This window comes from Clostridium saudiense (assembly GCF_000577815.1).
In the GTDB taxonomy this organism is placed as follows: Bacteria; Bacillota; Clostridia; order Clostridiales; family Clostridiaceae; genus Clostridium; species Clostridium saudiense.
This window is the reverse complement of record NZ_CBYM010000004.1, coordinates 1-57,671: the sequence shown is the minus strand read 5'-3', so window position 1 is coordinate 57,671 and position 57,671 is coordinate 1. Positions and strand designations below refer to the sequence as shown.

Below are 57,671 nucleotides of genomic sequence, written 5' to 3'. Positions count from 1 at the left end.
TCCTTTCAGTCGCTGAGTAAGTTCGATTAACTAAATTAAAATTTAGAATCCTCTTTAAGGAAACTCGACTCCTTTCAGTCGCTGAGTAAGTTCGATTAACTAAATTAAAATTTAGAATCTCACTTAGTCTTGCATTTTTCGCTTTGGTTTATTATTATATAATGTAATATCTAATTCAGCTTAATTAAATTTTTAAAGTTTATTTAGCTCATCTTACCTATTGGACAGTAAGTTAAAGATATTTTATAAAAGTTTAAAACATAAGGAGGTTTTTTATATGTCAAGAAGAGCAGCATTTTTTGATATTGACGGCACAATCTACAGAGAAGGACTTATTACTGAGGTCTTTAAAAAAATAATTAAATATGACCTAGTTGATGAAAATAAGTGGTATAAAGAAGTAAAACCTGCTTATATTAACTGGGATAAAAGACAAGGCGATTATGATACTTATCTTTTAAAAATGGTAGATGTCTACACTGAAGCAATTAAAGGATTAGATAAATATCATATAGACTATATTGCTAAAAAAGTTATTGAACAAAAAGGTGATAGAGTTTATACATTTTCTAGAGAAAGAATTAAATGGCATAAAGAGCAAGGAGATATTGTAATTGCTATTTCAGGTTCTCCTATAGAATTGGTAAGAGAAATGTCATTAAAATATCATATGGATGATTATAGAGGTACAATCTATGAATTAGATAAAGATAATAGATATAATGGCTATATTACTCCTATGTGGGATTCAGAAAGTAAAGAAAAGGCAATTAAAGAATTATGCAAGAAGTATGATATTGATTTAAGTCAAAGTTATGCTTATGGTGATACTGCTGGTGATTTTACTATGTTTAAAAATGTAGGTATCCCATATGCTATGAACCCAACACGTGAACTTATTTCTAAAATTATGGATGATGAAGAAATTAAAAAGAAAATAAATATAATCGTTGAAAGAAAAGATGTAACTTACAAATTAGATGTAAATTGTCTTTCTCTTATTTAACATAATATAAAAATTTAAAGGTGGTTAATTTAAAAAGTTAACCACCTTTAATTTACTTAATTTTTACTATTTTACTTTCATAGGCCTTTAAATTAATATTATTAAAAATTTTACCTTCTGCTGTGTGGTTCATAATGAAGTAATACTCTTCATCATTTACTTTTCTCTTAACTACTTCAACACCCTTAGGTGATTCTATAGCTTCTATATCAGCTTCTACTATAATTTTTTTAGCTATTAAGTCCATAATATTATTATCTACACCAGTACCTATATAATAAGCTTCACCATTTTTATATTTGTTTAAAGTTATAGCTGATAATTCATTATAAAACTCATCATCATACATAAATAGACTTTCTGCAGTAGTAGTTTTTAGCATATCTCTAAATACAGTTCCACTACCTTCAACTCCATTAAATTCATTTATCCCCTTAACATTAACCTTTTGACCTTCTTGAAGAGATTCTATTTCTTCAACAAAGCCACCTATTAAATCAGTGTAAAAACTTGGATTTAACTGCCCTAATGTTAAATTATTATAGTAATCTTTAATTGCAGTTCTAAAACTAAATACTACTTTACCACCATTTTTAACAAACTCTCTAATTCTTTCTTGAACTTCAGATTTAAATACAATCATTGTTGGTATTAATAAAACTTTATACTCACTAAAATCTACATATGATGGAATGACATCAATATTAACATTATTTTCATAGAAAGGTCTATATAATCTATATACTTCATTTTTATAATCCATTAAAAAGCTTTGTCTTTGAATTCTAAATGATGCCATAGATTCATAATCATAAATTACTGCTATTTCTGATTTTATTTCACTATTTATAACATCTTCATTTTCTTTCATATTATTGAAAAAATCTTGAACCTCATAAAATTTTCTTCTTTTTTGATTATCCTGATCTATTATTCCATAGCAATATTGTTCAGCTCCTTGTGTTGCGCCTCTATATCTAAAATACATAAGAGAATTGCATCCATGAGCCATTGCTTGATAAGACCACATTTTAGCTTGATTTGGTCTTGGTAAATAACCAATAACATCATGTCCTTGTGCTCCCATTATAGCTTCTGTAATCCAAAAATTTTGTCTTTTAGCCCCCCTCATAAAATCTAAGCCACAAGCAATTTCATGTGCAGGAATTGGCTCCCTTTGCCCTCCCCACACAGGATAATTATTATATGCAACTACATCTAGGTATTTTGCAACTTTTGAAAAATCAAAGCTCTTATCAAAATATCCACCTGAAAAGTCATGAATTATAACAGAATCTTCGCCTAATATTTCTTTTAAAATATCTATTTGCAATTTTGCATAATTTTCAACACTTACGCTTCTAAACCTTTCCCATTCCATCCTAAGGCTTGGATTATGAGTAGTTATTGTCTTTGCTGGAACTGGTATTTCATCAAAATCATTGTAAGTTTGCGACCAAAATCTTGTTCCCCATATTTCATTTAATTTATTTATATCATTATTATAATTTTTTCTTAAATAATCTCTAAATGCATTTTTACATTCATTACAGAAACATACATCGCTACCTTCATGACCAAATTCATTATCTATTTGCCATGCAACTATTCCTTCTTCATCTTTAAAATGATTTGCAAGTTCTTTAATTATAATTTTACTATATTTATGATAAGTTTTACTATTAAAACAATATTGTCTTCTTCCACCAAAAACTCTCTTAGTATTATCTTCAAACTCACCTAATACATCTGGATGTTTTTTAGCAAGCCATGCAGGCATTGTTGCTGTTGGTGTACCGAATATTATTTTTAATCCTTTTTTCTTTGCTTCATTTATTACATGATCAAAATAAGAAAAATCAAATAAACCTTCTTCTTTCTCCATCATATGCCAAGCAAATTCACCAATTCTTATAACATTACTTCCAAGCTCTACTATATTATTTAAATCTTCTTCTAACATATCTTCATTCCAGTGCTCTGGATAATAATCTACACCTAAATACATTTTAACAACTCCTGACTACTATTTATAAATAATTTATCTTTCTAAAAATTCTTGTATTTAAATTTATGTTTTATATACTACATATCTAATAAATCAAATTGTAATGTAATTTTTTTATTGATGATAATTAATAAGTAAGAAGTACAAGCTTTAGAAATATACTATTAAATTTATTTGAAAATATAATTGCATAACTTCTAATCATTATTCTTAACTTCTTACCTATTAAAATAATTATTAACTTAAATTTTATTTTACTTGTTTAATATCAATCTAACCTTTATGCAAAGTTAATTTCAGCTTCTCTCTTTTTATTTAATTCTTCCATTATCTTTTCTTGATATTCACCTTGAAGTTTATAACCCTTTACATAAATGAATAATCCTAATAATGTTATTACTGAAGGTACTGCCACCATAAGTATTCTCATACCAAATATTGTTCCTGCAGTTTGTGTTATATTAGGAACATATCCTACTATTGTTAATCCAACACCTATTAACCATCCTGATAAAGCTGATGCTGTTTTAACTAATAATGTTTGGAACGAAGCAACTATACTTTCATTTCTTGAACCAAATCTTACTTCACCATAATCTATAACATCTGCTAACATAACAGTGGTAGCTCCTAGTGTAAATCCTGAACCTAACTTAACTATTATTCCTGATAAAGCTATAAGTGCCGCATTACCTGGAACAAATATTCCTGCTAATAATAGAATTATTAATCCTACTGCTGGTAAATAACATGCTAGTCTAAATACACCCTTTTTACTCATTCTCTTTGAAAGCATTGGGAATAACATAAGTGCAGCTATTTCAGCAAGTCCAGCAAATGCAGTAAATACTTGGTACATATTTTCATTTCCTACAACATACTTAAAATAGTAAATTGACATTCCTCCTGATAATTGAGCAACTAAGTTATATGCAAGTACAACTCCTATAAATACCATAAGTTGATCATTTTCTTTTATAAGTTTAACTGCTTTCTTTAAGCTTGTTTTTTCTACTTTTTTATTTGATTCTGTTACTTTACAACTACTATCTTTAACATTTATAACTGTTATAATTGAAGTAATTATAAAAATTGCTGCAATCACTACTGCAAAAGCTCCATATCCCTTAGTTTGATCACCATTTCCTAACTTATTTACTATTGAAAGTCCAAATGCACCCATTATTAACCATGCACAGCTTGCAAATATTCTTGGTATAACTGACATTTGAGCTCTTTCTTCATTAGTCTTAGATAAAGAAGGTAACATAGACCAATATGGTATATCCATTATTGTATAAGTCATACCCCATAATATATACATAACTGAATAATAAGCATATAGTGAACTTCCTTCTAATCCTGCTGGTCTCTTAAATAAGAATACTAAAACAACTGCATTTATAAGCGTTCCTATTAAAATCCATGGTCTAAATTTTCCCCACTTTGTTTTTGTATTATCAACTATCATTCCCATTGCTGGGTCATTAACTGCATCCCATAATCTTGCTACTAAAAATAAACTTCCAACAAATGCTGGAGCTAGTCCAATTGAATCTGTAAAATAAATCATTAAATAACTAGATACAATTGCATAACATAAATCCTTTCCTAATGCTCCAATTCCAAATGAATACTTTTCTTTAAAAGATAATCCCATAATTCTCATCCTTCCTCATTTTTATTCAATACTAACCCTTTTTTGTAATAGTTTTCACTTACTACATTTTTATATTACCATATCAGTAAACGTTTCACAAGTGTTTTATAGTAAAATTTTAATTATTTTTTACTAAAATTTTTTTATGATTTTATATAAAAAAGATAGCTATTCCAAATAGCTATCTTTTGGATGAATTATTCCTCTATTTTACTTATCTTTATTATAATGCTATCATAATCTCCATATAATTTTAGTTCTAATCCATGATTCATTAAATATCTTCCTGTTTTCACAATAACATTTTTATCAATTTTAACTAAATAGGTACTTTCTTTTTCAAGTGCTCTAAACTTTATAGTTGTACCTCTATGTCCAAGTTCACTTTGAGGTAAAAATGCAAATACTAACCCTTCTTTTCCATTCATGTATTGATAAAGCTTATATTTATTTTTGGAATTATTTTCTAATCTGTAGAAATCACCTTCTTGAACTATATGCCTTATATTCTTATATTCTTCAATTAATCCCTTAGATAACTCTATTTCTTCTTCACTAAATTTTAATATATTACATCCAATACCTAAAGTACCCATCATAGCACTATGATATCTAAACTTCATAGGTATAATTCTTCTTGATAAAAAGTTCGGACAATCAGTTACCCAAGCTCTCATAGCTTTTATTGGATATATATATGAATAATTCTCTTGAATAAATAATCTGTCATAAGCATCAGTATTATCGCTTGTCCAAAAATCATCGAATATTCCTAAAATACCATAATCTATTCTTCCACCCCCTGAAGCACAGGCTTCAAATAGTACATTTGGATGCTTAAGCTTAAGATTTTTTACAATATCATAGACAGCTTCAATATGCTTGTACCAAACATCTCTTTCTAAATTAGTTTGAGACATAGGTCTATTTGCATCCCATTTAATATAATCAATATCATAAGTTGTTAATAAATTATCTAACATATTATAAATAAAATCTTTTACTTCTTTCTTTGTAACATCTAATACATATTGACCTCTAGATGTATCACTTTCTCTACTATCAAAATGATATATCCACTCTGGATGTTCTTTATAGAGATTAGATAACGGGTTCACCATTTCAGGTTCTACCCAAATTCCAAACATCATATCCATAGCCTTTACTTCATTTATTAATGGGTTTAATCCATTTGGAAATTTTTCTTCATTTACATACCAATCTCCAAGTCCATTGTCAATTCCATGTCTTTCTCCAAACCAACCATCATCTACAACAAACAGCTCAGCTCCAATTTCCTTTGCCTTTTTTGCAAGTTTTATTTGCTCATCACAACTCACTTTAAATTCAGTTGCTTCCCATGAATTATATAATACTGGTCTTAATCCACTTCTCAATACATTATCTTTAGCAAAGTTATGGAGATTATGAGTCATAGTTTCAAACCCACTATTACTATAACCTGCTATAATAGCCGGAGATATAAACTCTTCTCCCTGATTAAGCTTTAATAAGAAATCATGTGAATTAATACCTAGTTGTACTAATGTTTCTCCATATTGTGTTTGTTCAATTACTCCACTAAAGTTACCACTTAGTTTTAAAGCACCAAAGAATACTTCTCCTGTGGTTTCTGTTGCATTTTTATCTAAAATGAAATATGGATTATGATTATGAGTAGAAATCCCTCTTCTATTTTCTATAACAATCTTTCCATAGCTAACTTTTTGTGTAAATCTTTGTTGCTCTGCACCCCAATGACCATGTACATTTGAAAAAGTTAAATCTTCATATGGTATATGAAATTGCCCACTATGCACTTTTTCAATTTCAATAACATTTTCCGAATTATTTTTAATAGTCACATATCTTTCAATTAAGTCATATTCTTCATAAACTTTATAATGAAGATTCATATTGAAATCATAATGAATGTCCTTTAATTTTATAACTAGTTCATTTCCATCAACTTCATAACCTTCATAGCTATAAACTAACTCTCTACATCCATCAATAAATGAAGCCTTTAAACAATGTTCTTTATATCTTAAACTACCGTACACCGGAAATTCTTCTTTAGTTATTTCAAAAACAGGATCATTAGTCGATACTTCAACTAATGTTGGCATATCAAAATCATCAACATTTTCAATTTTGCTTCCCCAATATAAATGTCTTACCAACCCCATATTATCTATTCCAAAAACATAACTATTATTTTTACTTTGTAATGCAAATACATTTTTTAATTCATTTATTACAATTCCCATAATTACACCCTTACTTTCACATATTATTTTAGATAACGTTTTCTTAATAAGTATTATAATATATTTACAGTAAAATTTTCAAGTTTTTTAGTAAAATTTTATTTTAAAAATTCACTTATATTTTTTAAATACTCAATCATAATTTCATCATCTTCCATATAAAGTTCATGCTTCCCATTCTCAAATCTTATCTTTTTACACATATTTGCTATTTCACAAAATTTATTCTGCCCTTTTTCTTTTACAAAGGTATCTCTCCCTGCCTGAAAAAACAATATTGGTATATTTATTTTCTCAATATTCCTTTTCTTTAATATTTCCTTAGTTGCCTTTAAAGACTCATTAAGCCATTTAAAACTTCCACCACATCTTTGCAATTCCTCGTTTTTGTTTAAATAATCTAAATGATTTTTATATCTATACATATTAGAAGTTCCTGATGACTCTAAATCATATTTCCCTTCAAATGGACCTTGTCCAAATAAAAATTCCTCTCCCTTTCCAATATTAATATATATCTGACTTATTAAATAAGATATAGCCTTATGGTATTCCCCTGTATTTATATCCATCATCGGAGCACTTAATATAGCCTTTTTAAAATATCCACAGTACTTCTCTAAAAACATTGTACCGATAGCTCCTCCCATAGAATGTGCATATAAATATAAATCAACGTCTTTTCCTACAACAATAGTATCTAAGAAAATCCTTAAATCTTCTACATAATATTCAAACTTATCTATACTTATTTGACTTTTATGTTTTTTTCCAAATGAACCTGATCTTCCATGTCCCCTATGTTCAATTGCATATACTGAATAGCCCATTTCTGTAAAATAGTAAATTAACTCATTATATTTTTCTATACATTCAGAAAACCCATGCGAAATTACAATTCTACCTTTTTCATTTATTACAGAAAATACTTGGTAATAAATATTTAAGTTATTACATCCTTTAAAATATCCATCCTTTTTAATTTTATTAATACTTATCTTTACCTGTTCAACATCTTCTTCATTATATCCGTAATTTGAATAAATCCCACTTTTAATTGTTTCCATTTTTAACCTCCACCTAGCAACCCCCTTAATAACGTTTACAGTAAAAATATATAGTATTTTACTAAAAATATCAAGTTATTAATTTATAATAAAAAAAAATAGTAACAATAATAAATATTATTGTTACTATTTTAATCTCTAATTTATTAATTAAAATTAACTATTTTACATCCTTAACACTATTTCTTAATATAAACTCACTTGGTATTATTACTTTTTTAGCGTACTGTCTTCCCTTTAATTTCTCCATCATAAGTTCAACTGCAACTTCTCCTAAATACTCTATATGAACTCTTATAGCCGTTAATGGTGGATTAGTATATTGAGATATTATAGTATCATTAAATCCTATTATGCTAATATCATTTGGAACCTTAACTCCATTTTCTTGAAGTCCCTTAATAACACCGCTTGCAATTGTATCATTAGCTGTAAAGAATGCTGTTGGCATTTTACTTTCAGATCTTATAAATTTATTTATTGCTTCATACCCACCTTCAGCCGTCATACTACTATTGATTATAAATTCTTCCTTTAGCATTTGTTTATTATTCATATATTCATAAAAGAACTTTAGTCTATCATCGAACATAGGTATTTTATTATCTCCTAAAGTGTACTTTTCCCCAATAAATCCTATGTTCTTATGTCCAAGCTCTAAAAAATAATCTAATGCTTGTTTAACGCCTAATTTATAATTAACTTTAACACTATCATACAATTCATCATTTGGCGCTGAATCTATAAAAACTATATTTTGTGTTCTTTTCGATAATTCATTTACTTCATCCGAAGTAAACTTACCAACTGCAATTATTCCCTGTAGTTCAACTTCTTCTGCTAACTCAAATTCATTATCTTGCTTAAAAAATCTAACTAGCTTAATATTATTCTCAAAGGCTTTCTTTTCTACTATATTTCTTAAAAGTAAATAATATGGATCTTGTAATTGTTTAACTACATCATACATTTCAACAATTCCAACTATAAACATATTTTTACTAAAATTTTTACCTTTTCTTTGCTTTGCTGTTCTATAATTTAATTCCTCTGCTACTTGTAGTATTTGTGCCTTAGTTTCATCAGCAACTAAAATTCCACTATCATTGTTTAAAACCCTTGATACAGTAGCTAATGATACTCCTACCTTCTCTGCTATTTCTTTCAACGTAGCCATTATCCCTCACCTCAATATATCTTTCATCTTTGTTAATTATATAATAAACCTTAGCTTGTTATTTTTATCTTATCTTTTATAAAAATTACATTTTTATAAACTCTATAGCATACTATATATTACCATAAGGCTAATCAAATTACATTACTTAATATTAATTTTATCAATAAATAACTTTAAAATAAAAGATATATTATTTAAAAGTAATTTTTACTGTCTTTTTAAAACAACTTTATTTAACATATTTATTTGTGATTCCCTTAGCTTCATTGAATAGTTAATTACTAAACTTCCTACTACCAAAATAATAAACGTAGCTTTAAAGTCAACTAGCAGCATATAAAGCACCCCCAACCAAATTAATTGCGATGCACCATTAGATTTCACCTTTGTAGATAATCCCCTAATTACAAATGTAAAAGAATCTTTTAAAACAAAATATATTACTACTACTCTAATTGCCATTACTACCGTTTTAAAATAAACGAATTTAAATTCAAAACCTGTTAATTTTAATATTTCAATTAAAATTAAATATATAATTCCAAAATAATATGTACTCGTGCTACAACATATATAAGAACCATATCTTTTAAAGTTTTTAATTATCATATATTTTTCATTACAATTTTCATTTAATATTCTAAGCTTTTTACCTATAAATAAAGCTCCAATATAAGATATTAATATTGTACCTATAGGCATTGTTGCAACAAAAATATTAAAAGCAACTTCCATATATTCACCATTTAAAGGAAACAATTCTGTATAGCTATCAAATTCTTTCATAAAACTATAACCTGTTAATTTAGAAAAATAAATATCAATCAAAACCATAACAAAAGTTCCTAAAATTGCTGAATAAAATAAATCATCAAATATTGTTCCTTTTCTTCTAATAAAATACCCACAAATCAATCCCATTATAATTCCTTGGCTCATCCAAATTGCTGATGCTACGTCACCTACTGCAAGAGTTACAATAAGCAATGATGTAATAGAAGATAATAATGTATACTTAAAATCAAGCCTCATAAATATAAGACAAATAAAAAGTGGCACTATCATATCCAAATATAATGTATATGCTATTCCTGTGTAAATTGCTACCATGCTTGAAACCACAAATAAAGCTGATAACATTGCTGCTTCTGTTAATTTTTTTGTTTTCAAATTATGTTCACCACACTTAATCTTAATGTATCTTTATTTATTATATGCTTTTCTTATAAAGTTAATAGTAAATTTTCTTTAAATATTATTTATTGTAATTTATTTCTTTTGATTTATAATAAATATTTAACCCTTCAAATGTTGGCTCTATTCCATTCTTAATACATTCTTCAACATATTCCTTTAAAACATAAATACTCATTTATTACACCTCTTTTTAAGACATTTTTAATTATTTATGTTTTAATATATGTAATAGAAGTTATGTAAATGACTAAAAAATAAAAATTTTATCGTAGGTGTAAAATGAACTATATAATTTTTGATTTAGAATTTAATCAACAACATCCTGAAGATGTAGTAATAGATGCTCCTAAACCATCTTTACTATTTGAAATAATTCAAATTGGAGCAATAAAATTAAATAAAAATTTTGAAACCATAGGAACATTTAATTCCTTAATTAAACCTAATATTCATAAAAGGCTTCATCCTTATGTTGAAGAATTAACAAAAATAAATATTAATGATTTAAATGCTTCTTATAACTTTATTGATGTTTTTAAACAATTCATTGATTTTATTGGAAAAGATAAGAGTACTTTAGTTGTATGGGGTGATTCTGATATTACAGAATTAATAAAGAATATGGGATTTTATAATATTCCCACTACCTTTATTCCTGAAAAATATATTGATATTCAGCACTATGCAACTAAACTGCTTAATGTTCCTAAAGGTCAAAAAATTGGCTTAAAAAAAGCTGTTGAAGCATTAGAAATACCTATTGATGGTGATTTCCATGATGCATTTTTTGATGCACATTATACTGCAGAAGTATTTAAAAAAATATATAATAAGCAATTATTATCTAAGCCAATTAATAAAGCTAATACTAAGCGACCTAAAGTAAAAAAAGAAAAACTTGATTCAAATGCACTAATCAATGAATTTGAAAAGAAATATAATAGAAAAATGTCAAAAGAAGAAATTGAAATGATACGTTTAGCATATTTTATGGGTAAAACTAAACAATTTATAATTAAAGATGAATAATTTTCCATAAAAGTAGATATTCTAATACTAAAGGAGGCTACGTAAATGTTGCTTGTTTTAGGAGATATTATTTTATTTACTTTTAGAATTATATTTACTCTTTTGAAATTTATAATAAAAGCCATTGTAAAAACACTAACTTTTATATTAACTAAACCTTTTTTAAGGTTTCCATTTTTACTTTTTACTATTGGCTTTTTTCTTCATATAAAATTTAATACATTAGCAACTATATACTTTTTATATTTAGTAAATATATGCGCTATTAAATTCAAGATATACGAAAAAATATATATAGATTTAAGTTATTTATTTGATACTATATTTAATTCATATAAAGTTTCGCACAATTTAAGAGCTTTAAAAAATGATAGTATTATTTTAAATAATATTCACTTAGAAAATAATGATGAAGATAGTTGCTTAATTGATGATCTTGTAATAACAAATAGTGGAGTTTTTGCAATTAAAACATTAACTTATCCTTATACAGATTTCACAAAAAACAAATATTCTAATGAAATTGCATTTGATAATGAAGATTTAAATGATGATACTATACTTGATAATAATGTACTTAATAAAATATACGATGAATGTACCAATTGTTATAACATACTACAAGACATTTTGTCTTCTGATATTCCTATAACCAATATAATTGCTCTTCCTCAAAAAAGCCTTGTTATTAAACAAAATGAAGTACTTGATACACCAATAGTAACCGCAGAGGATTTACCTTATTTTATTAAAAATAAAATAAATAAAGATAGTACTTATTCTCCTCTAAAAATTAAGGAAACTGTACTTCAAAATAAATCTTGGAGCTTTGATATATTATTAGATAAACTCCTAAGCTTTCTTAATCATAGTAAATTTATAATTTTATTTATATCATTGTTCATTATTACTTATTATATTTATATAACATTTGTAACTTATATATTTTTTAAATTTGTTTCATTATAAATTAAATTATTTTTTCTAAACTATTGTCCTTTATAAACAAATAAGAGTAATAAACTAATATTATAGTTTATTACTCTTATTCTTATAAATTAGCCTAACATTTCATACTCTTCCATATGTGCTTGCTTTACTATTTTATTATATACTTCTTTAATATCATCAGCATTCTTATCAAATGCTATCCCCTCTACTAGTGCATCTAAAACAACAATAATTTCATCTTTGCTTAAATTTATATCCATTGTAATTCACCTCTTTAACTTAATGTTTTTTACTCATTTTAATAAACTCTTCTATATCCTCTTCAATAGTCTTTAAAGAATTCTTCCAGAACTCTTTATCATGAATATCAATTCCTACTTCTTTAGTTATATCTGCTATTTTATTTTTACCTGTAATTGATAAAAGTTTTTCATATTCACTTACAAAATCTTCACCTTTTTTAAGGTATTCAGCATATAATCCCTTTGCAAATAAAAGTCCAAATGCATATGGGAAGTTATAGTAATTATAATTTGCATCATAATAATGAGGTTTCCAAGCCCACATATATGGATGTAAAAACTTTTCGTCTAATCCATCTCCATAAGCTTCTTTCTGCGCTTCTATCATAAGTCCCTTTATTTGTTCAACTGTTAATGCACTTTCTTTTCTAGCTTCAAATACTGACTTTTCAAATAAAAATCTTGAATAAATATCTACAATAACTTGTGTACAATCACAAATTTCTGTTTCTAATATAGCTAAAGCTTCTTTATGTTTAACATCTTTAATTGCAGCTTTTTTTATTATAGTTTCACAAAATGTTGATGCTGTTTCTGCTATTGGCATAGGATAATCTGAATTTAATATAGATTCATTTTTTAGACACTCACCATGGAATCCGTGTCCAAGTTCATGAGCCATAGTAACAACATCACCAAAACTTCCCCCAAAGTTTAATAAGATTCTGCTTTCACCTAAAGTATGAATTCCTTGACAAAAAGCTCCTCCTACTTTTCCTTCTCTTGGCTCTACATCTATCCAATTATTATCAATAGCCTTTTGTGCGAAATCTGCTAAATCATCACTAAAAGTTCTAAAATTCTTGACTATAAATTTACTAGCTTCATCATAAGTAAAATTCATATTGGCATTATTAATTGGAGCATATAAATCGTAAAATGGTAATCCATTTTTATGCCCTAATATTTCTGCTTTTCTTCTTAAGTACTTTCTAAATACAGGTAAACTTTCTTTCATTGCTTCAATCATTGCATTTAATGACTCTTCATCCATTCTTGAATTTAAAAGTGTTTCTTCTAATGGAGATTCATATCCTCTTAATTCACAAACAGTTAATACTTCACCCTTTATTCCATTAAGAGCAGCAGCCACTCCCTCTTCAACTTTCTTATATGACTTTATTTCTGCTTCATAAGCTTTTTTTCTAACTTTTTCATTTTTATCATAAGCCATATTTAAAACAACTGTTAATGGGTATTCTTTTACTTTACCACCTTCTGTCATTTCAACAGTTAATGATGAAATTAAATTATCTTTTAATTTACTCCATGCATTTGATCCTGTATTTCTCATATTTGCAATTATATTTTCTTCTTTTTCACTTAATAAATATTTACTATCTTCAACTATACTCTTTAATAAAAATGCATGTTCTTTTAATAATGATGATTTCTCAATTATAGAGTCAATATCCTCTATTTCACTTATATACCTTTCAATTTTAGTAGAACCTTTAACTAAATAAGTTAACTTCTTTTCAAAGATATCTGAATTTTTAAGTGCTTCTGTATCTTTTGTATTTACACTAATACTTAGTTCAATAAATTGCCCTAACTTACTAATCAGTTCCTCTAATTTTATATATTTATTTAAATATTCTTCTAACTTTTCTAATACATTTTCATAATGCTTAACTGCTTCTTCAATCCAATTGTTTATTTCATTTATTTCTTCAGTTAGGCTATTCATATCATTTTTAAATTCAACACTCTCAAATGATTCATATAGCTCTTTTAAACTCCAATTTAATCCCACTTTATAACCTCCAAATTTTATTTAAATTATTTATATTAATTATATACTTATGCTGAAAATTTTTCCAACAAAATATTATATTCTCCTCTTTATAATTAAAAATATTTACATTTAGTTACTAAAAATTTTATTTTTTAATAATAAAAAAAGTAAAATGAATTTTAATATTATAATTCATTTTACTTTTTATATTTATTATTTTCTTGTACTTCTTACTTGAAGTTTTTCAATCCAGCCTTTGTTATACCTTAATGAAATATAACCAATAACACTCATTATAAATGCTCCAACTGCATCTACAAATAAATCTACCATTGTATCCGTTAATGCAGCTCTTCCTATTAATTGAGTACCATTTTCCAAGGCGAATTTTTGCATATTAAGCCCTAAAATTCCATCAAAGGTAAATTCATAAAACTCCCAAATAACACCTAATGTTACTGCAAAACAAAATGAAAATAACGCAACAAAAAGAGGACTTAAAACTATTGGTACCTTTTCTGTCTTATTCAATAAAGTAACAATTGAAAATCCTAAAGCTCCAATCATTGCTCCACTAAAAGTATGTAATATATTATCCCAATTTGGAACATTATAATAAAAACTTCTAACTTCACCTAAATATATTGCTGCATATAAGAATATTGTATATAAAATCAACATATAAGATGGGATTGCTATTTTAAATTTATTTTCTAACATCCCTGGTAATAACATTGCTACTATACCTAAAATACATTGAGATAACATCAATGCATAATCACTTTTTAAACGCACAAAAGATTCAGTTGAATCTGCAACTGTTGGTGCATCATTTATCTCAAAAATTAAGAATATAGTAGTCAAAATTAAAGTAATTAACACAAAGTAGCTTAATAACTTTTGCCAATTAATTTTTTTCTTCATTTTTCATCTCCCCATAAAAATTTATATTTAAAATAATTTATTATTTCAACTATTTATTCTATATTATATTATGTAAAAAGTAAAATAATATGTCCCTCTTTTCAATAATAGTAATTAATAGCTTACACATATTTTACATTTTATTCATTTTTACTCTTTACATTTTATTAACTTTAGTATATTATAATATTAATTTAAATTTAAAACACATAATCAGCATTGAAGGAAAGAGTAATTTTAATGATATCTTTAAGCGAGTAAGGGATGGTGTAAGCCTTATAAGATTAGTTTTAATGAAAAACATTCCTGAGCTTCTAACCGAACAATTGAGATTGAAAAGGAAACATCTTTTCCTTACGTCAAAGATGTAAGTTCGATTTGCCAAATTAAAATTGAACCTTAAAAGGAAACATCTTTTCCTTACGTCAAAGATGTAAGTTCGATTTGCCAAATTAAAATTGAACCTTAAAAGGAAACATCTTTTCCTTACGTCAAAGATGTAAGTTCGATTTGCCAAATTAAAATTTGGAATCTCACTTATCTCACTTAAGTAGACTTAGACGGGGCCTTACCGTTAAAAAAGGACAGTCTTAAATTATTATTAATTTAGCACTGATTAAGAGGCTTGATGCAAATTAGGTGGTACCGCGGAAGTAACCTTTCGTCCTATTTATTTAGGATGGAAGGTTTTTTTATATTATTTTTAGGAGGTTATTAACATGACAAAAGAATTAAAATCAAAGGTATTTATACCACAAAACTACAAATCAAAGTTATCATTAATTGAAACTGAAATAGCAATAAAGAAAGTCAAGGATTTTTTTGAAAGCAACCTTGCCGCAACTTTAAACCTAACAAGAGTTTCTGCTCCACTATTCCTTGAAAATGGTTCAGGTTTAAATGATAACTTAAATGGAATAGAAAGACCTGTAAGCTTTGATATGCTTGCTATTAAAGATAGTAACTTAGAAATAGTTCATTCACTTGCCAAATGGAAAAGATTTGCGCTTCACAGATATAAATTTCAACCTGGATCTGGTTTATATACTGATATGAATGCAATTAGACGAGATGAAGAATTAGATAATCTACACTCTATTTATGTAGATCAATGGGATTGGGAAAAGGTAATTACAAAAGAAGAAAGAACTACTGATACTTTAAAAAGCACAGTAAGAAAGATATTTTCTGTTTTTAAAGCTACTGAAGATTTTGTATCTACACAATATCCTTCAATCGAAAAAATTCTACCACAAGATATCACTTTTGTAACGGCACAAGAATTAGAAGATATGTATCCTGAACTTACAGCTAAAGAAAGAGAAAATGCAATTTGCAAAAAACATAAGGCAGTATTTATTCAAGGAATTGGTGATACATTAAAATCTGGTGAAAAGCATGATGGAAGAAGTCCTGACTATGATGACTGGAGCTTAAATGGAGATATTTTATTCTATGATCCATTATTTGATTCAGCAATTGAATTATCTTCTATGGGCATAAGAGTTGATAAAGAAGCCTTAGATTATCAATTAAAGAAAGCTAACTGTGAAGATAGACGTGAACTTCCATTCCACAAAGCATTATTTGAAGATAAACTACCACTTACTATGGGCGGAGGAATTGGACAATCAAGAATTTGTATGTTCTTCTTAAGAAAAGCACATATAGGAGAAGTTCAAGCTTCTATTTGGGATAACTATACTCACGAAAAATGTGAAGAAGCTGGCATAGAGCTACTTTAGTTTAGTTAATAGTTATTAGTTAATAGTTAATAATTAATATAGAAACTCCTTTTGGAGTTTCTATATTATATATTTTTAGAAATTTAGCATAAGCTGAATTCATTCCTTAACTTTTAACTATTAACTCTTAACTAACTTTACTCTTAGCTTTTAATTAAATAAAAGTCATAGCAAATGAACCATTATCATATAATTATGAGTTCAAATGCTACGACCTTTTATTTTATATTATTCCGGCAATAATTCCTCCACCAACAACTTTGTTTCCTTGATAGAAAACAACTGATTGGCCTTTTGTTATTGCTCTTTGTTTTTCTTTAAAACTTACTTTAACTTTACCATCTCTTAAAGGTGAAATAACTGCTTCAGCTGGTTTTCCTGAATATCTAACCTTTGCTTCAACTGTTATTGGTTCTTCAAGCTTATCAAATGGAATAAAGTTAACATCCTTAGCAACTAAGTCAGTCTTAAATATATCCTCTTCTGGACCTAATACTACTTCATTAGTTCTAGGATTAATATCTGTTACAAATACAGGTCTTCCAAGAGCTATTCCAAGTCCTTTTCTTTGACCTATAGTATAGTAAACTATCCCTTTATGTTGCCCTAATATATTTCCGTTTTTATCAACAAAGTTTCCTGGTACAACTTCTAGCGGTCTAGCTTCACTTATGTATCTACCATGATTATTATCTGGTATAAAGCAAATTTCTTCACTATCTTTCTTATTATATACTGATAATCCAATTTCTTTAGCAATTTCTCTTATTCTATCCTTAGTATATTCACCACAAGGCATAAGAGTATGTGCTAATTGTTCTTGAGTAAAGTTATATAATGCATATGTTTGGTCTTTTCTATCATCATCTGAACGAATTAAAAGATATCTTCCATTTTCATCTTGCTCGATTTTAGCATAGTGACCTGTTGCAACATAATCCGCACCTATACCTTGAGCTTTTCTTAATAGCTCATCAAATTTTAAATGTTTATTACATGCTATACATGGATTTGGTGTTTTTCCATCTATGTATTCTTGAACAAAATAATCAATAACTTTTTCTTTAAAGCTATCTCTAAAGTTCATTACATAAAAAGGAATACCAATTTTATTTGCAACTCTTCTTGCATCATCTACAGCTGAAAGTGAACAACACCCACCTTCTCTTTCTGTATAATCTTTATCTTCTTGCCATATTTGCATTGTAACACCAATTACATCATAGCCTTGTTCTTTTAAAAGGTAAGCAGCAACGGAGCTATCAACTCCGCCACTCATACCTATAACTACTTTTTTCTTCTTTTCCATCAAATCACACCTTAAGTTTTTTATTCGTGTCCGTGTACTGCATCATGTAATTCATCATGATCTGTTTCTTCGAATTCCCATCCTTCAGTGCTTAAACCAGCATTTTTTCTGTAGTCATTAATTGCTTTGTGTATAGCTTCTTCAGCTAATACTGAACAGTGCATTTTTACTGGTGGAAGTCCATCTAAAGCTTCAGCAACTGCTTTATTTGATAATTCCCAAGCTTCTTCTAAAGTCTTTCCTTTAATCATTTCTGTAGCCATTGAAGATGAAGCTATAGCTGATCCACATCCAAAAGTTTGGAATTTAACATCTTTAATAATGTTATCTTCTACCTTTAAGTAAACTCTCATTATATCTCCGCATTTAGCATTTCCAACTTCTCCAATACCATTTGCGTCTTCAATTTCTCCTACATTTCTTGGATTTCTAAAATGGTCCATAACTTTATCTGTATATATCATAATTATTTTTCTCCCTTCTTAACAAAATCACTCCATAATGGTGACATATTTCTAATTCTTTGAATAATTCCAGGTAATACCTCTAAAACATAATCAACATCTTCTTCTGTTGATCCATCACCTAATGTTAATCTTAATGATCCATGAGCTAATTCATGTGGTAATCCTATTGCTAAAAGTACATGTGATGGGTCTAATGATCCTGATGTACAAGCACTACCACTTGATGCACATATTCCTTCAAAATCTAAAGATAATAAAATTGATTCACCTTCTATATACGTAAATCTTACATTTACATTACCAGGTAATCTCTTATCACCTCTTGGTCCATTTAAATATGAATATGGAACTCTTTCTAATATTCCATCTATAAGTTTATCTCTAAGCACTGTAAGTCTTTCCATGTGAGCTTCAATATCATTTGTAGCTAACTCTATAGCTTTACCTAATCCAACAACTGAAGCTATATTTTCTGTACCTGCTCTTCTAGCTCTTTCTTGACCTCCACCATGGATTAAATTGTCTATTCTTACACCTTTTCTTATGTATAAAGCACCTATTCCTTTAGGTCCATAAATCTTATGTCCTGCTAAAGATAAAAGGTCTATATTCATTTCTTTTACATCAACTGGAACATTTCCAACTGCTTGAACTGCATCTGTATGGAATAGAACTTTTCTTTCTCTACAAATTGCACCAATTTCTTTTATTGGTTGAATAGTTCCAATTTCATTATTTGCAAACATAATTGATACTAAAATAGTTTTATCAGTTATTGCATTTTTTAATTCTTCTAAATCAATAAATCCTTCTTCATTAACATCTAAATAAGTTACTTCAAAACCATTCTTTTCTAGATATTCACAAGTATGAAGAACTGCATGATGTTCTATCTTAGTAGTTATTATATGATTTCCTTTTTTTCTATGTGCTGATGCAATACCTTTAATTGCCCAGTTATCTGACTCAGATCCACCCCCTGTGAAGTAAACCTCATTCATATCACAATTTAAAGCTTTAGCAACTTGACCTCTAGCTTTATCAATTGCCATCTTAGTTTCTCTTGATATTCCATAAAAAGATGATGGATTACCAAACTTTTCTGTAAAATACGGCATCATTTCTTCTAAAACTTCTGGCTTTACATAAGTAGTAGCCGCATAGTCCATATATACTGTTTTCATTATTGCTCACTCCTCTTTAATGTTAATGCTTCATTCTTTTCTTTAATTTTATTGTAGTCATCTACTATATCTTGTAACGTTATGCCTTCCATAACTTCATCTATACTATTTTTAATTTTTGTCCATAAAAGTCTAGTTGCGCAGCAATCTATATTATCACATGATACCCCTTCAATACAATCAGCAATTTCTATTGGGCCCTCAAGGACGTACATTATATCAGATACTTTTATATCTTTAGGTTCTCTACCTAAAACATATCCACCTTGAGCCCCCCTTATACTATTAATAAGTTTTGCTCTTCTTAGCGGTGAAAATAATTGCTCTAAATAATACTCAGATATTCCTTGCCTTTGCGAAATAGTTTTTATTGATAGGGGAGAACTTCCATAATGGATTGCTAATTCAACCATGGCTTTTACTCCATATCTTCCTTTAGTTGATAGTTTCATTTTCTCACCCCTTATTCAGACTTTTTTGCTCTGCTTTATGTTTATATCATACTAACTTACTCTGTTTTTGTCAACCCTGAAATACACATACTTTCAGAATTAACTTCAAATTTTTTATGTAAACTTTTTTAATGAGTTTTATTCATTACATCATTTATTTTATTTAAATATTTTTAACTTTTTATATTATTAAAATTCATTATACTTCAAGCATTATTTCTAGTATTTCTTTATCAGTTTCTTTCATTCCCTCTTTACCTAATCTACCTACTGCAGTTATTGTTTTTTCAATATTTTCCTTCAATATACCCGTATTAGCACTATAACATTGATCTTCCATAGCAAGATAATGCCCCATCATACTAGCATCAACACTGGTAGCTATTTTAGCTGCACAAGATGCCTTTGCTCCATCACAAACTATTCCTGAAATATTCGCTAATGTATTTGTAACCGTCTTATTTATTTGATCTAATGTACCACCTTCTAAATATGTAATTGCAGCTCCACTAGCACATCCTGCACTTACAGCCCCACAAAAGGCAGAAAGTCTTCCTATACCTGTTTTTTGATGTATAGTCATTAGATTAGAGAATACTAACCCTCTATATAATAACTCTTCAGACAATCCCTTTTCTTTTGCATATATTATTACTGGAATTGAAGTTGCCATACCTTGATTTCCACTTCCTGAGTTAGTCATAACAGGTAATGAACTACCACTCATTCTTGCTTCTGAAGCAGCTGCAGCATAAACTTTTAGCTTAGTAACAATTGAGTTTGGATAGCATTTCATAAGCATTTTACCTATACCTACTCCATATTCTCCTTTTAATCCTTCTTCTGCTATTGATATGTTATACTCTATTTGTTTATCTAACAATTCTTTTATATCTTTAATATCAACAGTATTTGCAAATTCATATATATCATTAACATTTAAAATACTTCTATCAATAAATACACCTAAATATTTACTTGGATCCTCATTACCTTCGAATAATATCTCCCCATTTTTTATTACCTTAGATATATTATTATGTGCATATTTTATTTCAACTATGGCGCTATCATTTTCACTATATACTTCCATTACTATATGTAACTGAATATCTGTATCTAATCTTTCAACAAAGCAATAATCTTCATTCATAAGTTTATTAGCTTCATTTATATGCTCTTCTCCTACTTCACTAATAACTTGCAATTCTTTACTTGAATCACCAGCTAAAACTCCAATTATTGAACTAGCCTTAATTCCTACTAAATCTCCTGTATTAGGAACAGTTACACACATTGCATTTTTTATTATATTACCGCTACATTTTGCCACAACCTTATCTGGCATTTTCCCTAATACTTCTCTAGCCTTTGCAGCTGCATATGCTATGGCAATAGGTTCAGTACATCCCATTGCTGGTACTAGCTCTTCTTTTAAAATTTGTAAATAATCATTATACTTCTCTTGTTTCATCATCTGTTTCCCCATTTTATTATATTATTATTTTACTTTTTAATTTTATCCCAATAATCTTTTGTAGCTCTTTCAAACTTATTATCTCCATACTCATAATAAGTTCTATTTTTCAAGTTATTAGGTAAATATTGTTGTGTTACATAATGATTAGGATAGCTATGTGGATATTTATATTCAATTCCTCTTCCCATTTTACACGCTCCACTATAATGAGCATCCTTTAAATGAGTAGGTATATCCCCTATAGACATATTTTCTAAATCATTTAATGCTGCATCTATTGCTAAATATGCTGAATTAGATTTTGGACTTGTTGCTAAAAGGATAGTTGCCTCTGCAAGTGGAATTCTTGCTTCTGGAAATCCTAATTCCCTAGCAGAATCAACTAGTGACTTTACAATTAAACTTGCCTGTGGATAAGCAAGACCTATATCCTCCGCTGCAATTACTTGTAATCTTCTACAAATAGAAATCAAATCACCAGCCTTAATAAGTCTAGCTAAATAATGAATAGCAGCGTCAGCATCACTACCACGAATTGATTTTTGAAAGGCACTTAGTATATCATAATGTGCATCACCATCATTATCATAAGCAATTACCTTACTTTGAGTTGAATCCTTAACAACATTTAAATCAATTACTACAATTTTATCACTATTAGGCCTAGTTGAATTTAATGCAATTTCTAATCCATTAATAGCCTTTCTTACATCGCCATTACAATAAGATGCTAAATAATTTATAGCTTCATCTTTAACATCTAATTTTATTTCATTATATCCTTTACTTTTAATATCTATAGCTCTATTAAGCGCTTTCTTTATATCATCCTCTTCTACTGGTTTGAACTCAAATATAGTTGATCTTGAAAGTAAAGCCTTAAAAATATAAAAATATGGATTTTCTGTAGTTGATGCAATTAAAGTTATTCTTCCATCTTCAATATATTCTAAAAGTGATTGTTGCTGCTTTTTATTAAAGTTTTGAATCTCGTCTAAATAAAGAACCACACCATTAACGCCTAAAAAAGTATCTAACTCTTTTGTTATTTCCTGAATATCTTTTAATGAAGCATTTGTAGCATTAAGCTTATAAAATCTTTTTCCTGCCTTTTCTGCAATAATATTCGCTACTGTGGTCTTTCCTACTCCTGGTGGCCCATAAAATATCATATTTGAAATTCTACCACTCTTTACTATTCTATCTAAAATTTTATTTTCTCCTAATATATGTTGTTGACCACAAACTTCACTTAATTGTGTAGGCCTAATTAAATCTGCTAATGGTTTCATTTTTTCACCTCAAATATTTCTTCCTCATATTATATAAAATCTACAGCCTTTTTTACAACTCTTTCAATCATTATTAAAGTATAGCATAAAATTCGTTTAAATATAAAAAAAATGAGAGATTGCAATTTTTATTTACAATCTCTCATTTCAATATTTATTTAACTATTTAATTATCTATAAAATTCTTGAGTAGCATATACTTTATTACCTATTTTATATACTCCAACTCCTATACTTGAGAAGTTAGTTGATAATATATTTTCTCTATGACCTGATGAGTTCATCCAGTTTGTCATAAATCTTTCTGCTAAAGCATCTGCGCTTATATTACCGCCAATATAGGCTATATTTTCTCCCCATGCCTTATATGATACGCCGTCTTTTTTCATTTGAGTTGTTATAAGATTTCCATTTAAATCTTCATGACTAAAGTAATTATTATCTCCCATATCTTGTGATTTAATTCTAGCGTATTTTTGCATTACTGTATTATATGTTAATGTTGGAACTCCTGCTTTTGCTCTTTCTTCATTTACTTTATTATATATAGCTGTTTCTACAGCTGCCATAAAGTTTTCATCCGCATTAGTTACATTATTTTCTGTAGAGTTATCCGGTGTTTCGTCAACTACTGGTGTATTTGGAACACTTGGTGTTTCATCTACTGTTGGTGTATCCGGAACACTTGGTGTTTCATCCACTACCGGTGTATCTGGAACACTTGGCGTTTCATCCACTGTTGGTGTATCTGGTGTACTTGGTGTTTCATCAACAGTTGGTGGAACTATTGTATCCTCTGGTGTTTCAGTATTGTTACTTGGTGGAACTATACTATCGTTATTATTATTGTTATTGTTTCCTCCATTATTAGGCTTGTCTACTGTTCCTCCAATAATTATACTTCCACATGAACTATTCGACCACCATATTTTTTTGAATATTACTCCTTGTAATAAACCACCTGAAATACTACATTTATTATTTTCACTTGAATTTGTTTCTGAAGAACTTACTTTATTAATTGTTATTAAATTTGTTTTTCCTTGAGAACATTCTTTTACAGCTGCAAAAGTTGGTGTAACCGCACCCCCTAGCACTGTTAATGTAACTATACTGGCAATTAGTTTTTTCTTCATCTGTACCACTCCTTTTTATTTTTTCGAACAACTTAATATTGTCCAATATCTTATTAGTTCAAAGTACTTTTTACTTTCACTAAAGCCGCCAGATACAGTTATATCATATTTTTATCACAGAACTAACAGTAGATTCCTTCTTTACATACCAATAATGACTAATCTAAATTTCACATTCCTTAATAACCATAAAAATACCAATAAAATTTCTGCATATTTTCTGACTTTATAACAATTTGGTAATTTTATACTTACAATAAATTACCACGTATATTATTGATTTTTTTGGAAATTTACATTTTCATTTTCAGCTATTTCTAAACTTTCATACTCCTTAACACTCTTAATTACATAATTTCCTTTTTCCTTTTTAAGAACAACCTCTACTGGAACATTATTTCCCTCTACTGAATCATATCCTTCCTCTACCCCATCACTTTCTAAAGTTGTCCCTTGTGCCTCCATATTTAAAACCATACAAAGCTTATATTCTCCATCTTCCTTTGTTACTCCCTTAACTTCACTTTCATATTTAGTAAATTCAACTTTTCCAATAAGGTAACTGTAAAAAACTTCGTAATTGCATTCATTAAATGTGTCTTCATCAATATAATTACTTACTTCATCATCATATGAATTTTCATATGACAGCACTTTATCTACAATTTCTTTCATTTCATTAATATCTTTAGATGATATATTACTACTACACCCAACTACACTTATAGAAAATAACATTAATATAAATACCACTATTTTTTTCATATCTTCCTTACCACCTTTACAAACTTTATTTATACATTCTTATGTAACCTTCCCCAAAGATATGAATTTTACATTGTGAAAATTAAGTGAAGCTCTAAATTTTAATTTAGTTAGCTGAACTTACTCCTCTGAATGATAATGAGGAGCGAGTCTCCCTTAAAAGCTCTAAATTTTAATTTAGTTAGCTGAACTTACTCCTCTGAATGATAATGAAGAGCGAGTTTCCATTAAAAATAAAATTCTTAAATACTATTGTCATACTTTTTTTAAAAGTAATTTACCCAAGTGATAACCACTTTATAAACTTTATCAAATTATCCGAAATTAATTATATAAATTAAAGATGAAATTCAACTTATTCCTCAAAATATAATATTTAATTTTCCGTTATTACTCCATATAAGTAAATTATCGCATAAAAAAAGAGCACATCAGTGCTCTTTTTAGTCATTATATATTAGGGTATTTGATACCACTCCAATATACATTATTTATCATTATAGCTTTATCTGATAATGTAACTCCATCTAAAGCCCATTTCTTAAACTCTTCAAATCCAGTTCTATCTACAATATATCCAATATGCTCTTTACCACCTGGTGCATTTTTATCAATATATTGTTCAACATATTTATAAGTATTAACTATTATTTTGATTATACTTTCTTCATCAGCCCAAATTAAGAAGTCTTCAGCAAGTCTTGGATTCTTCTTACCTGTTCTACCCATAATGGCAAGTCTATAGTATTTTTCTTTACTTCTAGTCCATGCTCCTGTTGGACAGTTAATTACACATTCACCACATCCGATACATTTGCTATGATCTCTAACTGGCGTATAGTTTTCAGCATGTAATGCTGCTGTTGATTTCTTAGTACAAGCTCTAACACATGCACCACAAGATATACATTTACTTTCATCTAATTGTGGTTCAGTCATCCCAATAATACCGAAGTCATGCATTCTAACCTTCATACAATCGTTAGGACATCCTGTTAAAGCAACCTTAAAGTGTAAGTCATTTGGGAATATTGCTTTTTCTATTTTCTTAGCAAAGTTAGTTGTATTGTAATTAGCAAATGGACATACATTATTTCCTATACATGCACTTACATTTCTTGTACCAGCAGATGTATACCCTTTACCTGGTACTAATTGATTAATTTCTAATCCTTCAATGATTGGTTGAAGTAATTCATTAACCTTATCCATGTTTTTCATATCGATTCCTGGAACTTCAAATCCTTGTCTAGTAGTTAAATGAACTGTTCCATTACCATATGTTTCAGCAATTTCTTGAATTAAACCTAAATATTTAGCATTTAAGTGTCCACCTGGAACTCTTATTCTTGATGCTGTAAGACCTCTATGTTTTGTAACTCTAAAGGCATTCTTTTTTAGCTTTTTAGTATTGATATCCATTAATTACTTCCTCCTAATCAATTAAAGATTTTCCTACTGTATAGTTAAATACTGGTCCATCTAAACAAATATAAGTATCATCTATTTTACAGTGTCCACATTTACCTATTCCACAGCACATTTTTCTTTCTTGAGAAATCCAGATATTTTCTTCCTTTATTCCAAGCTTTAAGAATTCTAAAACAGTAAACTTCATCATCATTGGAGGTCCAACAACAACTACTTGTACATTATCCATATCTTTTATTTCTAATTCAGGAATATATTTAGTAACTAATCCTACTTTACCTTCATAACCTTCTTTAGCAGTATCAACTGTTAAAATAAGATTCATAGTCTTTTCCCATTCTTTCATGTCTTCTTTAAATAAAACATCTTCTGGTGACTTAAATCCTGTAATTAATGTCATGCTTGTACAATCATTTGTATTTTTAGAGAAGTATTCTACTATTCCTCTTACTGGTGAAAGACCTGTTCCTCCAGCAACTACTATTACTTCTTTGTTTTTATAGTTTTCTATATCAAAACCATTTCCATAAGGTCCTCTTAAGAATAACTTATCTCCTACATAGTTTTTAAATATTTCATTAGTAACTTTACCAACTCTTCTTATTGTTAAGTCAACATATCCTTCACCAATTCCACTTACAGATATTGGTGCTTCACCATACTTTGGAAGAGATACTTCAAAGAATTGACCTGGTTTAACATCTCCGTTAAAAGCCATTCTAAAAGTATATTCTATTGGAGTATGTTCAATTACTTCTAAAATTTCTGATCTAAATGGTATGTATTCATTCTTAGTCATTATTCTTCACCTCGTTCATAGCATCTTCTAACTTATTAATGATTGTAGAGAAACTGATGTATTCTGGACATATATCATCACATCTACCACATCCAACACACATATGATATCCCCACTTTTTCTTGTAGTCATATACTTTATGAAGAGTTTTAAATCTCATCTTTTGACCTTTTTCTTTTCTAAAGCTATGTCCACCAGCCATATCTGTATATCCATCCACATGACATGATGCCCATACTCTTCTTCTTTCACCAGCATTTTTATTATCTTTATAAGTTATATCTTGCATAGTGAAGCATGTACATGTTGGACAGACAAAGTTACATCTACCACAAGTTATACATCTTTCATTATATTCATTCCACATTGTAGATTTCATAACTTCTAAACCTAAATTTTCTGGAATATTAACTTTAACTGGATTTTCTGTAACGAAATCAGGAGTAACTTCCTTTTCTTCTTTTTCTACATAATCTAAAATAGCTGCAATTTCCTCATCCTTAACATCTAAGTACACATCTTGTCCATCAACCTTGATATAAGCATTGTATTCATCAGTTTTATTAGATCCCATGCTTACACAGAAACAATTTTCAAAACTGTTTTCACAACCAATTAAGATAAACTTTGCATTTTCTCTCATCTTTTTATAGTAGATATCTTCAAAGCCATTTCTTAAGTATATATCATCTATTCTCTTTACAGAATGAATTTCACAACTTCTTAAGAATACTAACGCTGGTCTCTCATCTACTTCTGCTTCTTTACATTCATCATCATTAAAGAAGAATAAAGTTTGTCTTGTAGGTAAAATTGTTTCTTTATATGAATAACTTGATTTTTTATCAAATTCAATTTCTTCTATTGTAGAAACTTCTCCATATCTTACTCTATCAGTATCAGAAAAAGTTCCTGCACCTTCAAAAACTTTTGGAGCATAGATTCTATATGTTTTCTTTAACTCTTTTAAAGCTAAATTCATATTTTCTAAGTTAAGTTTATATCCCATGTAAAACACCTCTTAGCTTATTTTTTCTTTTTCTTGTTAATACATTAACAAGTCGATGTTTAAATTATATTTTTTTTACCAAAAAAAAGATGTGACATTTATCACATCATTTAAATTTTCTTAATTATCTTTGAAGAATCTAACTAATTTTTCTCTATCAGGAACTATAATTCTTTTATTTTTATTTATGATTAAACCTTCATTATTTAAAATTTTTAAAGCTCTTGAAATTGTTTCCCTTGGGGCCCCAAACATATCAGCTAAATATGTAATCGTTATGTTTAAATCAATCAATGTACCCTCTTCTATTTCTATTCCATAATCTCTCGATAATTTCCATAACTTTGCTGCAACTCTCTTTTCAACCTTTATAGGAATTGAATTTTTTCCTTGTCTATATAATCTTCTTACTTTCATTGCTAATGAATTAATTATTATTTTAGAAAGTTCAAAATCCTCTTTCATAATATCTAAAAATTTTATTCTATCAAAACATAAGATTTCTGCTTTTTCAAAAGCTTCACAATTAATAGAAGCTGGTAAATCATCAATTATTACTTCATTAATTACTGTATCTTTACCTAAAATAAAAATAACTTTTTTTTGTGCTGATTCACTTTGTTTATATAATGCAACCTTGCCACTTTTAACTATATAAATACTCTTTATTATTTCCTTATCTCTAAAAAGATGCTCCCCTTTTTTTAATTGCCTTACAAAACAAATTTCATTTAACTTATGTATTGTATTATTATTTATATGAGAGAATAATGAAATTTCATTTAATTTTAAACTATTCTTACTCAAACTTTTATCTCCTCGTATTATTATTGTGAATATTATATCACAACTTTTATAAAAAGCATTCTTAAATTCAATAGAATATTTCTATATATAAATATATATTTATATTAATTTTAATATAAACACTCCTATTATCATATAAATTATGTAATTATATGAATCTTTTAACTTTAAAATTACCATATATAGTATTATAAATTTTATCGCTCAAATTTCTAAGTTAAATCAAATATGTAAATTCTTTTTAGGATAATATTATTTTTTACACTTATTTCATAAATTATTTTAAGATATCTTTTTCTGATTATCTAAAAAAAAGCCCTAGCTTCCGCTAGGACCTTATATATTATTATTGATTATTTAGCTTTCTTTTCTTTTTTAGTTGGAGCTGCTTCAGCTTTAGCTTCATCTTTAGCATTTTCTCCATAGTAGCTAGTGATATACATTTCTTTTAATTCAGACATTAATGGATATCTTGGGTTAGCTCCTGTACATTGGTCATCAAATGCTTGCTCAACCATTTCATCTAATGTTTCGAAGAATTTAACTTCACTTACACCAGCATCTTTAATTGTCTTAGGCATATTTACTTTGTTTTGTAACTCGTCTATAGCCTTTAATAATAATTCAACTTTTTCAGCTTCAGTGTTTCCACCTAATCCTAAGTGATCTGCTATCTTAGCATATCTCCATGCTGCATTTGGATATTTGTATTGAGCAAATGCTGCTTGCTTAGTTGGAGCATCAGTAGCATTGAACTTAATAACTTCTTTCATAACTAAAGAGTTAGCCATACCGTGTGGTAAGTGGTGGAATGCACCTAGCTTATGAGCCATTGAGTGGTTAATTCCTAAGAATGCATTACTGAATGCCATACCTGCCATACAAGATGCATGAGCCATTTTTTCTCTTGCTTTAATGTTAGTTGTACCTTCATTATAAGCATCTGGTAAATACTTGAATACTAATCTGATTGCTTCTAAAGCTAATCCGTTAGTGTATTCAGAAGCCATTATTGAAACATAAGCTTCAATTGAGTGAACTAATACGTCGATACCAGCACAAGCTGTTAATCCCTTAGGAGAAGTCATCATTAACTCAGCGTCAACGATAGCCATATCTGGAGTTAGTTCGTAGTCAGCTAATGGATACTTAATTCCAGTTTCTTCGTCAGTGATAACTGCGAATGGAGTAACTTCTGATCCAGTACCAGCTGAAGTTGCTATTGAAACCATCATAGCTTTTTGACCCATAGTTGGGAATCTGTATATTCTCTTTCTTATATCCATGAATGTCATAGCTAAATCGTGGAAGTTAACTTCTGGATGTTCGTACATAACCCACATAATCTTAGCAGCATCCATAGCTGATCCACCACCAAGTGAAATTATAACGTCTGGTTGGAAGCTAGTCATTTCAGCAGCACCAGCTCTAGCACATCTTAATGTTGGATCTGGTTCAACATCTGAGAATATTTTGTATTGGATTCCTTGTGATTCTAAAACTTCTGTAACTTTGTTAGTGTATCCCATTTCGAATAATACTTTATCTGTTACGATGAATGCTTTCTTTTTACCCATGTCACCTAATTCAGCTAAAGCTACTGGTAAACAACCGTATTTGAAGTAAGTTTTTTCTGGAACTCTAAACCAAAGCATATTTTCTCTCCTTTCAGCAATGCTCTTAACGTTAATTAAGTGCTTAGGACCAACGTTTTCTGAAACTGAGTTTCCTCCCCATGATCCACAACCTAATGTTAATGATGGTGCTAATTTGAAGTTAAATAAGTCTCCGATAGCCCCTTGAGCTGCTGGCATGTTTATTAATGTTCTTGCAGTTTTCATTCTTTCACCGAATGTTAATACTCTATCTCTATTCTTAACTTGATCAGTATATAAAACTGAAGTATGACCCATACCACCTAATTCTATTAATCTATCAGCTTTATCTAAAGCTTCTTCAAATGATTTAGCTTTGTACATAGCTAATACTGGAGATAATTTTTCGTGTGAGAATGGTTCTTCTAATTCAACTGAAGTAACTTCACCAACTAAAACTTTAGCTGTTTCTGGAACGTTAACTCCTGCCATCTTAGCTATCTTATAAGCAGATTGACCAACCATGTCAGCATTTAATCCACCTTTTTCATTTAAGATGATATTTCTAACTTTATCTATTTCTTCACCTTTAAGGATATAAGCTCCTCTTTCAGCTAATTCTCTCTTAACTTCATCATAAACTTGTTCTAAAACAACGATTGATTGTTCTGATGCACAGATAACACCGTTATCAAATGTCTTAGAAAGTAATATTGAGTTTACAGCCATTTTAATGTGAGCTGTTTCATCAATGATTGCTGGAGTATTACCTGCTCCAACCCCTAAAGCTGGTCTTCCTGATGAGTAAGCAGCCTTAACCATTGCTGGACCACCTGTAGCTAGGATTATATCTGATTCTCTCATAACATTTTGTGATAATTCAACTGATGGTTGATCTATCCATCCGATTATTCCTTCTGGAGCTCCTGCTTTAACTGCAGCTTCTAAAACTATTCTAGCAGCTTCAATTGTTGCATTCTTAGCTCTTGGGTGTGGAGAGATTATTATAGCATTTCTAGTCTTTAAAGCTATTAAACACTTGAATATTGCTGTTGATGTTGGATTTGTTGTAGGAACGATAGCAGCTATAACACCAATTGGTTCTGCTACTTTAGTAATTCCACTTGTCTTATCTTCTTCTAAAACTCCACAAGTTTTCATATCCTTATATTGGTTATATATATATTCAGCAGCAAAGTTGTTCTTTACAACTTTATCTTCAACTATTCCCATTCCAGTTTCTTCTACAGCTAATTTAGCTAACTTAATTCTGTTGTGGTTAGCTGCTAAAGCTGCTTGTCTGAAGATTTCGTCTACTTGTTCTTGAGTGTAAGTAGCGAATTTCTTTTGTGCTTCTCTTAATTGTTTAATTCTTGCTGTTAATTCTTGAGCGTTTGTAACTTTCATGTATTACATCCTCCTAAATAATCAATATTTATAATAATTTTAAATTGATATCTTATCTTTTGGGCTTTGTTAAGTTTTTGTTTTGATTGTTAATTCTTTAACTTGTCCACACCCTTATTGTACTCGTTTGTTTATTTTTTGTCAAACTTTTTTTATATATTTTTTTTATTTTATTTTCACTGTATAATTAGCACTACTACAAACCCCTTATTTTTCAACAATGATAACATTTTCAACTATCCAGTAATTTTTTTGACATTTTTCACTCTGTTTTTATAAATATTTTTTTAATATTACTTTAGCAATATTTTTTTGTACTTCCAACATAATCCTTAAGTTTCGTTATATTAATAACAAAGTCTTTATTTAATTGATTTACTTTTTTAATATTTGTATTTGCTAATTGTTTTATTCTATTTATACATATACAAAAAAGGGACTATATACCTTAAATAAGTATATAGTCCCTTCAAATATATTTTTATGCTAAAGAAGTTAATAAACTTCTATCACTTAATTCTTCTATAGCATTAGCTTTACCGAACATCTCCATAAGCTTTTCAGTTGTTAAGTTTTTCTTTTCTTTTCCACTAACATCTACAATCACTTTACCAGCATGCATCATTAGTAATCTGTTACCACACTCTAAAGCATGCTTCATATTATGAGTAACCATCAATGTAGTAATTCCCTTTTCTTTAACTACATTTTTAGTAATCTCCATTATTTTTGCTGATGTCTTTGGATCTAATGCAGCTGTATGCTCATCTAATAATAGTAATTTAGGTTCAGACATAACTGCCATCATTAATGTTAAAGCCTGTCTTTGACCTCCTGATAATAGTGTAACTTTGTTATAAAGCTTATTCTCTAATCCTAAATCAAGCTTAGTTAATAACTCCTTATAATACTCTATTCTCTTTTTATTTATCCCAAAAGAAAGTCCATATTTTTTTCCTTTATTATCAGCTAAAGCTAAATTTTCTAGTATAGTCATATTTGGTGATACTCCAAAGGAAGGATTTTGATAAACCCTACCTATATATTTTGCTCTTTTAAATTCTTCCTTATAAGAAACATCTTTACCATCTAATACTATTAATCCAGAATCAATATTAATATTACCACTTATTAAATTTAACAATGTTGATTTTCCTGCTCCATTTGAACCAATAATAGTAATAAAGTCACCCTTATTTATATCAATACTAAAATTATCAAAAATTTTATTCTCATTTACGGTGTTAGGATTAAATACTTTGCATAACCCTTGAATCTTTAGCATCACCATCACCACCTTTATTACTCATTGATTTTACATCTCTATTTTTACGCTTAAATTTGAATACATTATTATTTGCCGCTAATGCTACAGCAACTAACACTGCTGTTAATATTTTTAAATCATTTGGATTTAGTTTCATCCATAAAGCAATTGCAATTACTAATTTATATATGATTGCTCCAAATATAGATAAGGTTGTAGCTTTTATAAATGATATCTTTCCAAAAATGGATACACCTATTATTACGGCTGCTAATCCCATTACAACAATTCCTGTTCCCATAGTTACATCTGCAAATCCTTGATGTTGAGCTGTTAATGCTCCTGCTAAAGCTACTAATCCATTGCTAATAGCAAGTCCTAAAACCTTAACTAAGTTTTTATTAACCCCTAATGAAGATACTACTTGTTCATTATCTCCTACTGCTGTCAATAAAAATCCAGCTTTTGTCTTCAAGAATAAATCTAAAATAATTTTAACTACAACAACTATAGCCAATATAATAAAAATTGAATTTACGGCTGTGCTTTTAAAAATATAATTTGTATTAAATAAAGGTATATTTGATTTTCCCATTATTCTTAAATTTACTGAATAAAGTCCCATCATAACAAGTATTCCAGACATTAAATTGCTTATTTTAAGCTTAACATGTAAAAATCCTGTTATAGAACCTGCAATTGCACCACCTATTGTAGCTATCAATATCGAAATCCATGGATTTACTCCATTAATCAAAAGAGCTGCCGATATTGAAGCTCCTAAAGGAAATGTACCATCTACTGAAAGGTCTGGGAAATCTAATATCTTATAAGTAATATAAACTCCCATTGCAACTAAGGCAAATAATAAACCTTGCTCTAATGCATTAATTACTACATCCACTAGTTAACCCCTCCAGTTACCTTTGTAGCCTTAGAATTAATATCATCTGGAACTGTAATATTTAATTTTTCAACCACATCAGTATTAATTGTTATACTCATATCACTTAAAGTAGATATTTCTATATCACTAGGAGCCTTACCATTTAAAATTTCGGCTGCTTTATATCCTGCTTCTTTTCCTAATTTAAAATAGTCTATACCAATTGAGCAAAGTCCACCTTTAGATACTCCCGCTTCTTCTCCACATAAAATAGGTATATTCTTATTTATACAAAGATTTCCTACTAAATCATATGCAGAAGCAACTGTATTATCAGTTGGTGCATATAATGCATCTATTGAACCTAATGCTGCACTTAAATTTTGATTTATTTCATTTACTGTAGTAACAGATATTTCTTTAATATCTATATTTCTTTTCTCAGCCTCTTTTTTTAACTCTTGTACTTGTGCTAAAGAATTAGCTTCTGATGAATTATAAATAACACCTAATGTTTTTATGTCTGGAACTAATTCTGTTAATAAATCTAATTGCTCTTCCATTGAAACCATATCTGATGTACCTGTGACATTAGTTCCTGAACTTTCCCAAGAATTTGCTACTCCAGCATCAATTGGATCAGTAACTGCTGTAAATACTATAGGTATATCCTTTGTTGCATTATATGATGCTTGCAAACTTGATGTTGCTATAGCAAATATCATATCTACTTTAGATGTAACAAATTGATCTGAAATAGTTTTTGCAATAGCCATATCCCCTTGCGCATTTTGGTAATCAATCTTTAAATTCTTTCCTTCTTCAAACCCTTTCTCTTTTAAGCCCTCTATGAACCCTTGTCTTGATGCGTCTAATGCATCATGTTGTACTAACTGATTAACTCCAATAGTATATGTCTTTCCATCACTTTCAACATTTTCACTTGATTCAGTTGTACTTCCTTCCTTTTCTTCCGTATTAGCGTTTGAACAAGACATTAATCCTGTCATCACTAAAAGGCCACTTAAAATTAGAGCTAACTTTTTCTTTCCTACCATCTTTCCATCCTCCTAAAACTTAAAATAACCTAACTTGTCCTACTTACCTACTTTCCCACCTCATATAATGATGAAATCCCATATGTATTTATTCTTATTCAATCATTATAGTAATTTTTTATACTTTTGTTACTAAAAGTTAAGTTATTTTATTAATTTGATATTTTTATATTATCATGTTTTGAATATAATGTAAATAATATTATTTAATTCCATTTGTTGTTTTTATTTCTATCCCTTATTGCTTCAATAAAAAAAAAACTGTATTAAAACTAATTTATTAGCTTTAATACAGTTCTTTATTTTTTATTCAGGTATAGCTCTATGACCAATTCCAATCACCACTTCATCTAAGTGCAACAGACCAACACTTAAAAATATACAAACACTTAAATGTTGTCCTCTTCTAGCTATACCAACCTTACCTCCAACATTTTGACCGCTAGCTCTTTCTTTTACTTGCATTAACGCATCTCTAGTTGCTCCAATTACTCCACCTTCATGTAAATGCTCTTCTCTTATTACTCCACTTCTTTTGGCTGCAACTATAGTTCTTTCTAAAATCTTTGTAGTTGATTCATTTATATTCCCACCAATGTTTACAGCAGTTACTAAAGTTCCTAATCTTTTATATTTTTCTTTTAACTTCTCTTCTTCTTCCCTAGTCGAAATTGCCATCTGTGTAGCAATCTTTGCAACTTCCATACTTGAACTAAAATTCATACCAATACCTTCTCCCATACTCCATACTCTTCAAATAAATAAATATAATACACTACTTGATATCATTAGTAGGCGTAAAATTACCTAACCAAATTAAAATTATGTCTAATTAATGAAACTCTGCCTCCTTTGGTCGGCTGAGTAAGTTCGCCTGACCAAATTAAAATTTGGAGGCTTTTGTGGAAACTCTGCCTTCTTTGGTCGGCTGAGTAAGTTCGCCTGACCAAATTAAAATTTGGAGGCTTACTTATGTAAATTATACTTTGTTTCAAAGAAATTAACCATTCTTTTTAGTGATGAAATAAGTACTACTTCTTCTTCTTGTGGAAGCTCTTCCATTATGCTCTTTATCATATCATCATGGAATTGTTTATGACTTTTAAAAGCTTCTTCTCCTTTACCTGTTAATTTTATTAAAACAACTCTTCTATCTTCTTCTATTCTTCTTCTTTCTACATACTCTTTTTTTATTAATCTATTTATTGCTGTTGTTAATGTTCCAACAGTAATCTCTAAATCTCTAGCAACTTCAGTCATTGTCATTTCCCTATCACATCCAATTGCTTCAATTATGTGCATTTCTGTAACCGATAAATCACTAAACTCTCCAGCCTTAAGAACAGATCCTTCAATCTTTAATATGTCATTAAATAAGTCTACTAACAGGCTATTTAATACATCTTCAGCTTCATTTCGTATCATTTGTTTCACTCTCCCAAAAAAAATTAAAAATATACTATTATTATAAAATAGATTATGCAAATTAAGCCAGTATTATTTGAAATTATTTATCAACTAATATATATAATTATATAGAAAAAGAGAATGCTTTTTAACAGCATTCCCCCAAAATCCATTATATATTGTTTATCCACAACACTTTTTATATTTTTTCCCACTGCCACAAATACAAGGGTCATTTCTTCCAATCTTAACAACATTGACAACTCTTGATTGAAGTTTTGCTATTTCATCTTCAGTGTATCCCTTTAATGACCATCTTCTTATGCTCTTAGCAAATAACTCTAATTCATATATAAATATCTTTCTTTCCTCATCAGATTGAATTTCATATGCTTGAAGGAAAATATCTATAGCTTCTTCTTTTGCAACTTCATTCTTTATAGCAACTATAAATCCATCCATTTCCTCTCTTAAGATATTCTTATCTATTACAAATAACTCACCAAGAACTTTTTCTAATTTATTTCCTTGCTTATTTTCTTCAACAAAGTCAATTTTACCAGCTTTAATTAATGACTTTTTATCAAATTTATAATAATCATTTTTAGCATCTTTTTGAAGCTTCATTATATTATCTACATCTTCAACGTCTATATGACAAATCATATCTCCATCTATAACATAATCATATCCTAATTCTTCACCATTTGCTATTAATCCGTTTAAATATGAAACTTCAAAAGTTTTCCCAAAGATATTCTCTAAATTAGATTTTATTAAATCAAAGCTACATACTCCATAATAGTAAACCATTCCTGCAATAGCCTTAGTTACTTCTTCATTTAATCTAACTTTTTCCTTAAGCTCTTTATTAATTTGCTTAGAAATAACTTCTTTTAATTCTTCTGGCATTACTACAAAGGCTTCTTCTTCCTTAATACCTGAAAAAGCTAATCCTCTATTTCTTAAGTAATTTATATAAATTAACTCATTACATTCATATTTTTTTAATCCGCTTACATTAAGTAATTCTTCTACGAATTTTAAAGTGCTTTCTTCCATTAATTCTAATGCAATACTAACCTTATTTAAAACAACCTCTTTAATTCTTTCAACAGCTTCTGCTTTTTTTAATGTTGTAATACCTCTTACTGAATATTTTTTAGCTATTTTAACTAATTCATCTTTAGTCATCTTTTCTAAAAATGAATTTAATGTGCAATCTTCATCTAGGCTTTTCCACATTTTTTCGGCATTCTTAAAGTCTGCCTTCGTTATTTCCTCTTGAAGTTTATTTTTATCTTCCATTAAATTAAGTCACCCCGTATTCTATTTTTGCAAAAAAATCACTTATTCTATTATATATTTTTTTTTGTTTTAGTCAAAATTATTTTTTACCAATACCAAACTTATGTACTATATTTTATTTTAAATATAAAAAGTAGCAAATTAATATTTAAAACTACCACGTAATTTTAAAGTTAATTTGCTACTAAATATAAATAAAGATATTTCCAAATTTAATTATGCTAAACACATTATTTATTTCTCTTATATATTGTAACTCCATCTTTTATGGTTTCTAATATTTTTATATCTTTTAAATGCTCAATAGGAACTTCTAATGGATTTTTATCTAAAATTACAAAATCAGCATTTTTGCCAACTTTAATACTTCCTTTTTTATCTTCTTCAAAATATTGGTATGCTGCATTTATAGTAACTGCTTTTAATGCTTCTATTACACTTATTCTTTCATTTTCTCCTAATAAAACTCCACTTTTTGTTTTTCTATTAACTGCACAATGTATAGTTTCCATCATATTTGGTTCAATAACTGGTGAATCTTGATGGAATGTAAAAGTAATACCATTTTCTAAGGCAGAAGCAGTTGGACTGATTTTTGATGCTCTTTCAAATCCAAAATTATTAATGTGAACATCTCCCCAGTGATATACATGTGCCACAAAGAATGATGGTATGATACCTAACTTTTTAACATCTTCTAATTGCTCTATTCTAAGCAATTGTGAATGAATCATAACTGGTCTTAAACTTTTTACATCATATCCATCTTCTTGTACCTTTTTAATAGCATCTATAAATTGTTGAGCAGCTGCATCTCCATTACAATGCGCTAGTATTTGTACATTATTTTTTGTTGCTTCTTTTATAGCATTATAAACATCTTCATATTTCATTGTGCCATAACCATAATATGTATCTTCTCCTAAATAAGGTGTAAGCATCCATGCAGTACGTGCTTGTGGTGATCCATCTAAAAATATCTTATATCCGCCCAACTTAAAATTTTTGTTATATTTCATTATTGAATCTTTAAATTTAGAAAATAATTTTTCCGCTGAAGAAACTTCTGAATAACCAACTAAATCTACTTTCAACATATTATTATTTATTAAAGCCTCATATAATGGAATCATTTGAGAAACCATCATTCCCTCTTGAACTGTTGCTATTCCATGAGATAAATATTTTTCTTGTACTTGAATATATGCATTAAATAATTCATTTGCATCTGGCATTGCAGCTTCTTTCATATATTTCATAAATGCTGTTTCTTCCATATATCCAGTCAACTTATTATCCTTTTTACCTATTAATCCACCTTCAGGAGATACAGTATCTACAGTTACACCTAGTAACTCTAACGCCTTAGAATTAAACACTCCTGCATGGCCTGATTTATGTTGAATAACAATTGGAACTTTAGTACTTACTTTATCTAAATCTTCACAAGTTGGATGAGCTTTTTCTACAAAATTATTATGGTCATATCCTTTACCTATAACCCATTTATTTTCTTGCAAATTATCACTTTTAACAAAATCACTTAACTTTTCTAATACCTCGTCTATTGAAACTGCTTCTTCTAATGGTACTTGTAAAAGAGCACTTGCTGCACCTGAAAAGTGACTATGCGGATCTAAAAATGCTGGTATTAATGTTTTACCCTCCAAATTTATCTTTTCAACCTCAGAATACTTTTTTATTATATCTTCATAATTTCCTATTTCATTTATTTTTCCATTTTCTATAAAAACTGATTCTACACTTTCATTTCCTTCAAGTGTGATTATCCTCCCATTATAAAATACCTTTTTCATACACTTATACCTCCTATTAAATAATAAGCAAGGGCACTAAAAGAAAACTCTTTTAGCACCCTTGCTCATATCAATAAAACAATTATAACCTTTTATATCAACTTTTACAATATTTAAACTTTTTATTTTATAAACATAAATTTATACTCATAATATTATATTAATATTTTTATTCTTCATTACTAAATAATCCAGCACCTTTTATAATCTCCTGCTCTGCAAATAGGCTATTAACAGCTACTTTATAATCTATTGCCTTTTGTGCTTTTTTTATTTTCTTATAATATTTTTTATTATTAGTAAATATATGAGACATATAACCCCATAGTTCTTTCATTCTATACATTGCATTTTTATCTTCTTTTAAAAGAATTGTATAATTTTCAAAAATCTCATCATGGAATTGCTTTAAAATTTCTTTAGTAATAAATTTATTTTCCTTAATTTCATCGATTAAACCAGGATTAGCTAATATTCCTCTTCCAATCATTATTTTATCTACCTGCGGAAATTCTTTTACTATTTTATTATAATTATCAACGGTAAAAATATCTCCATTATAACAAATTGAATGTTTACTTAACTTTAATGATTCTTTGAAAATTTCTAGGTTTGGTGTATTACCATAAAAATCTTCTCTTGTTCTAGGATGAATTATTAATTCTTCAAGAGGATACTTATTATAAATTTCTATTAACTTATAAAATTCATCTGCTCTTTCTTTTCCTAATCTAGTTTTTATTGATATTTTCATATCATTAATTTTATATATCTCATCTAAAAATCTATCTAATTCTTCTGGATAAGCTAAAAATCCTGACCCTCTTTTTTTAGAAACAACAGTCCCTGCAGGGCAACCTAAGTTTAAATTAATTTCTTCGTATCCTAATTGTTTAAGCTTATTAGCAGTTAATACAAATCCTTCTGCATTATTGGTTAATATTTGTGGAACTATATTTAAACCCTCATTATTTTCTGGTAGCATATCTCTTAACTCTTTAGTTTTAAGACTCAAGCTTTCATTAGGTACAATGAATGGTGTAAAGTATTTATCTATATTGTGAAAGTATTTTTCGTAAGCATTTCTATATATATGCCCTGTTATTCCTTCCATTGGTGCTAAATAATATTTCATGTAATTACTCCTCGTTTGTAAATATTCTAAAACACATTATATCAGCCAAAGCTTTTATAATCCATAGTAGAAAATAAAAGCTAATTTAAATTACTATATTAAATTTATTGTATTGTACATTCTTTTAAACCATGATAGAATAAATTCACTTAATATTTGATTATCAAATTATTTTATTATACAAAGGAGAATTAACAATGAAGAAAAAGAAAATTATTGGAATAGCTATAAGTTCTATTTTAGTTATTCTTATTCTAGGATTAAGCTTTGTAGGAAATTATTTTTATAATTTGGCTTTAAATCCTGATACCCCTAAAGATATTGTTTTTGGAACACCAGAAGAGGCAGAAGCAACAAGTGGACAAGTGTTAGATAGTGATATTCAATGGCTACTTACTGAATCTAATTATACCGATGAAACTCTAACTTCTTTTGATAACCTAAATTTACATGCTTATAAGGTTTTAAATCAAAATGACTCAAACAAATGGGTTATTACTGTTCATGGTTATACAAGTGAAGGTATTAATATGAGTTCTTATGCCAAAAATTATTATGACATTGGTTATAATGTTTTAATACCTGATTTAAGATCACATGGCTTAAGTGAAGGTGATTATATCGGTATGGGATGGGATGATAGATTAGATATTATCGATTGGATAAATACAATATTAGAATATAATCCTAATGCTGAAATTGTATTACATGGTGTTTCTATGGGTGCAGCTACTGTATCTATGGTATCTGGTGAAGATTTACCTTCTAATGTAAAAGCAATTGTTGCTGACTGTGGATATACTTCTGTTTGGGATGAATTTGCTTATCAACTAGATGATTTATTTTCTCTACCTGAATTTCCAATACTTAATGTATCATCTTTAGTTGCTAAAGTGAGGGCTGGTTATTTCTTAGGTGAAGCTTCCACTTTAAAGCAAGTTGCAAAATCTAAGACTCCAATTTTATTTATTCATGGTGATGAAGATGATTTTGTTCCTTATTATATGATGGAGGAATTATATAATGCTACAAGCTCTGAAAAGGAAATGTTAACAATAAAAAATGCTGGACATGCTAAAGCTTCAGAGGTTGATCCCGAAACATATTGGACAACAGTCTCTAACTTCACTAGCAAATATATAACACAATAATTTATCTTTAAAGTGTAATAACGAAAAAAGAAATATTATCTTTTCTGGAATTTATGAAATCTCACCTTGAATTTCAATATTTCCTTCAATAATAATATTTCTTTTTTTCTATATACACATAGAGAACTAAATTGCATCTAGAACTATAATACTACTATTTTCAGTAAAAAAAAGCACTTCTTCATATACTCCAAAATAAATACTTTTCCTTCATAATTTTAATAATAACATTCTCCGCTACAACCATTCTTAAATAGCTTATCTTTTATATCTTTCTCAAATTCTTCATAATCGATATTTTCAAGCATACTAATAGCCTTTTTTAAGCCAATAATATCTTTCTCCATATCATAAATATACTTACCTCTTCCAACAACCTTAAGATGAGTAACCCCTGCTTCTTTTAATTTTTTTAATTTACAAATTCCACACCCTGTACTCCCTAAAGTATATCTTTCTTCATTCTCATCTTCAAAATAAAGAATTTCCTTCTCTAATTCGTCATAATAAAGTTCAAGCTTTTTATCAACCTCTGGAAAATTATTAACCAATCTATTTATTTTTACTAAATCATATGGCATTTTGCATAAATGAGCTAGTTCATCACAATGCAAAGAACTGCAAAAAGCTCCACTATAATGACACATTTCATTTAATATAAATGCTTCATATTGTAAATTTTTTACTGTATTATTTTTTATACATGCTTTCATATCTTCTATTGTATTCTTTCTATGAAAAACATACCTAGATATATTAAGTTTATTAAAGAACTCTATAGAAAGACTATTTATTTCAGCAGTTTCACCACTTAAATGTATTTTACATTTTATATTTTTTTCTTTTAAATATAATATAAGTGCAATATCTGCAATTATAAATTCATCAAATCCAATTTCTATTAAATCTTGCATTATATAAGATATTATTTCATATTGTTCTTCTAAATAATATAAATAATTAAATGTAATACTTACTGGAACCTTATAAACATCTACCATGCTTTTTAATATCTTCATATCTTCTAATGAATTTATTTGAATGTTATAATAAAGCACTTCTCTTCTATTTAAAGGAAATAAGCTACCATATTTTTTATTCCACTCATAAGGCACATATCCACAAAATACTTCATCTGCTCCTGCTTTAACTAATCTAATATAATCATCAATACTTCCCATTCCAGCTACTATCTTCATGTTATTTTCCTCTTTTACTTTAAATAAAGTTTAATAAAATTCTATCTATTCCTTCATTTATATATTGTTCTAATTTTTTTGAATCGTGTAATAAAGTATCGTCAAATGAAAATAGTGAATTATATTTTCCAACCATTTTTAAGTGCTTTGGATATGAAAATATATAATCCTTACAATACATTGGACATCCCATTACAAGCTTTTGCCTTCCTCTATTCATCCTTGTACATTTTGCATATAATGTACAATATTGTGATGTATTAGTAACATAAAAAGGCATATGTAAAGTATGATTTCCTTTTGCTATATTAAGTTTGTACCCACAGCTTTCATACTCAAATCTATTTATATTATTATCTTTTAAAAATTCACTAAATATCTTACTATTAAGACTATTATCACCTATTAATGCCTTGTTTTCATTATATCCATTTTTATAAATATATCTAGGATCCTTTTTTCTTTTATTTAACAAAACACCTAAACATAAAGTCAAATAATCTTGTTTATTTTCTACTACCTTTAACATTCCCCAATCATTTATTACTATTTCTATTTTTTTATTATTTTCATTACACCAATTATATATTTCATTTATTATAGATTTTATTTTATCAATATAACACTCTCTAACATATGTAAAGCAAATTGTTACTTCTAAGCCCTCATTATTTGCCTTTTTTATTATATCTATAAGCATTCTTTTACTTGGAAATAAATTATGACAAAACTCATTTCCAACATAAATTCTTGATATATTTTTATACATAAGCTTATGCTTTTCTATAAAATTATCTTTTAAATAATTGCTCATAAATGTTTCTATGTCTTCATTTAAATATTTATTATATAGCTCATAATTATCTACATTAATGGCTAATTCTACTGAATTTAAAATTCTATAATTAAAGCTATCATAATTTAAATTTACCATCCACTCTTGCTTTTGACTTATATAATCTTCATAGAAATCATAATCTTTTTCTGATGGATATCCTACCATCTCATTAGAAAAATCATTATCATCACTATATGCCTTCAATCTAATATATCGAGTATAATTGTTAAAAGCATTTCTCACATTTTGTAAATAAATTTCATCTTTAATAGAAAAAACATAAGTTACATAAAACTCATGCTTTCCCTTATTTATCAAATTATATTTTTCTATAGTTATTTCTTTATATCTATTTTCATCAAATACATAAAATATAACCTTTAATTCATTTATTTCCTTTACCTCTTGTGCTAATCTTATAGTTAACCTTTCAGGAGATATTTTCATTATTCTTACTTCTTTACTATTCAATAAACAGGTTATTAACCCTGATGGTAATAATTCTACTTCTTCTCTTTCCAAAATTTATTTCCTCACAATATCAATTACTACATATTCACAATGTTTTTCTGTTCTTAATGGATATCCCCAACCTGCTATTCCACAAGATACTATTATATCCATATCATCTTTTTTTTCATATCCATATTCCATTTCATTAATGTTAAACAACTCCATTAATCGTCCTAGTGGCCATATTTGACCATAATGTGTATGTCCAGAAAGCATTAAATCATATCCATTTTCACTATTTTCTTTTAATTCACAAGGCTCATGATCAACTATTATTTTATAATAATCATCACTAACTTCTTTTGATAGCTCTTGTGATGATTTTCTAGTTTCATCTACATAAGATCTATCTTTTCTTCCTATTATACATAGTTCATCATTTATTTCATATATATCATCTGCAAGTATTTTTATTCCTGAATTTATTATTGCTTCCTCTAACTCTTCTTCAGTATAATTAGGATCTACTGTATATGTAGATTTATCATGATTTCCATATACGTAATATACACCATAATTACTTTTAATAGTTGATAATATTTTAAATGCATCTTGCATTTGTTTTAAAGTCGTACTTTCATCTACAATATCTCCACCTAATATTACTACATCTGCATTAGTTTTTGATATTTTATCACAGTATTTTTGCAATGTCTCATTATCCATAGTAGTACCAAAATGAAGGTCTGATATAAAATCCACTCTATAGCCTTCACTCCTAATATTTTTATTTGTATACACAGTATAATCTTTTTCAATTATATTATTAACATTTATATATCCATAAACAATTAAAATTGCTGTTAATGATAATGGTATAATTCCACTTCTATAAATTACTTTAATGAAACTATTATTAGTAAATTCCTTTACAATAAAATAAACTAATTCAACTGCCCATGCAATTATAACAATATGAAATACTACAACTGCCCATGTTCCCCAAACTTTTAATGCTGGTATCATTATAATTAAGGTTAAAACTAAACTTATAATTTTTTGTTGCTTAACTTTTTTGCTCTTCATAAGCAAACCTAAAATTCTTCTAATAAAAAAATACATATATATTCCTAAAGGAATCATAAATATTAATGGTAGTACAATATAGAAAAACACCTTTTACTCCCTCTTTCTATCTAATGCTTCTTACCTAATATTTCTTTTTCTAGATAAAGTTCATTAATTTCTGTCATCTTTTCTTTATCAAGCCAATGCTTACTACACCCCGAATAATCTAATAAAACACATTGTGGAATAAAACCTAATCGTAATGCCTTCCAACCTCCAGACATCAAGTTAGGTATACATGCTATTCCTATAATTCCTATTTTATTTTTATCTTTTACATCTATTTTATTTATTATTGTTTCATGAGGTATTATACATACATCTATATATCTATTTTCCATCAAATTATTTAATTTATTAATATTACAATTTGCACTACATCTTTTGCATCTTAATCCATATTCGCCTTCAACTGCTTTACATTTACTTTTTACCTGTCTCATACATCCTGGAGCAAATATTTTCTTATCTTTACATTGTAAAAACTGCTCGCTATATACTTCATTCATTATTTGTGAAGATACCATATTAAAATAATACTGTACCTTCCCCTTAGTGCAATAAATTAAATCTTCTCTATTTTTATATTTATTTTTTGCTTTTTTCAAAAAAATATCAAGTTGCTTTATATATAATCCAATTGTTCCATCACAAATATTACACATACTTTCAGCAATGCTTAAAGACTGCTTAAAAAACTTTCTCTTATATTCTTCATCCTTAACTTTAAGAAAATCTCCCCATACTTTCATTCGGTAAACTTCTTCCTTAAAATCTCCACTAGCTTCCATCCAATTTATAAGGATATTAATATCATAATTATCATTTTCGCTGACTTCTTTCATTAAAATATTACTTATTAAATATCCTCTTATTTTATCTATATTTCTATTTAAACTTTTGCCTTCTCTTAATTTATTAAATATTTTAAATAAACGTAAAGTTCCCTTATTTATTTTTTTAATATATTTTCTATAGTCCTTTAACATAGCCCCTATCATTAAAAACTCTATAGCATATTCATCTTTTGTTCTTAAATCCTCAATATTATTTTTTACAACATATATCATAAATTCTTCTATTTGTATTTTTCCATAATCAAATAATAAATTTTTTATTCTATTGCTTACTGCTTTGAGTTTTTCATAATATGCATTGGAGTTTACACTTTTTCCTTTTAAATTATAAGTCAAAATATCCATATTACTTCCCCCATTACTCGATTTTTACCTTATAAGAAAAAAATAATCATTTTCTTTCACAAGATAATATATTTTTTTAATTATATTAATTTTAATCTTATTTAAAAGAACAATAAAGCAATTTATGGAAATTTATAATTTTATTAATAAAATAATGCCAGGTAGTTTTCTCTCACTACCTGGCATAACCCAAATTACTATAAACACATTTCTAAAATTTTCTTAACATCCTCTTCATTTAATGGAACATATGCATATTCTAAAGCTCCATGCTTAACGGCACCTTTTGCCATTTCATCAAAATGAGTTTCATCAATATTAACTTCCTTTAAAGTCATTGGAATTCCGCAATCCTTAAAGAATTTTTCTGTTAAATCAATTCCTTCGTTAGCTAATTCAAACTTATTCTTATTAGAATCTAAATGCCATACATTTACTGCATAATCAACAAATTTATCTACAGTTTCATCGCTTAATATATATCTCATCCATCTAGGAGTTACAATTGCAAGTCCTACACCATGCGTAATATCATAAAATGCACTTAACTCATGCTCTATTGGATGACAAGTCCATGCTCCTGGTTTTCCTGATCCACAAAGGCCATTTAAAGCCATTGAACTAGCCCACATTAAATTTGCTCTTGCCTCATAATTTTTAGGATCTTTTAAAGCAATTGGACAATACTTAATACAAGTTTCTAATAACCCCTCTGAAAATTTATCTTGAACGAAAGCTCCTTTTGTCTTTTTAAAATAACTTTCAAAAATATGTGACATAATATCTGCTGTTCCTGCAGCTGTTTGAATTGCTGGTAATGTATATAAATATTCTGGATCTAAAATAGAAACCTGTGGCTTTAATTTATCACTTCCTGTACCAAGCTTTTCATTTGTATCCATTTTAGTAATAACCGCATTTCCATTCATTTCTGATCCTGTAGCTGCTAACGTTAAAATAGTTACTATAGGTAAAACTTTATTTATCTTTTCAGAATTCGTTACTAAATCCCAAGCATCTCCTTCATAAAAAGCACCTGCAGCTACAACCTTTGAACAATCTATAGTACTTCCTCCTCCAACAGCTAAGATAACATCAATGTTATTTTCTCTACACAGGTCAACCCCTCTTCTAACAGTTTCAATTCTAGGATTTGGTTCAATCTTATCAAGTTCAACTATATTACAATCTTTAAGTAACTCTTTTACTTTATCATATATTCCATTTTTCTTTATACTTCCTCCACCATAAGCAAGTAAAACATTTTTACCAAATCTATTTATTACTTCTGGTAATTTTTCGATTTGACCTTTTCCAAATAGCATTTCAGTATAAGCATTAAATTTAAAATTTTCCATAACTGACTCCTCTCATTTAACTTAAAATTTTATTAAACTCTTTTTTTACCATTCCTATTAATAGTCTAGTTATATTAATTATAACTGCAATATTTCCTAAAATATTTATTATCATCATTAATTCATTTGGAATAAAACTTAAAGCATTATTTCCAGTAAAAATTTCCTTTATAGATCCAACTAAATAAATAATCATTACTAATAAAATTATTAACGAAAATAATAATTTTATTAATTCCCCTACTAACTTTATATTTTCCCTCATACTTCCCCCTTAATCATTTGTTATTTATTAATATTATACCAACTTTTTCTATTATTATAAACTGAATTATAATCTTGCTATGGAGTCTTAACTCCACATTAAGCTAAGAATTCATTGCCTTATGGTGTGTGGCGGTTATTATCTCATACCTAAAAAGGTGAGAATATTACACCGGCTAACCATAAGATAAATATTGCTTAATCCAAATTTTAATTACTTGCAGAGACTTTCAATGAATATTATACTTATATTGGTAACATATTCTTTACTATGTTTTAATAAGAATTAATGTGATGAAAGGAATATCTATGAGAAAAAAAGATATATTAGAATTAAAAAAGCGTTTTAAAAAAGACCATTGTACTTTTACAAAAATGTGTGGTTGCTATGTTAATGGTGAAAAAAATGTACTTTTAAAATTTAGAGAAACATTTTTGAATTTAGAAGAAGATGATTATTTTAAATTTTTAGAAATTGCTAAAAAAGTTCTATCTGGAACTATTGGAAATAATATTTTAGAGCTTAACTTTGAACTTAATGAAGAACATATAAATGAAAAACAACTTTCTTTTATGAAACTAAAAAACAGTGGATTAAAAGATGATGCTTTACTTGATGAATTTTATAATTCAATTATAGAAAATTATGATTATACTGGTAACTTCTTAATTCTTTTATTCCATGATGCTTATGATGTAATTACAAAAACTAAAGATAATGCAAAACTAGATGAATCTGAAGAAGTATATGAATATATTTTATGTGCAATATGTCCCGTTGAACTATCAAAAGCTGGGCTAAGATACTTTGAAGAAGAAAATTCAATAAAATCACGTACAAGAGATTGGGTTGTAGAAGCACCAAGTAATGGTTTCGTATTCCCTGCTTTTATAAATCGTAGTACAGATGTTAATTCTGTAATGTATTATACTAAAAATGCAAAAGATACTCATCCTGAGTTAATGGAAAATGTTTTAGGTTGTCCTTCAAAACAAACTAATACAGAACAAAAAGAAGCCTTTAATGATATTGTTAGAGATGCTCTTGGTCCTGATGAAAAAAAAGCCGATCATTTCTTTATGGAAATCCAAGAAAGCTTAAATAATAAGATTGAAGAACATAATAGTATTTATGAAGATACTGATGAACCTATAGTATTAACTAACGATGTAGTTCAAGAAATCTTGGCATTAAGTGGTGTACCTGATGAAATTACAACTAAAATTGAAAAGTCATATTCAGAAAATTTTGGGGATACACCTCCTATAGCGGATATACTAATAGATAATAAAGCTCTTGCAGCTAAAGCCCAAAAGAAAAAAGAAGAAATGCTAGAAAAACAAGTGAAAATTCTTGAAAATAAACTTGAAAGGGTTACTCAAACTGCTTCAAGTAACTTTGAAAACAATGTAATTCCATCAGAGCTTGAATCTGAAGCGGCCATTGAATCAATTAATTATGAAGGTAATGAAGAAAACCCTAATGATAATATATCTACTGAAAATAATTTAGAAGAAATAACAAATTTTGAATCTAATGAGGATTTTAATGATACTTCCGAAATTAAAGAAGAAGTAAAATCAATAAATAGTGATACTATTTCTGAAAATGATATTGATTCTTCTTTAAATGCTGATATAGTGGTTAAAGTAAATCCTGAAAAAGTTGAACAAATAGAAACAAAAATAATTGATGGTAAAAAATATATCGTTATTCCTATTGATGATAATGAGCAAGCTAATGTTAATGGAATTGAAAAAACTTTATAAACTAGATTCTAAGCTAGGGACGTGTCATTGTTACCTTAAACCTAAATATGTAAAAGTGTTACAACGACTAGATAGTAAATAACTATTAATATAAAAAATCCACAAAATTTATTGTGGATTTTTTTGCTTTTAATTGATATAAATTAATTTTCTTCACTAATATAAATCAAAATATTAATAATTTTTATTAACTTATGCTATACTTTAATGAATAAATATATTTTAAGGATGTTATTATGAAAAAGGATTCAAATAGAAATAATTTAATTCAAAAACAATTAAAAATAATAACTAAAAAAGAAGAAAAGTTACTAAAAGAACCTAATGATAATTATATAAAAAATAAAATATCTCCAATTAAAGATAAAATAGAAGGTATGGTTCCTGATAAATTACAATCAACTTTAGAATTAGCTTTTCAAAAAGGATTCAAGGTAGTATTTGATAAAGGTACTGCTGTTATAGAAAAAACTTATAATAAAGAAAATATTAATATGGAATATGATATTAATACTTATGCTGTTAATAAATATCCAACGAGAAAGAACTTAAGAAAAATAGATAAATCCACAAACAAGAAAACAATTTTCAATAAATCTTTAACTATTGTAGAAGGCTCTGCACTTGGTTTGCTTGGAATAGGCTTACCTGATATACCTATTTATATTGGAGTAATATTAAAATCAATATATGAAATTAGTTTAAGTTATGGATTTGATTATTCAACAGAAAGTGAAAAAGCATTTATTTTAAATATAATTTGTGCTACTGTTACTTCTGGTAAAGAAAGAAGTCATTACTTCGATAAAATTGATTTAATATCAGATGAAATAGATAACAATAAAAATCCTACTTATAATATAGAAGATATGCTAATTGAAACCTCTAATAAAATTTCCGTATATATGTTAACTTCAAAATTTATTCAAGGGCTTCCTATTGTAGGAGTAGTAGGTGGAGTTACTAACTTTCTAACATTACAAGATATTACTACAATAGCTAAACTAAAGTATAAAAAAAGATATTTAAGAAAATTATCTTTCTAAAAATAATAGCAAATAAAAAACTCTCCTCTTTATTCGAACATTATAAGTTAAACATTCATAAACTAAAATGTTTAGTAATTAAAAGAGAGAGATTTTATGGCATTTTATAATACTCTTAAAAACTTATATAATAAAATAATTTTTTCAAAATATATATTAACTCACAATTATAGACTTCCATCAAATTATAATGATACTTCTACTCAATTTGTAAATAATAGTAACTTATCTAGCAGTACTAAATATCTTATTTGGGTTGATACTAAAAATTTTCAGGTTAATATATTTTCTGGAGCTAAAAATAACTGGATCCTAGTAAAAAATTATATTTGTTCTATTGGAAAACCTTCTACTCCTACACCTTTAGGTACATTTAAAGTTGGTGCTAAAGGCTATTCTTTTGGAGAAAATCATGGATATGTTTGTTATTATTACACGCAATTTAAAGGTAATTATCTCTTCCACTCAATTATATATAACTTAGATAATACTGTTAGAGACGGGCGCCTTGGCTTTAAAATTAGTAATGGCTGTATTAGACTTGCTAAAGTAAATGCTAAATGGATTTATGATAATATTCCGTATGGTACCACAGTTTATATAACTTAAATCTTCTTTTTTATCTATTAAAATAATTTAAAATTTAATTCATATCTATTGTATTTTTGATTAATAATAAAATTAAAGAGAGATTTTGATTTGTAGTAATTAATTGATTTTTTATTTCAATTGACTTTACATTTCAATAACTCTATACTGTTAATAATACTAATAATATTTAAGGAGATTTTTATATGTCAGTTTATTTTATAACTTACCATATGCAAAGCAACTCTCATCACCATGACCATGAACATGGAGAAAACTGTAATTGTGGAGGCGATCCTGATTACGATTTAGTTTGTGAAATTGAAACTTTAGGTAGATGGGCTCACTTTATGCCTACTAGCTACCTTGTACATACTTCTCTAAATGCAGATGAAATTTTAGAAAGACTTTCACCTAAGGTTGGTAGCAAAGATTTATTATTTGTTTCTAAAGTTGAATCTAAAAATATGGCTTCTTTAACTCCACAAGTTAAAGAATGGATTACTAATGTTGAAGGATAAATAAATAAGTAAATCCCAATCAAGTAGATTGGGATTTACTCTTGTATTTTATAAATTATTTTTATCTAACTATACTTATTCATCTATTTAATAAATCCTTTCCTTAGGCTATAGTAGCTTGTTTAGATTTAATTACATAAGTATCGATTAATTATATTTTAATTTTGATAATTTATATCTTGAGTTGTTGGATATGGGAATATTTTCAATTCTTTACCTTCTAATTTTTCTTTCTTCATATCAACTGCACTTATTCTATTATTATCATAAGATTTATAATAATAAATACCTTCTTGTTGGTCCATACAAGAAGAATATAATGTTAAGTCCTCTAATCCATCTTTAGTTATAACACCGCCCTTTACCATTTTTACATAATCAAGCATATGGAAAAATTGAGTAACTGCTTGAATATCATTTTTTACTGAAGTCATATGTGCTCTAATATAAGCAATTCTTACAAATCTTGAAGCTGGAGCAAAGTCACCAGGTATTCCTAAACTTCCTGCACCTATTCCTAAAGGAGTTAACTCTTGATCACTCCATTTAGTATCATTAGGATAATTTGGAGTAAGATATAAATATTCATTTAAATTTGTTAAGTGCCAATCAAATGTTGGATTGTTAGTCATTACTCCAACAGTATTGTCATAAAAAGCAAATTTATTTTTAGTTTTTTCAACTACAATAGACTTTCCTGTTTTATCACTTATCATCCAATGTAGTGTTGGACAAGGAGTTTTTTCATTAAGAGGAATATCAACTAATTCTATATTTTCAATATCCTTCTTAACTTCCTCTATAGTATCATGATTAGATAATACCCATTGAATAAAGTCATAGGGACCAATATTAGTTTTTCCTTCAACAGGCTCCTTTTCCCAATAAGCATAGCCTGCAAAATTTAAACCAGCACAAGCTAATCCATTTTCATTCATACCATCAGCTATTGTAGGATGATTATCAATAACTGTTCCCATACCAATTATTGCACGATTATTAGTTATCATATTTCCTGTAACTTTATCTTTAAATTGAAAACTTTTTGGTATTATCATGACTGCTTGATTAAAGGTATAAGCCAAATCCATATTTCTTCCAAAAAAATATTTTCCTTCATCTGATTTTATACTTAATGCTGTACACATATTTACACCTCATTTTTATTTACTATATAAATTGACTATATATGAGCTTATTATGTGTATTATTAAGCACACTATACTAATTAAATCACAATTTTGACTTTTTAAAATCTTATGAATTTCATTACCAATAACTTATTTTACAAGGTATTCAACTACATACGGAATTTTTTCTATAACATGTGAAGCATTAACGCAAAACATCTCTTTTGAAAGTATATCACCACAATATCCATGAATATATGCTGATACTATTGTAGCTTTAAAAGGTTCATACCCTTGCCCTATAAAAGAAGCAATAATTCCTGTAAGAGTATCTCCCATTCCACCTGAAGCCATTTTACTATTACCTGTTGAATTTACATAAACTTCATTACCATCAGTAATTATAGTATTATATCCTTTTAGCAATACTATCACCTTATATTCTTTAGCAAAATTAACAGCAATACCTATTCTATTTTCAATTAAACTTTCAACATCAACACCAGTAATTCTAGACATTTCTCCCATATGAGGTGTTATTATAATCTTTCTTTTACTATTCTTTAATAATTCTAAATTACCTTTAAGTACATTTAATGCATCAGCATCAAGAACTACAGGGCACCCATTTTTAGATAGAATATTTTTTACACACTTTAATGTCAATTCATTATTTCCCATTCCTGGTCCTATTGCTATACTATCACTATTTGATATAACACCTTCAAATGCAATATCCTCATAAGACATTGACATAGCTTCTACTAACTTACTTTTTAAAATATCTAATATAGATTTCTTTGTACAAAGAGTAACAAGCCCTGCCCCACTTCTTACTGCTGCCTCTGTTGAAATATATGCTGCTCCTGTAAAATTTTCAGATCCTGCCATAATAGTAATTCTCCCAAAATCACCTTTATGTGCACACTTATTTCTCTTTTTTATAATATTTTTTACATCACCTATTTCTGTTAAATACTCCTTATGGTGAAATTTATTAACTACATATTCTGGTACACCTATTTTTTCAACTATTATAGTACCTGTATACTTTTCACCTTCATAATCTAAAAAACCTTTTTTGTAAACTTCAAAAGAAATAGTTTTATTTGCTTCGATAGAAGTTCCTAAAATACCAAAGCTATCACATTTCATTCCTGAAGGTATATCTATAGCCATTATATATGAATTACTCTTATTTATACTTTTAATAACTTCCTCATAGATGCCTTCTATTTTCCTAGTTAAACCTACTCCAAAGATTGCATCAATAGCCATATCATTTTCTAATAATGCTTCCCTTAAATTTATCATATCCTCACTGGTAATAATATGCTTTATATCAATTCCTATATTTTTTAAAATATTATAATTTGCAAAGCAATCCTTACTCATAGAATGATTTCCTACTATAAAAACATCTATTTTCATATTCATGCTAAAAAGTTGGCGTGCAACAGCAAGGCCATCTCCCCCATTATTTCCTGTTCCGCAGACTATAGTAAATGATTTAAACTTTTGAAAATCTATATTTTTAATAACCTTCAATGCTGCATTTTCCATAAGAACAATTGAAGGAATGCCCAAATCATTTATACAATAATTATCAATATTTCTTATTAACTCAGAATTTCCTATTTTCAAAATATCATCACCTTTTCAACATTTAATTTATTCTAATTATAACATTATTTAACTATCTACTATAATTTTATTTCATCTATCCCTCTTATTATATTTCACAAAAAAAACTCTCCCCTTTTTAAACATTATCTATATTTTAAATATATTTTACATCTTAATAATATTATTAATTTCACAAAGCTCCTTTAAATACTCTTGGACATTTGTCCTTGATTTTTTCTTGTAACTTCTTTAAATTAATTAATATGATATAATTAATTTACTTTATTTAACTTACTTACTAAGGAGAATTAAAATGAACAACTTACCTTATTTTTTAGATACTTGTCCTAGTTATATAAAAAGTAAATTTATAAACATAAAGTTTAATACTTTTGATAAAATTCTTATACAAAATGAAATTGCTGACTCGGTATATATAATAAAAAAAGGAAAAGTCAAAGTTTATTCACTAACACCTACTGGTGTTAAATATCTTGAAAGAACTTATTGTGAAAATGAGCTATTTGGAGAACTAGAAATATTTGCTGATAAACCTATATTAAATTATGTAGAAGCAATTGAACCTTGTGAAGCTATTAAAATTTCTAAAGAATCTTTTTTAGAATGGATTAAATATGATAGTGATTTTTCTTTATATGTACACATAAAACTTTCCGAAAAAATGTATCATACTTCTATTAATAGTAAAGCAAATGTGGCCTATAATTTAAAAGATAGAGTATTATTCTTTTTATGGAAATTTTTAAATGATCACAATTTAAATACTGTACATAAGGATATACTAGTAGAAGGTGTTGGTTCAAACATTAGAAGTGTTAATAGAATTATTAAAGAGTTAGCCAATGAAAATATTGTTGAATATAACAAAGGATTTATTAAGGTAAATGACATAAATAATCTTGTTGATATAATTTTCTCACCTAATCCTAATAATAATTTAGTAGGTATTTTTAATAAAAAAACAGGAGGTAACTATGATAGATAGAAAATTATTAATAGAAAAAGCATTTGATGCTCAAAAATATTGTTATACACCATATTCTAATTTTAATGTAGGTGCTGCTTTACTTTGTGGTAATGGTGAAATTTATCAAGGCTGCAATATAGAAAATGCTGCATTTACCCCTACAAACTGTGCTGAAAGAACAGCTTTCTTCAAAGCAATTTCAGAAGGACAAAAGGACTTTACCGCTATTGCTATTGTAGGAAACAAAGCTGGTATTAAACCTGGAGATGGTGATTACTGTGCCCCTTGTGCTGTTTGCAGACAGGTTATGGCTGAGTTTTGTGACTTAAAAAACTTTAAAGTAATTATTGCAAAAAGTACTGAAGACTATTTAGAATATACATTAGACGAACTTTTACCATTAGCATTTACAGGTAAAAATTTAGACTAAACTATTAAAAGCTATTGATTTTCATCAATAGCTTTATTTATATAAATTTTCTCATATATAACTTTATCAATACTTTTAAATCTTTCAAAATAAAATAAGATTAGTAAATTATTGTTCTTTATCTATAAGCTTGCCTGTAACTACCAATCTAGCATCATCAAATTCATATGAACATGTTGATAAAGTTATAATTTTATCATTTTCATTGACACTTATATCTGATTTATATATTGATTTATTTTTTATTCTCTCTAAAAATTCTTTATATTCATCTTTGTCTTCAAAACTAGTTTTAGTATAATTATCATTAATATCTGTTATATATACAGAAAAAACCTTATATTTTAAATATTGACCGTTACTTAACTCTATTTCTATATCATTATTATTGTAGAAAAAGTCTTCTTCTTTATATTTTTTTAAATTTGCAAACATAGTTCCATTTTTCATGTTATGTCCAAATAATACGGTATTTTGATCATCAAATCCATTATTTAAATAATTCATAAATATTGAACCTGATACTATGTACTCATTATTTATATCTTTATATAAATACTCTTCATTATCTTGTCCTTGAAGAATTGGATAATTTATATTTGTATTATCAATTTTTATCCACCCTCTATAATCTATATTTTTTTCAAATAAATTATCACTTTCTTCCTTTTCTTCTCTAATTAAATTATATACTTTATCCGCATCATTATATTCTTTTAATTGATGAATTATTTTATATGCACATATAACTATTATTAAAGTTAAGACTATATTAATTATACTTTTAAATATTTTCATTAAACAATCCCTCATTTTTATCTTATAATTTATAAATTTTTCTCATAATATAACTTATCAAAACTTTAATTTATATTATTAATGTAAATTAAA

At 27.7% G+C, this 57,671-nt stretch carries 50 protein-coding genes; 11 read left to right on the top strand and 39 right to left on the bottom strand.

Features of this window, described 5'->3' with window-relative positions; all coding sequences use genetic code 11:
• The first annotated feature begins 277 nt into the window (after positions 1-277).
• Entirely contained in the window at positions 278-1,006 is a 729-nt protein-coding gene (locus tag TY07_RS03385; RefSeq protein ID WP_042395359.1) for an HAD family hydrolase, read from the top strand.
• Between the two features lie 52 nt (positions 1,007-1,058).
• On the opposite strand, the gene TY07_RS03380 is transcribed toward TY07_RS03385, so the two are convergent.
• The 6 genes from TY07_RS03380 to TY07_RS03355 form a co-directional block, all read right to left on the bottom strand.
• Positions 1,059-3,014, bottom strand: coding sequence for a beta-galactosidase (locus TY07_RS03380; protein ID WP_042395357.1), 1,956 nt, complete (start codon positions 3,012-3,014; stop codon positions 1,059-1,061).
• Between the two features lie 280 nt (positions 3,015-3,294).
• Positions 3,295-4,683, bottom strand: a complete 1,389-nt coding sequence (melB, locus tag TY07_RS03375; RefSeq protein ID WP_198133968.1) for a melibiose:sodium transporter MelB — start codon at positions 4,681-4,683, stop codon at positions 3,295-3,297.
• A 188-nt stretch (positions 4,684-4,871) separates the two neighbouring features.
• Entirely contained in the window at positions 4,872-6,944 is a 2,073-nt protein-coding gene (locus TY07_RS03370) for an alpha-galactosidase (protein ID WP_042395351.1), read from the bottom strand.
• A 98-nt stretch (positions 6,945-7,042) separates the two neighbouring features.
• Positions 7,043-8,011: an alpha/beta fold hydrolase gene (locus TY07_RS03365; protein WP_042395348.1), complete on the bottom strand. Its 969-nt coding sequence runs from the start codon at positions 8,009-8,011 to the stop codon at positions 7,043-7,045.
• A 160-nt stretch (positions 8,012-8,171) separates the two neighbouring features.
• A complete protein-coding gene (locus TY07_RS03360; RefSeq protein ID WP_042395346.1) occupies positions 8,172-9,188 on the bottom strand; it encodes a LacI family DNA-binding transcriptional regulator in 1,017 nt (338 codons plus the stop codon).
• A 210-nt stretch (positions 9,189-9,398) separates the two neighbouring features.
• A complete protein-coding gene (locus tag TY07_RS03355) occupies positions 9,399-10,361 on the bottom strand; it encodes a DUF2232 domain-containing protein (RefSeq protein ID WP_042395343.1) in 963 nt (320 codons plus the stop codon).
• Between the two features lie 306 nt (positions 10,362-10,667).
• On the opposite strand from TY07_RS03355, the gene TY07_RS03350 reads away from it, so the two are divergent.
• Together TY07_RS03350 and TY07_RS03345 are read left to right on the top strand one after the other, a co-directional pair.
• Positions 10,668-11,417 (top strand): 3'-5' exonuclease, encoded by a 750-nt coding sequence (locus TY07_RS03350; protein WP_042395339.1) that lies wholly within the window; start codon positions 10,668-10,670, stop codon positions 11,415-11,417.
• A gap of 45 nt (positions 11,418-11,462) precedes the next feature.
• Positions 11,463-12,386, top strand: a complete 924-nt coding sequence (locus TY07_RS03345; RefSeq protein ID WP_042395337.1) for an NERD domain-containing protein — start codon at positions 11,463-11,465, stop codon at positions 12,384-12,386.
• Between the two features lie 89 nt (positions 12,387-12,475).
• On the opposite strand, the gene TY07_RS17965 is transcribed toward TY07_RS03345, so the two are convergent.
• The 3 genes from TY07_RS17965 to TY07_RS03335 form a co-directional block, all read right to left on the bottom strand.
• The gene (locus TY07_RS17965; RefSeq protein ID WP_156327405.1) at positions 12,476-12,628 is read right to left on the bottom strand and encodes a hypothetical protein; all 153 of its coding nucleotides are present in this window, start codon (positions 12,626-12,628) and stop codon (positions 12,476-12,478) included.
• Between the two features lie 19 nt (positions 12,629-12,647).
• Complete coding sequence (locus TY07_RS03340) at positions 12,648-14,426, bottom strand: M3 family oligoendopeptidase (protein WP_042395334.1); 1,779 nt, start codon at positions 14,424-14,426, stop codon at positions 12,648-12,650.
• A 195-nt stretch (positions 14,427-14,621) separates the two neighbouring features.
• A complete protein-coding gene (locus tag TY07_RS03335; RefSeq protein ID WP_042395332.1) occupies positions 14,622-15,332 on the bottom strand; it encodes a DUF2238 domain-containing protein in 711 nt (236 codons plus the stop codon).
• A gap of 719 nt (positions 15,333-16,051) precedes the next feature.
• On the opposite strand from TY07_RS03335, the gene asnA reads away from it, so the two are divergent.
• Positions 16,052-17,077 (top strand): aspartate--ammonia ligase, encoded by a 1,026-nt coding sequence (asnA, locus tag TY07_RS03330; protein ID WP_042395329.1) that lies wholly within the window; start codon positions 16,052-16,054, stop codon positions 17,075-17,077.
• Between the two features lie 223 nt (positions 17,078-17,300).
• Here asnA and mnmA read toward each other — a convergent pair whose 3' ends face one another.
• The 21 genes from mnmA to TY07_RS03225 form a co-directional block, all read right to left on the bottom strand.
• Positions 17,301-18,386 (bottom strand): tRNA 2-thiouridine(34) synthase MnmA, encoded by a 1,086-nt coding sequence (gene mnmA / locus TY07_RS03325; RefSeq protein WP_042395326.1) that lies wholly within the window; start codon positions 18,384-18,386, stop codon positions 17,301-17,303.
• Between the two features lie 20 nt (positions 18,387-18,406).
• The gene (nifU, locus tag TY07_RS03320) at positions 18,407-18,850 is read right to left on the bottom strand and encodes a Fe-S cluster assembly scaffold protein NifU (protein ID WP_042395324.1); all 444 of its coding nucleotides are present in this window, start codon (positions 18,848-18,850) and stop codon (positions 18,407-18,409) included.
• Between the two features lie 2 nt (positions 18,851-18,852).
• On the bottom strand, positions 18,853-20,037 hold the full coding sequence (gene nifS / locus TY07_RS03315; RefSeq protein ID WP_042395320.1) for a cysteine desulfurase NifS: 1,185 nt from the start codon (positions 20,035-20,037) through the stop codon (positions 18,853-18,855).
• Positions 20,037-20,489, bottom strand: a complete 453-nt coding sequence (locus TY07_RS03310; RefSeq protein WP_042395317.1) for an RrF2 family transcriptional regulator — start codon at positions 20,487-20,489, stop codon at positions 20,037-20,039. Before TY07_RS03310 ends, nifS begins: the two co-directional genes overlap by 1 nt.
• Before the next feature lie 199 nt (positions 20,490-20,688).
• Complete coding sequence (locus tag TY07_RS03305; RefSeq protein WP_042395312.1) at positions 20,689-21,966, bottom strand: L-cysteine desulfidase family protein; 1,278 nt, start codon at positions 21,964-21,966, stop codon at positions 20,689-20,691.
• Between the two features lie 29 nt (positions 21,967-21,995).
• Complete coding sequence (locus TY07_RS03300) at positions 21,996-23,261, bottom strand: replication-associated recombination protein A (protein ID WP_042395310.1); 1,266 nt, start codon at positions 23,259-23,261, stop codon at positions 21,996-21,998.
• A gap of 170 nt (positions 23,262-23,431) precedes the next feature.
• Positions 23,432-24,397, bottom strand: a complete 966-nt coding sequence (locus TY07_RS18285; RefSeq protein WP_052330598.1) for a CAP domain-containing protein — start codon at positions 24,395-24,397, stop codon at positions 23,432-23,434.
• A gap of 273 nt (positions 24,398-24,670) precedes the next feature.
• Positions 24,671-25,162, bottom strand: coding sequence for a hypothetical protein (locus TY07_RS03290; protein ID WP_042395307.1), 492 nt, complete (start codon positions 25,160-25,162; stop codon positions 24,671-24,673).
• Positions 25,163-25,612: 450 nt separating this feature from the next.
• Positions 25,613-26,584: a sulfite reductase subunit C gene (gene asrC / locus TY07_RS03285; RefSeq protein ID WP_042395305.1), complete on the bottom strand. Its 972-nt coding sequence runs from the start codon at positions 26,582-26,584 to the stop codon at positions 25,613-25,615.
• A gap of 13 nt (positions 26,585-26,597) precedes the next feature.
• Entirely contained in the window at positions 26,598-27,392 is a 795-nt protein-coding gene (gene asrB / locus TY07_RS03280) for an anaerobic sulfite reductase subunit AsrB (RefSeq protein WP_042395302.1), read from the bottom strand.
• Positions 27,385-28,401, bottom strand: a complete 1,017-nt coding sequence (gene asrA, locus TY07_RS03275) for an anaerobic sulfite reductase subunit AsrA (RefSeq protein WP_042395299.1) — start codon at positions 28,399-28,401, stop codon at positions 27,385-27,387. The genes asrB and asrA overlap by 8 nt, the downstream gene beginning before the upstream one ends.
• A gap of 120 nt (positions 28,402-28,521) precedes the next feature.
• On the bottom strand, positions 28,522-29,208 hold the full coding sequence (locus TY07_RS03270) for a Crp/Fnr family transcriptional regulator (RefSeq protein ID WP_207743350.1): 687 nt from the start codon (positions 29,206-29,208) through the stop codon (positions 28,522-28,524).
• 353 nt (positions 29,209-29,561) lie between these two features.
• Complete coding sequence (adhE, locus tag TY07_RS03265) at positions 29,562-32,210, bottom strand: bifunctional acetaldehyde-CoA/alcohol dehydrogenase (protein WP_042395293.1); 2,649 nt, start codon at positions 32,208-32,210, stop codon at positions 29,562-29,564.
• A 481-nt stretch (positions 32,211-32,691) separates the two neighbouring features.
• Positions 32,692-33,495 (bottom strand): ABC transporter ATP-binding protein, encoded by an 804-nt coding sequence (locus TY07_RS03260; RefSeq protein ID WP_042395290.1) that lies wholly within the window; start codon positions 33,493-33,495, stop codon positions 32,692-32,694.
• Positions 33,461-34,381: an ABC transporter permease gene (locus TY07_RS03255; RefSeq protein ID WP_042395287.1), complete on the bottom strand. Its 921-nt coding sequence runs from the start codon at positions 34,379-34,381 to the stop codon at positions 33,461-33,463. The genes TY07_RS03260 and TY07_RS03255 overlap by 35 nt, the downstream gene beginning before the upstream one ends.
• Entirely contained in the window at positions 34,381-35,421 is a 1,041-nt protein-coding gene (locus TY07_RS03250) for an ABC transporter substrate-binding protein (RefSeq protein ID WP_042395282.1), read from the bottom strand. Before TY07_RS03250 ends, TY07_RS03255 begins: the two co-directional genes overlap by 1 nt.
• Positions 35,422-35,727: 306 nt before the next feature.
• Positions 35,728-36,162: a HutP family protein gene (locus TY07_RS03245; RefSeq protein ID WP_242833226.1), complete on the bottom strand. Its 435-nt coding sequence runs from the start codon at positions 36,160-36,162 to the stop codon at positions 35,728-35,730.
• Positions 36,163-36,387: 225 nt separating this feature from the next.
• The gene (locus TY07_RS03240) at positions 36,388-36,846 is read right to left on the bottom strand and encodes a MarR family winged helix-turn-helix transcriptional regulator (protein ID WP_042395280.1); all 459 of its coding nucleotides are present in this window, start codon (positions 36,844-36,846) and stop codon (positions 36,388-36,390) included.
• A gap of 165 nt (positions 36,847-37,011) precedes the next feature.
• Positions 37,012-38,136 carry a Rho termination factor N-terminal domain-containing protein gene (locus TY07_RS03235; RefSeq protein WP_042395276.1) on the bottom strand — a complete coding sequence of 375 codons (1,125 nt, stop codon included), beginning with the start codon at positions 38,134-38,136 and terminating at the stop codon, positions 37,012-37,014.
• Positions 38,137-38,366: 230 nt separating this feature from the next.
• On the bottom strand, positions 38,367-39,953 hold the full coding sequence (locus TY07_RS03230; protein ID WP_042395275.1) for an amidohydrolase: 1,587 nt from the start codon (positions 39,951-39,953) through the stop codon (positions 38,367-38,369).
• 169 nt (positions 39,954-40,122) lie between these two features.
• Complete coding sequence (locus TY07_RS03225; RefSeq protein ID WP_042395270.1) at positions 40,123-41,088, bottom strand: tRNA dihydrouridine synthase; 966 nt, start codon at positions 41,086-41,088, stop codon at positions 40,123-40,125.
• A gap of 197 nt (positions 41,089-41,285) precedes the next feature.
• On the opposite strand from TY07_RS03225, the gene TY07_RS03220 reads away from it, so the two are divergent.
• The gene (locus TY07_RS03220; RefSeq protein ID WP_042395268.1) at positions 41,286-42,239 is read left to right on the top strand and encodes an alpha/beta hydrolase; all 954 of its coding nucleotides are present in this window, start codon (positions 41,286-41,288) and stop codon (positions 42,237-42,239) included.
• 218 nt (positions 42,240-42,457) lie between these two features.
• Here TY07_RS03220 and TY07_RS03215 read toward each other — a convergent pair whose 3' ends face one another.
• From TY07_RS03215 to TY07_RS03190, 6 genes are all read right to left on the bottom strand, one after another.
• Positions 42,458-43,438 carry a U32 family peptidase gene (locus tag TY07_RS03215; protein ID WP_042395266.1) on the bottom strand — a complete coding sequence of 327 codons (981 nt, stop codon included), beginning with the start codon at positions 43,436-43,438 and terminating at the stop codon, positions 42,458-42,460.
• A gap of 19 nt (positions 43,439-43,457) precedes the next feature.
• Positions 43,458-44,798, bottom strand: coding sequence for a hypothetical protein (locus TY07_RS03210; protein WP_042395263.1), 1,341 nt, complete (start codon positions 44,796-44,798; stop codon positions 43,458-43,460).
• Between the two features lie 3 nt (positions 44,799-44,801).
• A complete protein-coding gene (locus TY07_RS03205) occupies positions 44,802-45,815 on the bottom strand; it encodes a metallophosphoesterase (RefSeq protein WP_172676158.1) in 1,014 nt (337 codons plus the stop codon).
• A gap of 110 nt (positions 45,816-45,925) precedes the next feature.
• Entirely contained in the window at positions 45,926-47,059 is a 1,134-nt protein-coding gene (locus tag TY07_RS17155) for a DUF116 domain-containing protein (protein ID WP_052330596.1), read from the bottom strand.
• A gap of 197 nt (positions 47,060-47,256) precedes the next feature.
• Positions 47,257-48,417 carry an iron-containing alcohol dehydrogenase gene (locus tag TY07_RS03195; RefSeq protein WP_042395261.1) on the bottom strand — a complete coding sequence of 387 codons (1,161 nt, stop codon included), beginning with the start codon at positions 48,415-48,417 and terminating at the stop codon, positions 47,257-47,259.
• 16 nt (positions 48,418-48,433) lie between these two features.
• A complete protein-coding gene (locus TY07_RS03190; RefSeq protein WP_042395259.1) occupies positions 48,434-48,682 on the bottom strand; it encodes a hypothetical protein in 249 nt (82 codons plus the stop codon).
• A 308-nt stretch (positions 48,683-48,990) separates the two neighbouring features.
• Between TY07_RS03190 and TY07_RS03185 the strand changes: the two genes are divergently transcribed.
• The 4 genes from TY07_RS03185 (at position 48,991) to TY07_RS03170 (ending at position 52,606) form a co-directional block, all read left to right on the top strand.
• The gene (locus tag TY07_RS03185) at positions 48,991-50,451 is read left to right on the top strand and encodes a DUF4317 domain-containing protein (protein WP_042395607.1); all 1,461 of its coding nucleotides are present in this window, start codon (positions 48,991-48,993) and stop codon (positions 50,449-50,451) included.
• Positions 50,452-50,687: 236 nt separating this feature from the next.
• Complete coding sequence (locus TY07_RS03180) at positions 50,688-51,497, top strand: EcsC family protein (protein ID WP_156327407.1); 810 nt, start codon at positions 50,688-50,690, stop codon at positions 51,495-51,497.
• 96 nt (positions 51,498-51,593) lie between these two features.
• Positions 51,594-52,106 (top strand): L,D-transpeptidase, encoded by a 513-nt coding sequence (locus TY07_RS03175; RefSeq protein WP_052330595.1) that lies wholly within the window; start codon positions 51,594-51,596, stop codon positions 52,104-52,106.
• A gap of 185 nt (positions 52,107-52,291) precedes the next feature.
• Positions 52,292-52,606, top strand: a complete 315-nt coding sequence (locus TY07_RS03170; RefSeq protein ID WP_042395254.1) for a hypothetical protein — start codon at positions 52,292-52,294, stop codon at positions 52,604-52,606.
• 158 nt (positions 52,607-52,764) lie between these two features.
• On the opposite strand, the gene bsh is transcribed toward TY07_RS03170, so the two are convergent.
• Entirely contained in the window at positions 52,765-53,754 is a 990-nt protein-coding gene (gene bsh / locus TY07_RS03165) for a choloylglycine hydrolase (RefSeq protein WP_042395251.1), read from the bottom strand.
• Positions 53,755-53,886: 132 nt separating this feature from the next.
• A complete protein-coding gene (locus TY07_RS03160; RefSeq protein ID WP_042395246.1) occupies positions 53,887-55,380 on the bottom strand; it encodes a bifunctional ADP-dependent NAD(P)H-hydrate dehydratase/NAD(P)H-hydrate epimerase in 1,494 nt (497 codons plus the stop codon).
• Positions 55,381-55,675: 295 nt separating this feature from the next.
• Here TY07_RS03160 and TY07_RS03155 point away from each other — a divergent pair, with 295 nt between their 5' ends.
• Positions 55,676-56,368, top strand: coding sequence for a Crp/Fnr family transcriptional regulator (locus tag TY07_RS03155; RefSeq protein WP_042395244.1), 693 nt, complete (start codon positions 55,676-55,678; stop codon positions 56,366-56,368).
• On the top strand, positions 56,358-56,780 hold the full coding sequence (locus TY07_RS03150; protein ID WP_042395241.1) for a cytidine deaminase: 423 nt from the start codon (positions 56,358-56,360) through the stop codon (positions 56,778-56,780). The genes TY07_RS03155 and TY07_RS03150 overlap by 11 nt, the downstream gene beginning before the upstream one ends.
• Positions 56,781-56,888: 108 nt before the next feature.
• Here the strand turns inward: TY07_RS03150 and srtB are convergent, their stop codons facing one another.
• Positions 56,889-57,578 (bottom strand): class B sortase, encoded by a 690-nt coding sequence (gene srtB / locus TY07_RS03145; protein ID WP_052330594.1) that lies wholly within the window; start codon positions 57,576-57,578, stop codon positions 56,889-56,891.
• Positions 57,579-57,671 lie beyond the last annotated feature (93 nt).

Bases quoted from the DNA above. Each gene is read 5' to 3' on its own strand.
- asrB (WP_042395302.1), bottom strand. From the start codon at position 27,392: ATGACTAAGAATGAATACATACCATTTAGATCAGAAATTTTAGAAGTA.
- TY07_RS03250 (WP_042395282.1), bottom strand. From the start codon at position 35,421: ATGGTAGGAAAGAAAAAGTTAGCTCTAATTTTAAGTGGCCTTTTAGTG.
- bsh (WP_042395251.1), bottom strand. From the start codon at position 53,754: ATGTGTACAGCATTAAGTATAAAATCAGATGAAGGAAAATATTTTTTT.
- TY07_RS03155 (WP_042395244.1), top strand. From the start codon at position 55,676: ATGAACAACTTACCTTATTTTTTAGATACTTGTCCTAGTTATATAAAA.
- TY07_RS03350 (WP_042395339.1), top strand. From the start codon at position 10,668: ATGAACTATATAATTTTTGATTTAGAATTTAATCAACAACATCCTGAA.
- TY07_RS03150 (WP_042395241.1), top strand. From the start codon at position 56,358: ATGATAGATAGAAAATTATTAATAGAAAAAGCATTTGATGCTCAAAAA.
- TY07_RS03215 (WP_042395266.1), bottom strand. From the start codon at position 43,438: ATGAAGATAGTAGCTGGAATGGGAAGTATTGATGATTATATTAGATTA.
- asrC (WP_042395305.1), bottom strand. From the start codon at position 26,584: ATGGATATCAATACTAAAAAGCTAAAAAAGAATGCCTTTAGAGTTACA.
- TY07_RS03230 (WP_042395275.1), bottom strand. From the start codon at position 39,953: ATGAAAAAGGTATTTTATAATGGGAGGATAATCACACTTGAAGGAAAT.
- TY07_RS03225 (WP_042395270.1), bottom strand. From the start codon at position 41,088: ATGAAATATTATTTAGCACCAATGGAAGGAATAACAGGGCATATATAT.
- TY07_RS03220 (WP_042395268.1), top strand. From the start codon at position 41,286: ATGAAGAAAAAGAAAATTATTGGAATAGCTATAAGTTCTATTTTAGTT.
- TY07_RS03170 (WP_042395254.1), top strand. From the start codon at position 52,292: ATGTCAGTTTATTTTATAACTTACCATATGCAAAGCAACTCTCATCAC.
- TY07_RS03205 (WP_172676158.1), bottom strand. From the start codon at position 45,815: ATGAAGAGCAAAAAAGTTAAGCAACAAAAAATTATAAGTTTAGTTTTA.
- asnA (WP_042395329.1), top strand. From the start codon at position 16,052: ATGACAAAAGAATTAAAATCAAAGGTATTTATACCACAAAACTACAAA.
- TY07_RS17965 (WP_156327405.1), bottom strand. From the start codon at position 12,628: ATGGATATAAATTTAAGCAAAGATGAAATTATTGTTGTTTTAGATGCA.
- TY07_RS03185 (WP_042395607.1), top strand. From the start codon at position 48,991: ATGAGAAAAAAAGATATATTAGAATTAAAAAAGCGTTTTAAAAAAGAC.
- TY07_RS03240 (WP_042395280.1), bottom strand. From the start codon at position 36,846: ATGATACGAAATGAAGCTGAAGATGTATTAAATAGCCTGTTAGTAGAC.
- TY07_RS03290 (WP_042395307.1), bottom strand. From the start codon at position 25,162: ATGAAAAAAATAGTGGTATTTATATTAATGTTATTTTCTATAAGTGTA.
- TY07_RS03365 (WP_042395348.1), bottom strand. From the start codon at position 8,011: ATGGAAACAATTAAAAGTGGGATTTATTCAAATTACGGATATAATGAA.
- nifU (WP_042395324.1), bottom strand. From the start codon at position 18,850: ATGATATATACAGATAAAGTTATGGACCATTTTAGAAATCCAAGAAAT.
- TY07_RS03260 (WP_042395290.1), bottom strand. From the start codon at position 33,495: ATGCTAAAGATTCAAGGGTTATGCAAAGTATTTAATCCTAACACCGTA.
- TY07_RS03335 (WP_042395332.1), bottom strand. From the start codon at position 15,332: ATGAAGAAAAAAATTAATTGGCAAAAGTTATTAAGCTACTTTGTGTTA.
- TY07_RS03175 (WP_052330595.1), top strand. From the start codon at position 51,594: ATGGCATTTTATAATACTCTTAAAAACTTATATAATAAAATAATTTTT.
- TY07_RS03190 (WP_042395259.1), bottom strand. From the start codon at position 48,682: ATGAGGGAAAATATAAAGTTAGTAGGGGAATTAATAAAATTATTATTT.
- TY07_RS03385 (WP_042395359.1), top strand. From the start codon at position 278: ATGTCAAGAAGAGCAGCATTTTTTGATATTGACGGCACAATCTACAGA.
- TY07_RS03305 (WP_042395312.1), bottom strand. From the start codon at position 21,966: ATGATGAAACAAGAGAAGTATAATGATTATTTACAAATTTTAAAAGAA.
- TY07_RS18285 (WP_052330598.1), bottom strand. From the start codon at position 24,397: ATGAAGAAAAAACTAATTGCCAGTATAGTTACATTAACAGTGCTAGGG.
- TY07_RS03180 (WP_156327407.1), top strand. From the start codon at position 50,688: ATGAAAAAGGATTCAAATAGAAATAATTTAATTCAAAAACAATTAAAA.
- adhE (WP_042395293.1), bottom strand. From the start codon at position 32,210: ATGAAAGTTACAAACGCTCAAGAATTAACAGCAAGAATTAAACAATTA.
- TY07_RS03345 (WP_042395337.1), top strand. From the start codon at position 11,463: ATGTTGCTTGTTTTAGGAGATATTATTTTATTTACTTTTAGAATTATA.
- TY07_RS03300 (WP_042395310.1), bottom strand. From the start codon at position 23,261: ATGAAACCATTAGCAGATTTAATTAGGCCTACACAATTAAGTGAAGTT.
- srtB (WP_052330594.1), bottom strand. From the start codon at position 57,578: ATGAAAATATTTAAAAGTATAATTAATATAGTCTTAACTTTAATAATA.
- mnmA (WP_042395326.1), bottom strand. From the start codon at position 18,386: ATGGAAAAGAAGAAAAAAGTAGTTATAGGTATGAGTGGCGGAGTTGAT.
- nifS (WP_042395320.1), bottom strand. From the start codon at position 20,037: ATGAAAACAGTATATATGGACTATGCGGCTACTACTTATGTAAAGCCA.
- TY07_RS03380 (WP_042395357.1), bottom strand. From the start codon at position 3,014: ATGTATTTAGGTGTAGATTATTATCCAGAGCACTGGAATGAAGATATG.
- TY07_RS03360 (WP_042395346.1), bottom strand. From the start codon at position 9,188: ATGGCTACGTTGAAAGAAATAGCAGAGAAGGTAGGAGTATCATTAGCT.
- TY07_RS03235 (WP_042395276.1), bottom strand. From the start codon at position 38,136: ATGGAAGATAAAAATAAACTTCAAGAGGAAATAACGAAGGCAGACTTT.
- TY07_RS03310 (WP_042395317.1), bottom strand. From the start codon at position 20,489: ATGAAACTATCAACTAAAGGAAGATATGGAGTAAAAGCCATGGTTGAA.
- melB (WP_198133968.1), bottom strand. From the start codon at position 4,683: ATGAGAATTATGGGATTATCTTTTAAAGAAAAGTATTCATTTGGAATT.
- TY07_RS03370 (WP_042395351.1), bottom strand. From the start codon at position 6,944: ATGGGAATTGTAATAAATGAATTAAAAAATGTATTTGCATTACAAAGT.
- TY07_RS03195 (WP_042395261.1), bottom strand. From the start codon at position 48,417: ATGGAAAATTTTAAATTTAATGCTTATACTGAAATGCTATTTGGAAAA.
- TY07_RS17155 (WP_052330596.1), bottom strand. From the start codon at position 47,059: ATGGATATTTTGACTTATAATTTAAAAGGAAAAAGTGTAAACTCCAAT.
- asrA (WP_042395299.1), bottom strand. From the start codon at position 28,401: ATGGGATATAAACTTAACTTAGAAAATATGAATTTAGCTTTAAAAGAG.
- TY07_RS03245 (WP_242833226.1), bottom strand. From the start codon at position 36,162: ATGGGAGAAGGTATTGGTATGAATTTTAGTTCAAGTATGGAAGTTGCA.